General features: G+C 39.6%; 49 protein-coding genes and 1 pseudogene. 48 read left to right on the top strand and 2 right to left on the bottom strand.

Annotated elements, in window-relative coordinates:
* Positions 1-422: 422 nt before the first annotated feature.
* The 25 genes from ACESZH_RS20750 (at position 423) to ACESZH_RS20630 (ending at position 22,431) form a co-directional block, all read left to right on the top strand.
* Entirely contained in the window at positions 423-1,664 is a 1,242-nt protein-coding gene (locus ACESZH_RS20750) for an ABC transporter substrate-binding protein (RefSeq protein ID WP_373218821.1), read from the top strand.
* A gap of 77 nt (positions 1,665-1,741) precedes the next feature.
* Positions 1,742-2,632 carry a carbohydrate ABC transporter permease gene (locus ACESZH_RS20745; RefSeq protein ID WP_373218820.1) on the top strand — a complete coding sequence of 297 codons (891 nt, stop codon included), beginning with the start codon at positions 1,742-1,744 and terminating at the stop codon, positions 2,630-2,632.
* Between the two features lie 15 nt (positions 2,633-2,647).
* Entirely contained in the window at positions 2,648-3,481 is an 834-nt protein-coding gene (locus tag ACESZH_RS20740; RefSeq protein WP_373218819.1) for a carbohydrate ABC transporter permease, read from the top strand.
* Positions 3,482-3,488: 7 nt separating this feature from the next.
* Positions 3,489-4,739, top strand: a complete 1,251-nt coding sequence (locus ACESZH_RS20735) for an MFS transporter (protein WP_373218817.1) — start codon at positions 3,489-3,491, stop codon at positions 4,737-4,739.
* A 4-nt stretch (positions 4,740-4,743) separates the two neighbouring features.
* Positions 4,744-5,634, top strand: coding sequence for a sugar phosphate isomerase/epimerase family protein (locus tag ACESZH_RS20730; protein WP_373218816.1), 891 nt, complete (start codon positions 4,744-4,746; stop codon positions 5,632-5,634).
* Positions 5,635-5,811: 177 nt separating this feature from the next.
* Positions 5,812-6,702 carry a sugar phosphate isomerase/epimerase family protein gene (locus ACESZH_RS20725; RefSeq protein ID WP_373218815.1) on the top strand — a complete coding sequence of 297 codons (891 nt, stop codon included), beginning with the start codon at positions 5,812-5,814 and terminating at the stop codon, positions 6,700-6,702.
* A gap of 27 nt (positions 6,703-6,729) precedes the next feature.
* Positions 6,730-6,948, top strand: coding sequence for a hypothetical protein (locus ACESZH_RS20720; RefSeq protein ID WP_373218813.1), 219 nt, complete (start codon positions 6,730-6,732; stop codon positions 6,946-6,948).
* A 75-nt stretch (positions 6,949-7,023) separates the two neighbouring features.
* Positions 7,024-9,387, top strand: a complete 2,364-nt coding sequence (locus ACESZH_RS20715; protein WP_373218811.1) for a glycoside hydrolase family 3 C-terminal domain-containing protein — start codon at positions 7,024-7,026, stop codon at positions 9,385-9,387.
* A gap of 50 nt (positions 9,388-9,437) precedes the next feature.
* Positions 9,438-9,974 (top strand): sugar phosphate isomerase/epimerase family protein, encoded by a 537-nt coding sequence (locus tag ACESZH_RS20710; protein ID WP_373218809.1) that lies wholly within the window; start codon positions 9,438-9,440, stop codon positions 9,972-9,974.
* Positions 9,956-10,453 carry a hypothetical protein gene (locus tag ACESZH_RS20705; protein ID WP_373218808.1) on the top strand — a complete coding sequence of 166 codons (498 nt, stop codon included), beginning with the start codon at positions 9,956-9,958 and terminating at the stop codon, positions 10,451-10,453. The genes ACESZH_RS20710 and ACESZH_RS20705 overlap by 19 nt, the downstream gene beginning before the upstream one ends.
* A gap of 25 nt (positions 10,454-10,478) precedes the next feature.
* Positions 10,479-11,372 carry an ADP-ribosylglycohydrolase family protein gene (locus ACESZH_RS20700; RefSeq protein ID WP_373218807.1) on the top strand — a complete coding sequence of 298 codons (894 nt, stop codon included), beginning with the start codon at positions 10,479-10,481 and terminating at the stop codon, positions 11,370-11,372.
* Positions 11,373-11,562: 190 nt separating this feature from the next.
* Positions 11,563-12,429: a DnaA ATPase domain-containing protein gene (locus ACESZH_RS20695; RefSeq protein ID WP_373218806.1), complete on the top strand. Its 867-nt coding sequence runs from the start codon at positions 11,563-11,565 to the stop codon at positions 12,427-12,429.
* A gap of 125 nt (positions 12,430-12,554) precedes the next feature.
* Positions 12,555-13,031, top strand: a complete 477-nt coding sequence (locus ACESZH_RS20690) for a hypothetical protein (protein ID WP_373218805.1) — start codon at positions 12,555-12,557, stop codon at positions 13,029-13,031.
* An 18-nt stretch (positions 13,032-13,049) separates the two neighbouring features.
* On the top strand, positions 13,050-13,322 hold the full coding sequence (locus tag ACESZH_RS20685; RefSeq protein WP_373218803.1) for a hypothetical protein: 273 nt from the start codon (positions 13,050-13,052) through the stop codon (positions 13,320-13,322).
* A gap of 322 nt (positions 13,323-13,644) precedes the next feature.
* Complete coding sequence (locus ACESZH_RS20680) at positions 13,645-13,962, top strand: DnaA ATPase domain-containing protein (RefSeq protein ID WP_373218824.1); 318 nt, start codon at positions 13,645-13,647, stop codon at positions 13,960-13,962.
* Between the two features lie 411 nt (positions 13,963-14,373).
* Positions 14,374-15,054: a sigma-70 family RNA polymerase sigma factor gene (locus tag ACESZH_RS20675; protein ID WP_373218801.1), complete on the top strand. Its 681-nt coding sequence runs from the start codon at positions 14,374-14,376 to the stop codon at positions 15,052-15,054.
* A gap of 144 nt (positions 15,055-15,198) precedes the next feature.
* Complete coding sequence (locus ACESZH_RS20670; RefSeq protein WP_373218800.1) at positions 15,199-15,378, top strand: helix-turn-helix domain-containing protein; 180 nt, start codon at positions 15,199-15,201, stop codon at positions 15,376-15,378.
* A 126-nt stretch (positions 15,379-15,504) separates the two neighbouring features.
* Positions 15,505-15,714, top strand: coding sequence for a helix-turn-helix domain-containing protein (locus tag ACESZH_RS20665; protein ID WP_373218799.1), 210 nt, complete (start codon positions 15,505-15,507; stop codon positions 15,712-15,714).
* Positions 15,715-15,727: 13 nt separating this feature from the next.
* A complete protein-coding gene (locus ACESZH_RS20660) occupies positions 15,728-16,699 on the top strand; it encodes a helix-turn-helix domain-containing protein (protein ID WP_373218797.1) in 972 nt (323 codons plus the stop codon).
* Positions 16,686-18,107 (top strand): tyrosine-type recombinase/integrase, encoded by a 1,422-nt coding sequence (locus tag ACESZH_RS20655; protein ID WP_373218796.1) that lies wholly within the window; start codon positions 16,686-16,688, stop codon positions 18,105-18,107. Before ACESZH_RS20660 ends, ACESZH_RS20655 begins: the two co-directional genes overlap by 14 nt.
* Before the next feature lie 147 nt (positions 18,108-18,254).
* Positions 18,255-18,548: a type II toxin-antitoxin system RelB/DinJ family antitoxin gene (locus tag ACESZH_RS20650; protein ID WP_373218794.1), complete on the top strand. Its 294-nt coding sequence runs from the start codon at positions 18,255-18,257 to the stop codon at positions 18,546-18,548.
* On the top strand, positions 18,538-18,852 hold the full coding sequence (locus ACESZH_RS20645) for a type II toxin-antitoxin system RelE/ParE family toxin (RefSeq protein WP_373218793.1): 315 nt from the start codon (positions 18,538-18,540) through the stop codon (positions 18,850-18,852). The genes ACESZH_RS20650 and ACESZH_RS20645 overlap by 11 nt, the downstream gene beginning before the upstream one ends.
* Positions 18,853-18,941: 89 nt before the next feature.
* Positions 18,942-19,388: a tyrosine-type recombinase/integrase gene (locus ACESZH_RS20640; RefSeq protein ID WP_373218791.1), complete on the top strand. Its 447-nt coding sequence runs from the start codon at positions 18,942-18,944 to the stop codon at positions 19,386-19,388.
* An 843-nt stretch (positions 19,389-20,231) separates the two neighbouring features.
* Entirely contained in the window at positions 20,232-21,443 is a 1,212-nt protein-coding gene (locus ACESZH_RS20635; RefSeq protein ID WP_373218789.1) for a site-specific integrase, read from the top strand.
* A complete protein-coding gene (locus tag ACESZH_RS20630; RefSeq protein WP_373218788.1) occupies positions 21,406-22,431 on the top strand; it encodes a tyrosine-type recombinase/integrase in 1,026 nt (341 codons plus the stop codon). Before ACESZH_RS20635 ends, ACESZH_RS20630 begins: the two co-directional genes overlap by 38 nt.
* A 45-nt stretch (positions 22,432-22,476) precedes the next feature.
* On the opposite strand, the gene ACESZH_RS20625 is transcribed toward ACESZH_RS20630, so the two are convergent.
* Positions 22,477-22,836: a hypothetical protein gene (locus tag ACESZH_RS20625; RefSeq protein WP_373218787.1), complete on the bottom strand. Its 360-nt coding sequence runs from the start codon at positions 22,834-22,836 to the stop codon at positions 22,477-22,479.
* A 362-nt stretch (positions 22,837-23,198) separates the two neighbouring features.
* Between ACESZH_RS20625 and ACESZH_RS20620 the strand changes: the two genes are divergently transcribed.
* From ACESZH_RS20620 to ACESZH_RS20520, 21 genes are all read left to right on the top strand, one after another.
* Complete coding sequence (locus ACESZH_RS20620) at positions 23,199-23,645, top strand: GNAT family N-acetyltransferase (protein ID WP_373218785.1); 447 nt, start codon at positions 23,199-23,201, stop codon at positions 23,643-23,645.
* Positions 23,646-23,797: 152 nt separating this feature from the next.
* On the top strand, positions 23,798-24,010 hold the full coding sequence (locus tag ACESZH_RS20615; RefSeq protein ID WP_373218784.1) for a hypothetical protein: 213 nt from the start codon (positions 23,798-23,800) through the stop codon (positions 24,008-24,010).
* Between the two features lie 33 nt (positions 24,011-24,043).
* A complete protein-coding gene (locus ACESZH_RS20610; protein WP_373218783.1) occupies positions 24,044-24,301 on the top strand; it encodes a hypothetical protein in 258 nt (85 codons plus the stop codon).
* An 18-nt stretch (positions 24,302-24,319) separates the two neighbouring features.
* Positions 24,320-24,904 (top strand): class I SAM-dependent methyltransferase, encoded by a 585-nt coding sequence (locus tag ACESZH_RS20605; RefSeq protein WP_373218782.1) that lies wholly within the window; start codon positions 24,320-24,322, stop codon positions 24,902-24,904.
* Positions 24,877-26,058 (top strand): HNH endonuclease domain-containing protein, encoded by a 1,182-nt coding sequence (locus ACESZH_RS20600; RefSeq protein WP_373218781.1) that lies wholly within the window; start codon positions 24,877-24,879, stop codon positions 26,056-26,058. Before ACESZH_RS20605 ends, ACESZH_RS20600 begins: the two co-directional genes overlap by 28 nt.
* A 32-nt stretch (positions 26,059-26,090) precedes the next feature.
* Positions 26,091-26,345, top strand: a complete 255-nt coding sequence (locus tag ACESZH_RS20595) for a hypothetical protein (protein WP_373218780.1) — start codon at positions 26,091-26,093, stop codon at positions 26,343-26,345.
* Positions 26,346-26,353: 8 nt separating this feature from the next.
* Positions 26,354-27,073 (top strand): helix-turn-helix transcriptional regulator, encoded by a 720-nt coding sequence (locus ACESZH_RS20590; RefSeq protein WP_373218779.1) that lies wholly within the window; start codon positions 26,354-26,356, stop codon positions 27,071-27,073.
* Between the two features lie 18 nt (positions 27,074-27,091).
* Positions 27,092-27,412 carry a multidrug transporter gene (locus tag ACESZH_RS20585; RefSeq protein WP_373218778.1) on the top strand — a complete coding sequence of 107 codons (321 nt, stop codon included), beginning with the start codon at positions 27,092-27,094 and terminating at the stop codon, positions 27,410-27,412.
* Positions 27,413-27,573: 161 nt separating this feature from the next.
* A complete protein-coding gene (locus ACESZH_RS20580) occupies positions 27,574-29,286 on the top strand; it encodes a LuxR C-terminal-related transcriptional regulator (protein ID WP_373218777.1) in 1,713 nt (570 codons plus the stop codon).
* An 89-nt stretch (positions 29,287-29,375) separates the two neighbouring features.
* The gene (locus ACESZH_RS20575) at positions 29,376-29,573 is read left to right on the top strand and encodes a helix-turn-helix transcriptional regulator (protein WP_373218775.1); all 198 of its coding nucleotides are present in this window, start codon (positions 29,376-29,378) and stop codon (positions 29,571-29,573) included.
* Between the two features lie 563 nt (positions 29,574-30,136).
* Positions 30,137-30,691, top strand: coding sequence for a sigma-70 family RNA polymerase sigma factor (locus tag ACESZH_RS20570; RefSeq protein ID WP_373218773.1), 555 nt, complete (start codon positions 30,137-30,139; stop codon positions 30,689-30,691).
* 109 nt (positions 30,692-30,800) lie between these two features.
* A complete protein-coding gene (locus tag ACESZH_RS20565) occupies positions 30,801-30,968 on the top strand; it encodes a helix-turn-helix domain-containing protein (protein ID WP_373218771.1) in 168 nt (55 codons plus the stop codon).
* A 94-nt stretch (positions 30,969-31,062) separates the two neighbouring features.
* A complete protein-coding gene (locus ACESZH_RS20560) occupies positions 31,063-32,013 on the top strand; it encodes a helix-turn-helix domain-containing protein (protein ID WP_373218770.1) in 951 nt (316 codons plus the stop codon).
* An 11-nt stretch (positions 32,014-32,024) separates the two neighbouring features.
* A complete protein-coding gene (locus tag ACESZH_RS20555) occupies positions 32,025-32,888 on the top strand; it encodes a hypothetical protein (RefSeq protein WP_373218768.1) in 864 nt (287 codons plus the stop codon).
* 419 nt (positions 32,889-33,307) lie between these two features.
* Positions 33,308-34,732 carry an ATP-binding protein gene (locus ACESZH_RS20550; protein WP_373218766.1) on the top strand — a complete coding sequence of 475 codons (1,425 nt, stop codon included), beginning with the start codon at positions 33,308-33,310 and terminating at the stop codon, positions 34,730-34,732.
* A 196-nt stretch (positions 34,733-34,928) separates the two neighbouring features.
* The gene (locus tag ACESZH_RS20545) at positions 34,929-35,201 is read left to right on the top strand and encodes an alpha/beta hydrolase (RefSeq protein WP_373218764.1); all 273 of its coding nucleotides are present in this window, start codon (positions 34,929-34,931) and stop codon (positions 35,199-35,201) included.
* A gap of 15 nt (positions 35,202-35,216) precedes the next feature.
* Positions 35,217-35,765: a flavodoxin family protein gene (locus tag ACESZH_RS20540; protein ID WP_373218763.1), complete on the top strand. Its 549-nt coding sequence runs from the start codon at positions 35,217-35,219 to the stop codon at positions 35,763-35,765.
* A 309-nt stretch (positions 35,766-36,074) separates the two neighbouring features.
* Entirely contained in the window at positions 36,075-36,224 is a 150-nt protein-coding gene (locus ACESZH_RS20535; protein WP_373218822.1) for a cyclophilin-like fold protein, read from the top strand.
* Between the two features lie 115 nt (positions 36,225-36,339).
* On the top strand, positions 36,340-38,202 hold the full coding sequence (locus tag ACESZH_RS20530) for an AAA family ATPase (RefSeq protein ID WP_373218762.1): 1,863 nt from the start codon (positions 36,340-36,342) through the stop codon (positions 38,200-38,202).
* A gap of 835 nt (positions 38,203-39,037) precedes the next feature.
* Entirely contained in the window at positions 39,038-39,298 is a 261-nt protein-coding gene (locus ACESZH_RS20525) for a hypothetical protein (RefSeq protein WP_373218761.1), read from the top strand.
* Positions 39,299-39,438: 140 nt separating this feature from the next.
* Positions 39,439-40,674 carry an ATP-binding protein gene (locus ACESZH_RS20520; RefSeq protein ID WP_373218760.1) on the top strand — a complete coding sequence of 412 codons (1,236 nt, stop codon included), beginning with the start codon at positions 39,439-39,441 and terminating at the stop codon, positions 40,672-40,674.
* 64 nt (positions 40,675-40,738) lie between these two features.
* Here the strand turns inward: ACESZH_RS20520 and ACESZH_RS20515 are convergent, their stop codons facing one another.
* Positions 40,739-41,623 carry a LysR family transcriptional regulator gene (locus ACESZH_RS20515; protein WP_373218759.1) on the bottom strand — a complete coding sequence of 295 codons (885 nt, stop codon included), beginning with the start codon at positions 41,621-41,623 and terminating at the stop codon, positions 40,739-40,741.
* Between the two features lie 122 nt (positions 41,624-41,745).
* Between ACESZH_RS20515 and ACESZH_RS20510 the strand changes: the two genes are divergently transcribed.
* Together ACESZH_RS20510 and ACESZH_RS20505 are read left to right on the top strand one after the other, a co-directional pair.
* Positions 41,746-42,972, top strand: coding sequence for an MFS transporter (locus tag ACESZH_RS20510; RefSeq protein ID WP_373218758.1), 1,227 nt, complete (start codon positions 41,746-41,748; stop codon positions 42,970-42,972).
* 32 nt (positions 42,973-43,004) lie between these two features.
* A pseudogene (locus tag ACESZH_RS20505) lies at positions 43,005-43,553 on the top strand (aspartate-semialdehyde dehydrogenase); the annotation flags it as partial.
* Positions 43,554-43,817: the final 264 nt, after the last annotated feature.

The following is a 43,817-nucleotide window of genomic DNA, read 5'->3' as shown; positions in this document are numbered from 1 at the left end:
AAATGGAGCGTCACTTGAAGCTGTTTTCGAAATGGTAGGGTAATTTTGTGCAAATTTCAATATTTGCTCATTTATAGTATACAATTTCTAACACTCACAGAACACACAGGGTGGAAAAAGGCGATGCTATGCTTATGACAGAACACTATTTGTGCTGCTTTTATGGAGATATAGCGGAATACGGATTTGGAATAGAATAAAACTGTGGAAAAATGACTTAGGAGGGAAAATAAAAATAGGTTATTGTGGTTGATTTGTATAGGATAATTAAAAGAATAAATGAAAATGAAGTAAAAATGACGAAAATGGCAAGATGTGGTAAACGAAAAACAATTCTAGCGATTGAGTTAAAAGATATTTTAAGTAAAATAGAATATACAAGGATGAAGTCTTGAAAGTCACAAAAAGAAGGAGGAAAAGACATGAAAAAAAGACTTATTAGTGCGGTGCTTACTGCTGCGATGGTTGCTGTTCCTTTTGCCAGTGTTGCAGAAGCCGCAAAAGAAGAAACAGTTGTATTGGAAATGTATGAGATGAAAGGATATCTGAAAGATGTATATTTGGAAATAGTCGATGAATTCTGTAAAGAACATCCAAATGTAAAAGTAGAATATACATGTCCTGATGATTCAGAAACAGTATTCTTTACTCGTGTATCTTCAAACGATATTCCTGATATCATGTCTATCTATCCAGCAGAATACACTTATCAGGCATGTATGCGAGATGGTGTTTACGCTGATTTGACAGGAAAAGAGTTTCTGAACAATGTGGAAGAAAGAGCACTTGAGTTTTCTAAATGTAACGCAGATGGAAAAAGTTATGCTGTTCCTATGATTTATAATGCAATGGGGATTTATTGCAACAAAACTCTGTTTGAAGAAGCAGGTTTAGAGCTGCCAACTACATGGGATGAATTGATTTCATGTCTGGAAACATTCAAAACTAACGGATACGAAAGTCCATTATTCTTCTGTACATCAGATGGTTTTGATCAGTTTGCAGAACGTTTGATAGGTATTATTAATCCTAACTTCTGTGATGTCAGTGAGGCAGTAGGCAATGGAGAAGGTTCTTTTACAGATGCTGATAAACCAGAAGTAAAACAGGTTGCAGAAGCTATATTACAGTTAGCAGAATATGGTCCAGTTGACATTATGGGTGCTGATTCTGAACAGGGCCTCACTGATTTTGCAATGGGAAATTATCCAATGGCTATTGGCGGAACATGGAAAAATAACCGTATCGTAGCAACAAATCCAGATTTGGATGTTACTATGATTCCAATTCCAAATCCTGTATCTGATGAACAGAGAGTGCCGATTAACGTAGATGTTGCATGGGCTTATTCAGCAACTACAGAACATCCAGAAGAGTGTGAAGCTTTACTTGAATACATGTCCAGACCAGAAAATGTACAGAAAATTGCAGATGTAGAAGGTGCTGCAACATGTGTAAAAGGCGTAGATGATACAAAAAGTATTCTGAAAGATATCAATGAAGCTTGCCGTGGAGAAAACACATTCTTAACATTAGTAAACTTCTGGCCGTCTGGTTGGAGGAGTGAATGGAAAATTTATTTGCAGCAGTTATTAGATGATGGAAATATTGATGCACTGCTTGCAGAAACAGATCGTATCAGTGTAGATTGTTACAATAAATAAGGTTTTGCTTACAAATAGCTTCCAGAGGAATTCCTTATGGAAGCTATTTTCTTCCATTTTTGAACAGGAGGTATATAATGGAAAAAACTAAAAAGAAAAAGAAAATAACGTCTAAGTCTATAACTATGTTTTTGTTTACTGTACCGTCTACTATAGTATATAGTTTGTTTTTTATTTATCCGATTATTTTAGGAATTTATTATGGATTTACAAACTGGAACGGTATCAGCAAGGATTACGAAGTAATCGGATTTAAGAATTATATTGATGTTTTTTCAAATAGTCGTTTCCAAAAATCAATCTTGTTTACTATGAAATATACAGTTTGGTATGTGATTTTAGTAATAGGAATTAGTTTAGTGCTTGCATTGATCTTTAATATGAGAATAAAAGGAAATGGTTTTTTCCGCGCAGTTTACTTTTTCCCGGCAGTAGTGAGTGGTTTGATTGTATCGTTGATTTTTAGAACTATATTTGTCAATATTATGCCGCAGCTGGGAAAACAATTAGGAATTGACTGGTTGTCCAGAAATATTTTAGGCAGCAAGGATACGGCAATGTTTGGTATTTTGATCATTACTGTATGGGGAGCGGTTGCTATGGCAACTGTTATTTTATTGGCTGGTTTACAATCCGTTCCCATGGAATTATATGAAAGTGCAGAGTTGGATGGAGCTGGAAAATGGGCAAAATTTAGATACATTACATTTCCATTTTTGCTTCCTGTGTTTTCTGTAGAAGTGATCCTCCAATTAAAAGCAGGACTTTGTGTTATGGATGTGATTATGGCTACTACAGGGGGTGGTCCAGCCGGAGCAACAGAAAGTGTATCTATGTTGATCTATAATCACGGTTTCCGAGAAGTAAATTTCTCTTATGCGATTGCAGAGGCTATGATTTTAGCGTTGATTATCATCGCCATTTCTTTCGCTCAGTTAATTGTTACTAATAAGAAGAAAGTTTATTAATGTAGGGGGAAACGTATGAAGAAAAAAACGAATATTTTAATTTATGTGTTTTTGATTTTTGGATTGATAGTGATTCTTGCCCCTATGGGGATTGCCGTATTGACTTCTGTAAAAACACAGAGAGAAGCATTGCAGAGTCTTCTAACATTGCCAAAATCTATTTGTATTGAAAATTATATAAACGTATTAAAAAAACCTGGATTTTTAAATTCCTTTGTCAATACAGTTATTGTTACTGTAGTTAGTTGTTTCGGCGTTGTACTTTTGACTCCAATGGTTTCCTATGCAATAGCGAGAAATATGGACAAGAAAAAATATTATATGTTCTTGTATTTTTTCCTGATTTTAGGAATTTTTGTTCCTTTTCAGGTAAAGATGATGCCTTTGGTGCGTGTTATGTCTGATTTTTCATTACTTAATATTCCAGGACTGATTATTGTATATCAGGCATCTGCTACTTGTGAAGCTGTATTTTTATATACCGCTTATATCAAAGGTATTCCTGCGGACATGGAAGAAGCAGCTTATATTGATGGCGCTAGTACATTTGATACATACAGAATGATTGTTTTTCCATTGATCAAACCAATGACAGCAACAGTTGTTATTATGGATGGCCTTTGGTTCTGGGGAGACTTTCTGTTACCAGTATTGACGCTGAATAGAACGCCAAAAGATTATACGTTAATGCTGTTTGCTTATAACTTTAAAGCCAGTGCTACTGGAGCGCCTAATTATCCGGAGTATTTTGCAGCACTTCTCTTAACCATGGTTCCGATTGTAATCGTGTATATGTTTATGCAGAAACAGATTATGGGTGGATTAACTGGCGGAGCAGTAAAAGGTTAAAATTAATATGAATAATAAATTAGTAGATCAGAAAAAAGGAAGGATATTATTTATTCTTTGTTGGTTGGTATATTTTTCCTCTTATATAGGAAGATTAAATTATTCTTCGGTGATGTCTTCTATTGTAGAAGAAAATATACTGACATTTTCGCAAGCAGGTACGATCAGTATGGTGTACTTTTTTGCTTATGGTACAGGACAGTTCTGTAATGGGATTTTAGGAGATAAGATTAAGCCTCAGAAAATGATTTTTACAGGATTGTTTGTATCGGGAATTGCAAATGTATTGATGGGGATTACTGCTGCATTTGGAGCAATGGTTGTTTTGTGGGGGATTAATGGATATATGCAGTCCATGATTTGGCCTCCAATTATTCGTATTTTTGCGGAGAAATATACCAATGAAAAGAAGAAAAAATACAGTATTGATATCGCCTCCAGTATGGCAATAGGAACTCTGATGTCTTATTTTCTTTCTGCCTGTGCTATGAAATTTTTCTCATGGCATGCAGCATTTTACTTAGCATCATGCATTATGATTGTGATTGCTTTTGTATGGATCAAAGGATATGGGAAAATAGAAGAATTCCAAAAAGATCATGTGGTATATGAGGAAGAAAAAAACATAGTAAAAGCAACAGTTGATGAAAAACAAGTATCTTTCTTCAGTGTTTTAATAGGATCAGGGCTGTTGCTGGTTGTACTTCCAGTTATGATCCATGGAATATTAAAGGATGGTGTGACCCAATGGGTTCCTACTTACATCTATGAAAATTTTGAGGTAACAGCGTCATTTTCTGTTATCGTCACGATGATTTTGCCAATCGTAAATTTGACTGGTGCATACATGGCAAGATTTGTAGATAAGATATATCCAAAGCAGGAAGTGAAATCGGCATGTTGGTTTTTTGGATGTGCAGTAGTATCGTTGCTTTTACTGTTGGGATTGGGTAAATATCATGTTCTTCTATCTGTAACTTTATTTGCGGTAGTGACAGCGTGTATGATGGCTGTAAATACTTTGTTTGTCAATTTATTACCTCTGCATTTTGAAAAACAAGGAAGAGTGTCCTCTGTATCAGGTTTCCTTAATTCTGTTGCATATATAGGAAGTGCCATTTCAACATTTACGATTGGTGTGATGGTAGAACATGTAGGATGGAACGCAACTATGCTGAGTTGGATTGGAATTACGGTAGTGGCATTTGTTCTGTGTTTATTGATTCGTAAAAAAGATTTTTATAAGAAAGGAAGATGAATTTATGGAATTAGCAATTGCGACAGACTATAGAGGTGAATTTAGAAAAATTGAAGATATCGAAGCCTGTCTTCATGAAATTGCAGAAGCTGGTTTTTCGCATATCCACTGGTGTTTTGAATGGATAGGGGAATATATCTATTCCAAAGCAGAGATGTATCAGATTCGGGAATGGATGGAAAAGTATGGTTTAAAAGCAAAATCACTTCATGCCAGCAATGGGAGTAATTGCGGTGATGCAAAGCAAAAAGGACATTATCGAAAAGATTATACATCGGAGATGGAGTTGAATCGAATTGCAGGAAGAGAATTAATTGAGAATCGTGTGGAATTGGCACATATAATCGGTGCAACGGAGATTGTACTTCATATGTATCTTCCATTTCTGGATTTCCAGAATAAACCAGAGTCCAAAGAGGTATTTTACCGTCAGGTACTTCGATCTTTAGATGAATTGGAACCATTTTGCAAAGAACGAAAAGTACGTATTTGTATAGAAAATTTGTTTGAGGCACCGGGAGAATTACAGCTGGAACAGTTTGATTTGTTGTTCGCACGTTATCCAAAAGAGTTTTTAGGTTTCTGTCTGGATACAGGACATGCTAATCTTGTATGGGGCGATTCCTTTATTGAAGTCCTGGTAGAACGATACAAGGATCGTCTGTTTTCTATTCATATGCACGATAACAAAGGGTGGGGCGATGAACCTGGATGTGGAGATGCACATCGTTTGCCAGGTGAAGGAAATATCGATTGGAAGCGCCTGATGGGTGTGCTGCGCACTTCTGCTTATGAATTGCCATGGACACTGGAAGTGAGTAAGCCAGCAAAGGAAGATGCTGCTGCCTATTTGAAGCGTGCAAAAGATGCTGGTGCATGGATGGATTGTCAGTGAAATGAACATATAAATATCTGAGATGTCGGTTCCGGAACAGTCATGAAATGGAAAAAGGTTTATTGAATCAATCTCAGATGGATGTGTGTGCAAAACGTATTTTAAATTTAATTTTGAAAATGGATTGAAGTCCACATGAATCATAAATTGGTAGATCAGAAAAAGGAGGGTGAACTTATGAATTTAGCGATTGGGACAGACTATGAGGGTAGATCTAAAAGAATCGAAGATATAGAAATGTGTCTTCGCGAAATTGCGGAAGCGGGTTTTTCGCATGTTCACTGGTGTTTTGAATGGACAGGAGATTATATCTACTCCAAAGCAGAGATGTATCAGATTCGGGAATGGATGGAAAAGTATGGTTTAAAAGCAAAATCACTTCATGCCAGCAATGGGAGTAATTGCGGTGATACAAAGCAAAAAGGACATTATCGAAAAGATTATACATCGGAGATGGAGTCGAATCGAATTGCAGGAAGAGAATTAATTGAGAATCGTGTGGAACTGGCACATATAATCGGTGCAACGGAGATTGTACTTCATATGTATCTTCCATTTCTGGATTTCCAGAATAAACCAGAGTCCAAAGAGGTATTTTACCGTCAGGTACTTCGATCTTTAGATGAATTAGAACCATTTTGCAAAGAACGAAATGTACGTATCTGTATTGAAAACTTGTTTGAGGCACCGGGAGAATTACAGCTGGAACAGTTTGATTTGCTGTTCGCACGTTATCCAAAAGAGTTTTTAGGTTTCTGTCTGGATACAGGACATGCTAATCTTGTATGGGGCGATTCCTTTATTGAAGTTCTGGCAGAACGATACAAGGATCGGCTGTTTTCTATTCATATGCACGATAACAAAGGGTGGGGCGATGAACCTGGATGTGGCGATGCACACCGTTTGCCAGGTGAAGGAAATATCGATTGGAAGCGCCTGATGGGTGTGCTACGTACTTCTGTTTATGAATTACCATGGATATTGGAAGTGAAAAAGCCAGCAGAGGAAGATACTGCTGCCTATTTGAAGCGTGCAAAAGAAGCGGGTGCATGGATGGATAACCAGTAAAAATACTTTACAAATAAGGTTATAGTCATGGAATTGAAAAGTAAAAAAATTGCAGAAGCAGGTTTTTCGCATATCCACTGGTGTTTTGAATGGACAGTGGAATATATCTATTCCAAAGCAGATATGGGCGATGAATCTGGATGTGGAGATGCACACCGCTTGCCGGGAGTAGGGAGGCATGTGGCTCGAATGAGTCACATGCCTCATCATTTAGAATTACCTATTAAACGACAACCCTCTGTTTAGAACTGCCCCTTTTTTGAAAGGGGAGATAAAAATTCAGCATATGTGATTCGTTTGATGAAATAGGAGGTATATAAGATGAAAACATATTCAAAAAAATGGATGCGTGCAAGATTTACTCCATGTTTGCCATTGGGAGCAGACGGAAGATTAGTGACTGGAAGTGAAAAACATATACAATTGTCCAGACAAGCTGCCACAGAGGGAATGGTCCTCTTAAAAAATGAAGAAAATGTATTACCATTTGCAGGTGGAACCAGATTGGCTCTGTTTGGAAAAGGCAGTGTAGATTATGTAAAAGGCGGCGGTGGAAGTGGTGATGTTACCGTTTCCTATGTGCGCAATTTACAAGAGGGATTGAGAATCAAAGAACAGGAACACAAAGTTCAGGTTTTTGACAAGCTGGCAGATTTTTATCAGAAAAATGTAGATCAGCAATATGAAAATGGTTGTGAACCAGGGAAAACACAGGAACCGGAGGTTTCGGAAGAGATCGTTGCTCTTGCAAAAGCATGGACAGATACTGCAGTGATCTCCATATGCAGATTTTCAGAAGAGAGCTATGACAGAAAGGGAATTCCTGGAGACGGCGATTTTTATCTGACAAAAGAGGAACAAAACCTTGTAGATACGGTTACCGCCAATTTTGCCCATGTAGCAGTGGTACTGAACGTGGGTGGTATGGTAGATACTTCCTGGTTTAGAGAAAATGAAAAAATTCAGGGCGTATTGTTGGCATGGCAGGCTGGTATGGAAGGCGGACTGGCAACTGCGGATATTCTGTGTGGGGATGCGAACCCATCCGGAAAGCTGACAGACACTTTTGCCGGTTGTTTCGATGATTACCCATCTTCAGCAAACTTTAATGAATCGGAAGATTATGTGGAATACAAAGAAGATATTTATGTAGGATATCGCTATTTTGAAACGATTCCAGGTGCGGCAGAGAAAGTGAATTATCCATTTGGATACGGTTTGTCTTATACGACCTTTGAAAGAAAAGTAGTTCAGGTACAGGAAAAAGAAGAAGCGATCCGTGTTACTGTTCTTGTTACGAATATGGGAAATTACGAAGGCAAGGAAGTTGTGCAGCTGTATTATGGTGCACCGCAGGGAGTTTTGGGAAAACCAGCAAAAGAACTGGGAGCCTTCGCCAAAACACGTACTTTGGGGTGCGGAGATAGCCAGATGCTTTGCCTGACGCTTCCAATCAAAGATATGGCATCCTATGACGATCTGGGTAAAATTGCAAAATCTGCCTATGTTTTAGAAAAAGGAAGGTATCAATTCTGGCTTGGCGGATCTGTTCGTGATGCAGAGAAAATAGAATACATCTACGAATTGGCAGAAAATCGGGTAGTTGAACAGCTGCAAAGCAAATGTGCACCTACTCAATTGAAAGAACGTCTGTTGGCCGATGGTACTTATGAGATGTTACCTGTGGATGGTCAGGCTGTGATTGAAAATGCGCTGGGAGATCTTCCAAAACCAGATGTTTGGGGATGGGAACCACATGTAAGAGGCGTAGAGTCTTTGAAAGTAAGTCAGGTAAAAGGACAATGGAGACTTCTGGATGTAGCAGAGGGACGCGTTGACTTAGATACTTTCCTGGCACAGCTGACGGATCGGGAAGTGGCAGAACTCCTTGGCGGACAGCCAAACACAGGAGTAGGTGATACCTATGGAATTGGTAATTTCCCGGAACATGGAATTCCGAATATTATGACAGCAGATGGACCGGCTGGATTCCGTACTCATATCCAGAGTCAGGTATGTGCTACGGCATGGCCATGTGCAACTTTACTGGCATGTACATGGAATGAGAAATTGGCAGAACAGGTAGGTGCGGCAGCAGCATTAGAAGTTAAAGAAAATAACATGGGAGTATGGTTGGCACCTGCTATGAATATTCATAGAAGCCCCTTGTGTGGACGAAACTTTGAGTATTATTCAGAAGATCCGCTGGTAACAGGAAAGATCGGTGCTGCTATGATCCGCGGTATTCAATCCCAGCATATTGCATGCTCTATGAAACATTTTTGTTGTAATAATAAAGAAACAAACCGTACCTATAGTGATTCCCGCTTATCAGAACGTGCATTACGAGAAATTTATCTGAAAGGTTTCGAAATTGCAGTGAAAGAAGCAGATCCATGGACCGTTATGACTTGTTACAATAAAGTCAATGGAAATCGACCATCCTGCAATCCGGAACTGTTAGAAGATATACTTCGAGGAGAATGGGGATTCCAGGGAATGGTTGTTACTGATTGGTGGAATCTTGGAGAACATTACCTGGAAGTATTAGCTGGAAACGATTTGAAAATGGGACGTGGATTCCCGGATCGTTTGCTTGAAGCAATGGAAAAAGGTTTATTGAATCGATCTCAGATGGATGTATGTGCAAAACGTATTTTAAATTTAATTTTAAAAATTGATTAAAGGTCATAGGAATCATAAATTGGCAAATTAGAAAAAAGGAAGAAAAACTTATGGATTTGGCAATTGCGACAGATTATAGAGGTGAATTTAGAAAAATCGAAGATATGGAAGTCTGTCTTCGTGAAATTGCAGAAGCTGGTTTTTCGCATATCCATTGGTGTTTTGATTGGACAGGGGATTATATCTATTCCAAAGCAGAGATGTATCAGATTCGGGAATGGATGGAACAGTTTGATCTGTTGTTCGCACGTTATCCAAAAGAGTTTTTAGGCTTCTGTCTGGATACAGGACATGCAAATCTGGTATGGGGCGATTCCTTTATTGAAGTTCTTGTAGAACGATACAAGGATCGTCTGTTTTCTATTCATATGCACGATAACAAAGGGTGGGGCGATGAACCTGGATGTGGCGATGCACACCGTTTGCCAGGTGAAGGAAATATCGATTGGAAGCGCCTGATGGGTGTGTTGCGTACTTCTGCTTATAAATTGCCATGGACACTGGAAGTGAGCAAGCCAATAGAGGAAGATGCAGTTGTTTATTTGAAGCGTGCAAAAGAAGCGAGTGCATGGATGGATTGCCAGTAAAGTTGATTGGTTTTTTACAAGAACACATTGTACCCTATACGACTGTTGCAAACAGAACTGTCAGGTCTTTCTTTCATGAATATGCGGAGGCATATGAAAACTCCTGTCGTTTTTTAGCAAAAGTTATAGAGGGAATTATTTCAATCTCGATTCACAGAGAGGAAATGGATATACGTCAGTTTTTTTGTAAAGATTTTTTTCTTTATGAAGAACTGGAAATCGACTGTATCAAAGATAAGATAGAAAGCTTGTTTGGAAACGACATGGATGGTATGGGAGTGTTTGGTGAAATTTGCATCAAAGAATTCGATTTCATGTTCATGATGGATATTGCTCAGATATATGATCGGTATTTGGAAATGCGATTTGGGAAGATCAATGCCGTATTTTGGGACGACGAATCAGTGGGTGATGATAAGGCTATTATCAGAATGGTTGGAAGAGGCATGGAAAGCAAATTAAGAGTAGGAAGTATATGATTAGGAAAAACGGAGGTGTTTAAAAATGTTGGGAGCAATTGCCGGTGATATAATAGGTCAACCATATGAATTTATGCAAAATATGAAGACAACAGATTTTGAATTGCTTAATATCGAGAGAAATTTATTCACAGATGACTCGGTAATGACAATAGCTATAGCGAAAGGTATTCTTGAAGCTGGTATAAATGCATCTGATGAGGCACTTTCAGAAAAGATGAAAGAATGCATGATTTCATATGGAAGAAGGTATCCAAATGCAGGATACGGTTCTTCTTTTCATCATTGGATTTATCAGGAAAACCCACGTCCGTACAATAGTTGGGGAAATGGTTCTGCAATGAGAGTTGGATCTGTTGCATGGCTTTTTCAGAACGATTTATGTAGAACACTTGATGTGGCAAGGTTGTCACGGTCAGCAGAATTAACACATAATCATCCGGAGGGAATCAAAGGTGCTGTCAGCACTGCACATATAATATGGATGGCATTGAATGAATATGATAAATCAGAGATCAGAGATACAGTAGAGGATAAATATTATAAATTGGATAGAAATTGTGATGTAATTCGAAAAGAGTATAGATTTGACGTTTCATGTCAAGGTACGGTACCTGTGGCTATCGAATGCTTTTTAGAGGGAAATAACTACGAGGAAATCGTAAGATTGGCTGTATCAATGGGAGGTGATTCAGACACTCTTGCTTGTATTGCTGGTAGTATGGCAGAAGCTTATTATGGTGTACCTTATTCGATTAAAAAAAAGGTATATCAAATTCTTCCAGCAGATTTGCTTGCCTGCCTGCATCAATTTAATGATTATATTACAGATAAGTTATGTATTGACAGAACATTGTGTAAGGAACATGATGGTAATGCATCCTTAGAATGTAAATCAGGAAGCATAGATATCAAATAAGTAAGCAATTTCATGTATGGAGAGTGGAAAGAATCGAACCCAGAGATTAATGTCCGGGATGCACATGAAACGGCTTTCGAGATATGGTACCGGAAACGCATGCTCCGTTTATGACACAGATATTGCTGCATTGTACAGTTACTTGGGAATATGAGAGTGTACAACTTTATGTTATCAGAGAGGTATTGTTGTGAAGATAAATCAGATAAAACTGAATGAATGGCTGCACCGCTATGCTGGTTATAATGATGTTCCATCTTTGTTTCTGGCAGACTATAATAGAGAAACATTCTCTGCTTTGACATCTTTCTTTCAGAATGGATTACAATCAGAGCGGCAGGAAAACTTGTTGACTGTTTTTTTCAATTCCATTGCAGGAAATGGTCTCACTACAATGATGTTAGATTTCCAAATGATGGTTTATCGTGTAGCTTCCAAAAATTTCCTGTATGTGTCTTCAGAAATGTTCGTTGGTATATGGATAGATTATATCAGGAATGGTCATAGACAGAAGCTGTCAACATTGGATGATTATTTACAGCTTGGTGACACATGGGAAAAATTCTATGCGCCATTTGTAGATGGTATAATCATTGATGATATTGAATTTATCTTAAGAAAAGAAACTTCCATGTACGCTTTGAATAATTTAATAGATAATTATCACAAGAATAAAAAGACGGTTATCCTTACATTACACTGCATGACATCCAGAGAGTTTGAAAATCTGGATATAGGTAGTAAACAGCTTCAATCACGGATATTACAAGGTATTTGTATAGATATGCGGGAACCTTCTCATAAGGACAGGGAAGAATTTATTCAATACTATTTGGATAAATGTAATATATTCTTATCAGATTTGTCGAACATGTCTCAGCTTTTGCAGTATAAAAGTATAAGGCAGATCAAAGATATCATTGATGCGCTTTTGTTCTATTCGAAAGATGAAAGTAAAAGAGTTTTTTCAAAGAATGAGGTTATGTTTGCAGAATATGCCGTAGAGAGTGGGGGGTATCATAAAGATAAAATTCATAATAGTGGGTATCATGAATAGTGAAACTTCATTTTGAAAAGATTTATAAACAGGCTGAATGCAAAGAGCACATGAAAACAATTGATACAGTACGCAATACTTGACATAAATGCTTAATAATCTAACGACAGGGAGAAGAAAAAGACATGAGTGAAGAAAAAGAAATTATTATAAATGAAGAAATCGTGAGAAGGATTTTGGATCCAAATGTTGAATCTGAATTATTTAAGAGAAAGGTTACGCTTAGTACAGGTGAAACGATTACTTTTAAAGAAGCAGTTCGACGTCTGGCAAGTATTGAATGCGAAAAGGAAATGCAGAAGAGGAGAATTCAGGAGAAAAAAACGGTTAAAGAACTGTCAGAACTTGATTTGTCAAGTGAAAACTTTTATGAAGAAGAGCAGGAGGCACTGGAAAATCTGCCTTATGGTAGAAGGGGAATGGAACTGCTCCTGGATTATCTGGAGGGAATGGACAGCTTTGCCGGCTATCAATACCTGTTTGATAACTATGGAATGTTTATGTCAATGGAGATTAAGAAAAAAATGCAGCGTAAAGCGGAAGAAATATTCGGAACAGATACTGTATTTTTGTATGATGAAGAAATGAATATATTAAAATGATTCTGCAGAGGAAAGAGTATGGATATGACTGTCGTAGGAAGAGTGGAAGAATTTAATCATAAAATATTAAAAAATAACAGAGTACTGATCTGGTTTTTTCTGGTAATCGCTTCGTATGAAAGAATAATGATAAAACAAATATATAAAAAAGGGGAAGCGGAAGAGTACTTTAAAATATTAAGAAATGGAAATTATGTTCAGGTGACAGGCACGAAAGCTTTTGACCATTTCATAAACAGGGAATGTATTACCTGCATAAAAGTAATCGAATCCATTTCGACAACTGCTTAGGAGAGATATCTGGATGAAACTGTTACAGATATTATTCCAGATAAGGAACTGTGGATTCAGCGAGCGATATGGATTTGTCTTTATTACTTTTTCTATACACATGAATGTTTAAAAATATTTTAAAATAATTTGAAAGTAACAATCTATTTTTCTGAAAAGCAAAGCTGGAGAGGAGACAAACGTGGAAAAAAATATAAGGCATCACCAACGTTTGTGTTACTACCAGAATCATCGGTCCAATATTTGATATAAATAGAAGTGTTAATAATGTGTTGTATATTATTGAAATAGTAATTATCCAGAAAATCTTGATAAAGAATTTATCAAGATAGAAGCGGATAATTCACATTGCCGGCAGGAAGCGATTCGAAGCGGAAACTATGATGCTATGAGACGTTTTCATGACAAATTCAGAAATGCTGATTTCTTTCTTTTTGATGATATTCAGTACATTATAGGAAAGAAAGCTACGCAGGAAGAGTTTTCCTATATTTTTAATGCCCTTCATGCAGCAAATAAACAAATTGTCATCTCCGCCGACAAACCACCGAAAGACATGGGCATTCTCGATGAGGGTCTTCATTCACGCTTTGAAGGGGGCCTGATTGCTGGTCTCACTTCGCCAAACGAAATGAAATAAAGAACACTGATCGATAGCTGATGTGATGAAATCATGTTCACAAAAATGAGAGTATAAAAAATACGGACTTTTTAGTCCTCTTTCCGGACTTTTTCCCCTGAATGCTGGACACTTGGCGTACTTTGATCTGATACAATGGTTATGCTGGAATCAGAAGGCCGGCAGGAAAACTTAATATTGATAGCTTTTTAGGAGCCTCTACAGGTTAACGCCTGTGGGGGCTTTTTTTCGTGTTCAAAAATATGTGCCTGAGTGTTTCCGGCCAATAGCCACAGTACTGCCTTAGTGCTGGTGGACATGGAAGGAATCATTTCGGGCATATGTCATTTTACAGACACATTTTCTGTATCCGTGGACCGCCGCTCCTGGATTTGAAACTGGAAAACCAATTCAAATTCAGGAGGAACGGATATGTATATTGAACATCCATTTAAATACGACGGAGTGTATTACGCAAAGGTTGACGGAGAACTGATTGAAATTACCAGAGAGCAGGCAAAGGTCATGTTGTCATTTTACCGCAATTACAAAAATTACGATAAAAAATGGGGATACAGAGGCGAGGAAGATAACGACGATGAAAGTTCTGAACAGAAGAAAAAGAAAGAGAAGGAAGAGCTCGATAGCTGTAAGGAACTGATGGATGAACTGGAGCAGGAAGAAAAAGAATCTGAAAAGAAAGACGCTGAAGCAGAGGCTGCGCAGAAAAAAGCAGATCAGGAAGCAGATGGAAAAAAAGTAAAAAAGGGAACTGAACCGAAGAAACGTAAACTCGTAGTCCCGAGAGAAATCATGCTGGACTGTGTATTCAGTGAAAATGCATTTGATTTATCCGTGCAGGATATGCCGGGAGAGAATCCGCAGAGCACAGAAGCTGTAGTGATGAAGCAGATGGAATATGAAGAATTACATGAAAAGATTTCCATGCTCTCAGAGCAGGATCAGTACATTATTAATGAAGTTTTCTTCAAGGGACTTTCACAGGTGGAGGTTGCCAGAAGCATGGGAGTTACTCCGCAGAACCTGCACAGCCGCCTGAAATATGCTCTGACCAGACTGCGCAGACTCTATGTTTTCGGTGAAAATCTGTAAGAAAATGACGAATTTGGCCGGATTGACCATATTTGGACAAGTTTGTAAAAAATACTTCATGAATTTCCTTTATTTTCGTCCATAACTTTGTCCTAGGATATTAGAAAGATTAACTTTCAAATTTAAAGAAAAGAGGATACAGACATGAACGAAAAAAGATGTTACACAGTGGCAGAAATTCAGGGAATACTGGGGGTTGGACGTCAGTCGGTCTACAGTCTTTTGAAGCGAAAAGAGTTCAGCTGGGTTCAGTTGGACAGCGGAATTTACCGGATCTCAAAGGTAAGTTTCGACCAGTGGCTGGATCATCAGGAAAATCTGTGACATCCTAACAATTTTTTCTGCCATATTGTAAGCTATATATGTATAGCCGCAGTGTGGCAGCCGCTGAAACACTGCGGAAAATGTAACAGAAAAATCTGATTATTTATTGAAAGCAGGAGGTTCAGTATGAGCGAAAAAAGATGTTACACCGTAGCAGAAGTCCAGGAGATATTGGGAGTAGGAAGACAGGCAGTGGTAAGTCTGCTTAAGAAGAAAGAATTCTCATGGGTAAAACTGACAGGCGGAGCTTACTGTATTTCAAAGGGTAGCTTTGACCGCTGGCTGGATGGGCAGGAGAATTATTCCGTGAGTGAGGATTACAAAGATTTATTATGAGGTGATGAGATACGTGAAGCAACATAAAGAACAGGAATTTGAAGAATTACGTAAAAGGATAGAAGCTGCATCTTCCTATGGGAGGGCAGAACCAAAACCCGGAAAATGGATGGCTGTATCAGAAATGGGAAAGCTTCTGGGACTTAAGAAGACAGACCGGTACTGGTTGATCCACAAGAATTATTTCCGTACGGAAAATGTGATGGGAATTCTCAGAGTTGATATTGCCAGTTTTGAAAAATGGTATGCCAACCAGGTTAAATACCGCAAAGTAACCGGAGAAGAACCGGGACTGGAATTGAAAGAAAGTTCACTTTCTCCTGGGGATATTGCAGAGTTGCTGGGCGTTACAACAGATACTGCTTACAGCATTATCCGGAAGAATAAGCTGGAGACCGTTATTGTCGATTATTGGAAACGTGTCCCGAAGGAGGTGTTCTGGGACTGGTATCACAGCCAGTCCCGGTACCGCACAAAGGAAGACCGGGAAAGAGATGCTGCAGTTGAAGCAGAGACGCTTACGATGCCGGAAATGGCCGGACTTTTGGGGGTAACACGACAGGAGATATATAACATTCTCAGAAATGAAAAGTATATGCATTATTTTAAATTTGTAATCATTGCTGATCGGAAAAGAATATATCGAAAAGGATTCGAAGAATTCCTTGCAGGTCAGGACCAGTATCAATTGAAATCCTCTGTTGATATCTCAGGATCCGTAATTGTGGGAGTGTCAGAGTTGAATGATAAAGCTGCAGCATGTGGTAGTGGGACTGAAAAGAAAACTATTCCCGAAAAGAAATATCTTACGAGAGAAGAAGCAGCAGAACTTGCAGGTGTCAGCAAAGGTACGATCTCAAAATGGTATCAGGAAGGTGAGATCCCGGTGATCATTATTGGAAAAGGCATCAGAATACCACTGAAAGAATTTGAACAGTGGCTCTCTAAACGAAAGGAGGAAGCAACGGCAAGTGGCAACGATTAAGAAACGAAACAATAAATACTGCGTGATTTATAATTATGTCACACCTGATGGACAGAAAAAGCAGAAATGGGAAACCTACCATACCAAGGAAGAAGCGAAAAAAAGGAAAACCGAAATAGAATACAAATCAAATCTTGGGCCATTTGTAGTTCCGGACTGCAAGACATTAAAAGAATTGATGGAAGAGTACATCGCTGTTTATGGAAAAGATAAATGGGCTTTGAGCACCTACGAAAGCAATGTGACAAAGATTAATACCTACATTATTCCGCTTATTGGAGACACCAAGCTGCGGGATATCAATACAAGGTTCGTGGAACAGTTTTATCAGGAACTACTGGTTACTCCGGCTGTTTCAAAAGGAAAGTCCATTAAAACAAGGAAAGAACAAGGTAAGGGCGACGAGGTGCGATTGGTGGCCAGGAGTACTATTCGGGATATCCACAAAATTCTTCGGAACTGTTTTCAACAGGCAGTGAAGTGGGAACTTATGGATAAAAACCCGGCATTGCTTGCAACCGTACCAAAGCATAAGCCAGAGAAAAGAGAAATTTGGACCGCAGATACCCTGATGCATGCCCTGGAAGTATGTGAAGATGACAGATTGCGAATTGCACTGAATTTATCATTTTCCTGTTCACTTCGTATGGGAGAATTGCTGGGGCTTACGTGGGATTGCTGTGATGTAAGTAAAGAAGCTATTGAAACAAATCAGGCATATATCTACGTCAATAAAGAACTCCAGAGAGTAACGAAGGAGGCAGTACGAGAACTTGATGCAAAGGATATTCTTCTGATTTTTCCGGAAAAGAGCAAAACAAATACAACTGTATTGGTATTGAAGACACCAAAGACAGAGAGCAGTGTCCGCAAAGTATTTCTTCCGAAAAGCGTAGCAGAGATGCTGGTGGAATGGAAAAGGGCACAGGAAGAAAGGAAGGAGATCCTTGGATCAGAATACACAGATTACAATCTGGTAATGGCAGGAACCTTTGGTTATCCTATGGGAGATACCCTGATCCGTGGAGCACTGAAGAAACTGATCAAGGAACATGATCTGCCACCGATTGTTTTTCACAGCCTCCGCCATACATCGGTTACCTATAAGCTGAAGTTGAATGGCGGTGATGTAAAAGCAGTACAGGGTGACTCGGGCCATGCGCAGGTAAGTATGGTCACTGATGTATATTCTCATATCATTGATGAAGATCGAAAGCAGAATGCAATCCTGTTTGAGGAAGCATTCTATGCAAAAAAGAATTTGGATCCAAAGATCCATGATACAGCCAATGGTAAAATGCTGCAGGTACCGGAAGGTGTTGATGCGGAAGTTCTGGCTAAGGTACTTGGTAATCCGGAATTGACAGCGTTGCTTACTTCATTGGCAAGAACTCTGGAGGGAAATTGAAAACTGAATAAGAATGATAGATGAAGGGACAGCCTGATGCTGTCTCTTTTCTTTCGGTCAAAAATTAAAAGTTCAGGTCAATACAAATGAATTGAAATAGCAATGATTATGTATTATAATAATAAAAAAGAAATGGAGGAATAATGAATGGCTAGTACAATTCAAGTACGTGTTGATGATGAGTTAAAGAGTAAGTCAGACCAGTTGTTCAAAGATCTTGGCACAGATACTACTTCTGCAATTCGGATGTTTTTGACACAAGCTGTTGCAAATAACGGTTTTCCATTTGAGATAAAACGGGTGGAGCATAATCCGTATGCTGCCATGTCTGAAGAAATGATGTTGGAGAAACTGGAGAAATCAAGAGTATCTGCATCAAAGGGTAACTATCGATCTGCGGATGCGGTTATTGCTGATATGAGGGAAAAGTATGGAATATAAAGTAGTAGTAACAGCAGATGCAGAAGAAGATCTAAATCAATACATCAGATATTTGCTTACTGTGAAAAAAAGTGATCAGGCGGCAAAAAATGTTTTGGATGATTTTGAGGCTACTATTCGGAGCCTTAAAAGTGTTGCAGGAAGTTTGAAGCCGTGTGATAATCCTCGATTAAAAGAACTGGGGTATCGAAGGATAAATTTTCTCTCACATAGGTATTTTATGCTGTATCGAATTGTTGAGGATATTGTGTTTGTAGATAATATTTTTCATGAATTGCAGGATTATGAAAGCAAAATGATTTAATTGAAAATGGGATTTTTAGGGAAGGTCATTTACCGTGAAGACGATAGATGGCCTTTTTCTTATGTCTATTTCGATGGAAAGGAGGAAAGATGGCAGGAAAGGAATATACAGCGAAAGACAAGATCTTTTCTATGGGAGATACCCTGATCCGTGGAGCACTGAAGAAACTGATCAAGGAACATGATCTTCCGCCGATTGTTTTTCACAGTCTCCGCCATACTTCGGTTACCTATAAGCTGAAGCTGAATGGCGGTGGTGTAAAAGCAGTACAGGGTGACTCGGGCCATGCGCAGGTAAGTATGGTCACGGATGTATATTCTCATATCATTGATGAAGATCGAAAGCAGAATGTAATCCTGTTTGAGGAAGCATTCTATGCAAAAAAGAATTTGGATCCCAAAATCCATGATACAGACAATGGTAAAATGCTGCAGGTACCGGAAGGTGTTGATGCGGAAGTTCTGGCTAAGGTACTTGGCAATTCGGAATTGACAGCGTTGTTTACTTCATTGGCAAGAACTCTTGGGGGAAATTGAAAACTGAATAAGAATGATAGATGAAGGGACAGTCTGATGCTGTCTCTTATCTTTCGGTCAAAAATTAAAAATTCAATTCGAAAGTTTTAGACAAATTCAGCCAAATCGTGTATAATGGTTGTAACTGATCAAACAAATATATAACATCTTTTCCGCTTCCCATGACTAATGGAAAAAGGATCGATATATATGATTACGAGTGTACGTTTTGTTATCGCCAAATATTAGCTGTGCTAAGAGACAGCTAATCAATCCTGACGAAACTACAGGAAACTCGATGAGGTTTGACAGTAATCCGTAATGTTTATTTTTACAAGAAAATTAAAGTCTTCACGGGACTTCGAACGATTCTAGATTAGGCAGAGAAAGCTATGGAAAACTAGCTTGATTTTTTCTCCTAAGCGAAAGGCCGCGCGTTCGAATCGCGCTAGGAACGCCAGGTCACAATGCCAGAAATCCTTACAGTGAGAAACAAGTTTCTCACTGCCGCGGGCGTCGCCAAATGGAAATGCAAGCATTTCCGCTTGGCTCGTGTCTCGCGCAAATCAAGGTTTTCTGGCTTTTATTATGTCTGAAATTCACCAGGTAAATATCGAACTGGCTGCCTAAATTGATTAGCAGGAGCGTTTTTGCTAATGAAATTTTGAAAGGGGGAAGATTTTTGAATGCACAAGTTATAGCTATCTCAAATCAAAAAGGTGGTGTCGGTTATGAAAAGCTATACATTATGCAAAGTTGGCGATAGAAATCCTTATAAATAAAGGATTCTTTGGTTGATTTACTTTCCATAATCTATCACGATTTAAGTGTATTTTTATCAAATCACTTAAGGAGGAACACAAGGTGGAAAATTCAACTTTGCAGCAACTAATCAACCAGACTAAGGAATCACTTATTCAGGCAGGTGCATCCAACTATTACCAAAACGTCTTCAAAACTCTTACAAAGCAACTTTTACTCTACGCCAAAGAACACGACACGGATTCTTTCAGTATGGACTTTGGATTACAGTTTTTAGAAGATCATTATTCCATGTCATCTAAAATTAAGCAGAAAAAATGGTGTGCAGTCTATTCTCGTTGTATAAATGCTTTGGCAGAATACCAACGTTCAGGAAATGTCACTCTCTATCTTGTTATGGATAAAAGAGCATACACCTTTCCGGAAGGATTCCAAGACGGTGCAGAAGCATATATTTCCCATCGGGAGAAAGTCGGAATCATAAAAAAATCGAATCAGATTTTCAGTTTATATCTGGAACGTTTTTTTGCCTTTTTAAAGAAGAAAAATATTTCTTCTCTGGATACGTTGTCTCTTAAAGATGTTTTGGATTTCATGACATCTTTGAGCTGTTATGAAAAACCAACCATAAATCATACAATGCGTGCGGTACGATATTATCTGAAATACTGCTATGAGAATGGTTTTATGGAAAAAGAGATGTTCTCAAAGCTTCCAAATCCTCATTACAACAGGCAGAGTCGCTTGCCTTCCTCGTATTCTGCGAACGAGGTAACAAAGCTTCTTGATTCGATTGATCTTGGAAATCCTTGTGGAATCCGCGATTATGCCATCATTCTGCTCATTGCAAGACTTGGTCTGCGTAGCAGCGATGTTGCAAATCTCAGGTTTTCTAACATCGACTGGGAGAAAGAAGTCATCCGATTGACCCAGGTAAAAACCGGAAATCCATTGGAACTTCCCCTTCTTGAAGATGTTGGCGAAGCAATCATCAATTATCTGAAAAACTCAAGACCCAAAACTGATTCGGATCATGTGTTTGTGAGACAGGTTACACCTTATACGAATTTCAATCCGGGTGCAGTCGGTGCCCTTGTAAGAGTCCGTCTCCAGAAATCCGGAATTCATCTTGAAGGGAAAAAGAAAGGTTCCCATACACTTCGTCATAGCCTTGCAAGTCGTCTGTTAGAACATGAGATTCCACTTCCTGTTATTTCGGAAATCCTGGGACATACAACTACCGAAACAACGATGACCTATCTTCGTATCGATATCAGTGAACTCAGGAAGTGTGCATTGGAGGTGGCAATCTAACATGACAAGAATTAGAAAATCTCCAACAATGACAAGCACTTTTGCTGAAACCGTTTATGAATTCATTCAATACAAAAGAAGTGCCGGTTTTAAATACGCAGATGAACCGAAATGCTTATCTCGATTTTGTCGTTTCAGTGAAGAACAGGGGGTCACAGAAATAGAAATATCCCGTTCTCTTGCAGAAAAATGGATAGCCCCTCGGGAAGGTGAATCTGAAAAAAGCCGTTCACACCGTATTACCTGCATAAGGCAGTTTGCCATCTACTTGAACAACCTCGGATATGATGCTTATATCGTGCCGGAAGTAACAGGATTGAATCATAATTCATTTGTACCTTATATATTTATACACGAACAGATAACTTCTGTGATCAAAGCCGCAGATGAAACAGAACCACGAGAGGTTGCAAGAAACATGCATCTGGCATTGCCAGTGATTTTTAGAATTCTTTATGGCTGTGGACTTCGGGTATCAGAAGTTGTAGGACTTCGCTGCAAGGATGTAAATCTCGAAGAGGGGATTCTTACAATCCGTGAAGCAAAAACTGATCGTGATCGATATATCCCATTATCAGATTCCGTGAAAGAAGCGTGTATATCCTATGCAGATAAAATCTGGTGGGAAAAAGACGGTGACTTTTTCTTTCTTGCACCAGATAAGACCATGATCAGTCCCATGACTGTATATCAAAGATATCGCAGATATCTGGAAATTGCAGGTATTTCACATGGTGGAAAAGGTCAGGGACCTCGTCTGCATGATATCCGTCACACATTCGCAGTTCATGTTTTGCAAAAGTGGATCAGAGAAGAAGCTGATTTGACGGCTATGCTCCCGATTCTTTCCACATATATGGGACACAAAACAGTGCGGTCAACGGCCAGGTATCTGCGCCTGACAGCAGAAGTTTATCCGGATTTGATGAAGAAAGTAGAAAGATCATGTGCATACGTTATTCCGGAGGTATGCTATGAAGGAAACTGATTTTGCACGATATCTGACTCAGTTCCTGTCAGTGTATCTTCCAGGTCAGATCGGCAGTAAACGTAATACCCAGTTGGCATACAGGGATTCATTCTCTTTATTTTTAAGATACTGCAGAGACCAGGAGAATCTTTCTACAGAAAAACCATCGACTCTTGTATACCAACCGTGTGGTTGACACATCTGCTCTCTAAAAAAGCAAATAACAGATACAATTTCCGCACCGTATGTTTTGATTATCCTGCGAACAGGTGTAGAGGAAAAATAATCTGTTTCAAATGTAAAGTAAGTTAAGCCGAGGTCGTACTCAACACCGTTTTTGTTTACTTTAGGATATTTCTCTTGCAATTCTTTGATAATACTATTGTCAACAGTTACTCTTTTTGAAATGTTTTCTTTTTTCATAATGTTCTTCCTTTCGTTCATTTATATAGTATTTGAGGGCATTACCGCACCCCACGCAAAAAATCAATACAGCATATCAATTCACAAAAAAGCAAAAATCAATATTTTACCAGACATGACAGAACCCCAAAACACAAAACCTTATATCACAATACAAGACTACTGAGGGATTCTTTTGGATTTCCGTGGGAAGATATGCTAATAAGGAAAGGAGTCGCTAGCGGACTCCTTATATCAATAAGACTATTTTGAAACAAGAGCTAGAGATTGAGCGTGAACGATAAATAATGACAGAGGAAATTGTTTTTTCAAAATGACTATGATAGAATTAAACAAATCGGAATTTGCAAAGGAGATATAAGATGAACATCAGGAAAGCAATAATAGATGATTTATCAAGAGTAGCTGAAATATATGTATTCAATAATAGGATAAATTATTTCCCTATATTCAAAGATGAAAGCTTTTCTTTTGGTGAACTGCAAGTTGTTTCGTTAGTAGATAATTACTTCAAAAAAGATGAAATAATCAAAAACATATATGTATTTGATAACGGACTGATAAGAGGTTTTATTCAAATGAACGGAACAGAGATTTGTAAATTGTATGTAGATACGTCTTTTCAAAACGAGGGGATTGGCAATGAGCTAATTGAATTTGCAATTAAAGAACTCCATGCAAATAATTTATGGGCATTAGAAAAAAATATTAGAGCAATTTCTTTTTACCAAAGGCATGGATTTCATTTGACAGGTCAGAAAAAGTTTGAAGAAGATACCACCGAATATCTTGTCAAGTTAGAAAGATAAATTTAAGTTTGTAAAGATGATAATGTCAAGGGCGGGCTTGCCCGTTTATCTTGACCCTTGACATTGCAGATAGTTATTACAATTTTTCGGGGGCTAATGGCATATCTTGCTATTAGCCCTTGATGAAAATTTTCTAAAAAAGTTCTTTACTTATGTATCAAATGATGATTGATACCATTGAATATGATTATCCGACTTTTCATCTCTCTATGGATTGTTTCTGGGCGAAAGTTAGTGTAGGGGAATTGGAACTCAAAGAAGCGGAAGCTGCGAAGTGGCTTACAAAAGATGAATTAGATAGTGTAGCGTGGCTACCGGCTGATATTACGCTAATTGGGAAGATTAAAGAGTGTATGAGCATCTGATTGTATTTTATCTCAGAAATAACGGTGAAGTGTATGATCTATATAGTAAAAAGAATCGATGAAGATTTGGACTTTGGATGTGAAGAACGAGCTGAGGGAGCACCTGTCATGGCGGTAGTTACACTTATGAATTCTTCAGGTGAAGAGTTGAGAGTAAAGTCAGAAGACGCCATGCTCTATGAGCGTAATATCAACGAAGGTGACAAGGTCTGCTTTGACGAAAAGAATAAATTAGAAAAAATACAAGAGAGGACTGAACTGGATGGCTTTATTGAGGATAGTTCTCACTGAGCGAAAGGAAGTATGAAAATGGATCCCACGATTGATTACTACAACCTTAATGCAGAAAACTTCATAGAGAGTACGCAGAATGTTGATATGCATCACGCTCAGGATAGATTCCTACAATTGTTGGATGAAAACGCATCGATTCTCGATTTTGGCTGCGGTTCCGGTCGCGATACAAGATATTTCCTGGATAAAGGATACCGGGTTACAGCAACCGATGGATCAGCTGAACTTTGTAGATGGGCCAGTGATTTTACCGGTATCGAAGTAAAAGAATTGCTGTTTGGGGAACTGGATGAGATCGATATATATGATGGTATCTGGGCATGCTCTTCTATTTTGCATTTGCCAAAGAATGAGCTGCTTTTGGTTATTCGAAAAATGTGTGATGCGCTTAAAAGTACCGGTGTAATCTACACTTCCTTTAAGTACGGGGATTTTGAAGGAGAACGTAACGGACGTTATTTTACAGACTTTAGGGAAGATACATTTCGGAAATTCATGAAAGGGATACCGAAGCTTACGATAGAAGACCAATGGATCACTGGCGATGTCAGACCAGGAAGGGGTGATGAGAGGTGGCTGAATTTAATACTCCGCAAATAGGATATTCCTTACATATTAATGGAGAGTACCACAACACCCTGGATATAGAAGGCTTCTCTCAGATGATGAAGGATCCGTCATACTGTTATAAGTTCTATTGGCTGGAAGCAATCGTAGATATCATATCGGAGGGGATTCAGGATACTACCTTTGATGCGATTATTGATGAGATGATCTGCAATGCATGGTATTCCGTAAGAGAATTTCATATTCACCTTAGTGGCATGCAGGCAGATGGTTTTGTCAGAGACGGTCTGGAACGTGCGGTTCTTAAACTGACAGAACTGAGTGACCTTCCGGCAAATGCATCCAAAGTGGAAATCAAAAATGCAATCCGGGAGCATAATGCCGACCTGAAACTTGCTAAGGAACAGCTGACCAATATGGTTCCCGGTCGGGCATTGGCAGGTTTTTTCTCAAAAAGCTCAGAAGAAGTGCCGTGGGGAAGTATTCGCAGATTAACTGAGTATATCAGACGAATCGATAGTACTGTAATTCGCCTGCCTTATACCTTCGGTGACAGTAGTAAACTGAAAAAGGAAGTTCATTTTAATCCGGATTGGATGCGGATGATTCAGGATAATACGGTAAATATTCTTGGATGGATTCAATACGAAAAAGTGAAATGGCTGCAGAATAATAATCCGGAGGTTCCGGGCCTGATCTACAAGCTGGCTCCGATGGATGAGAAGATGCGAAAGCTGAATAACGTACGTAAACTTTGGGAAGGCATTCTGGAAGTAAGAGAAGTATGCGACGTCTTTACGGGGAAGCCGATTATAACAAAGCAGTATGATGTAGATCATTTTATTCCATGGTCTTTTGTTATGAATGATGAACTTTGGAATCTGATGCCGATGGATTCTTCTTTGAATTCGTCGAAGAGTAACAAGCTTCCCAAATGGGATCCTTTCTTTGCAGTGTTTGCTGAGAATCAATATGGCATGTATACCTTGATCCATGAACGAGCAGGCCTTCATAAGCTGTTTGAAGCCTGCTATCGGGATAATCTGCATTCTATCTGGGCAGGACAGGAATTGTACAGACCGGGAAATTCAAAGGAAGAATTCTATAATATTCTGGAGAAAAACATGCAGCCGGTCTATGATTCGGCCAGACGGCAGGGATATGAAATCTGGAATTTACGGGAATAAGTAAAACGATAGGATATATGAGGTGATATACCATGGCTTCATTTGATCAGAAGCTCCGTACACTGCGCCTTATGGAAATCCTTCTGGAACGTACCGATGATACGTACATGCTGAACGCATCGGAATTATGCACGATTCTAGATCAGGAATATGGCATCAGTACGGATCGAAGAACGATATATACAGAGATGGAGATCCTTGAGAAATTCGGACTGGATATCCAGCAGAAGAAGGGAAAAATCCTGGCTATTATATCGGTGCCAGAGATTTTGAACTGCCGGAGTTAAAACTTCTGGTGGATGCTGTACAGTCTTCTAAATTTATCACGGAGAAGAAATCCAAAGAACTGATAACGAAATTAGAGAAGCTTTGCTATAGAACTGATGCAGCAATGCTTTCCAAATATGTTTTCATTGTAAACCGACCAAAGACAGAAAATGAAACCGTTTATTACAACGTAGATTACATTCATACCGCAATCTATGAGAATAAACAGATTAAATTCCATTATGGCGAGTGGACGGTTAAGAAGGAACTGAAACTGAAGAAGGATGGTGCTTTCTATGTTGTCAGCCCATGGGCGTTGACTTGGGATGATGAGAACTATTATTTGGTGGCTTACGATGCAGCGGCCGGAATTATCAAGCATTATCGCGTAGATAAGATGCAGAATACTGAGATTCTGGAAGAAGATCGTAAAGGCGAGGAGTCCTTCAAGAACTTTGATTTAGCTGCATTTGCCAAGAAGACTTTTGGAATGTACGGCGGTGTAGATGAGGAAGTAACATTGGAATGTAAGAATGAGCTGGCAGGTGTTGTGATCGACCGATTTGGACATGATGTCTGGTTGATCCCGCAGGGAGAAGATCATTTCAAAACCAGAGTACTGGTATCGGTAAGTCCGCAGTTCTTTGGCTGGGTAACCGGTATCGGATCCGGAATGAAGATTACTGGTCCGGAGAATGTGAAGGCTGAATATAAGGCATATCTGCAGGATGTGCTTGATAATTATTGATTGTTTGTAGGTGGAATTATGGTTGAAATATCAAAACGTGATTGGAAATTATTCCGAGAGAAACTTCCTGGCTGGCAGGAAAGTTATATGGAACGTTTATGTAAGGAATATGTAGAGTTGCTGACCTGTGATAAGAAGGGTTCTGAACGATTCTGGGCACTGGAAGAGCGTATCAAAAAAGATCGCAAAGCTCCTGGCGTTATTTTATCTGTAAGCAAATCAGATATGCTGATCGATCTCGTTCGGTTGGTTCAGGATGAGGTGATTGGTCTTGAGGATCTGTCTGATTTTAGTGAGGACGTGCAGGAGAGAGTGAAATTCATGGTGCAGCGCTGGTAATGTGAATGTGGTAAAATATGCATATGCGGGTCTTCATATAACATGGAAATGCATTTCTTTGATGACTAAAAGGTAAGGTTGACACGTTAATTGCTCGGCCGTATACTGATATCATAAATAAAAGGTAGGCCACCTAAAATACATGAAGGAGGTCCTGATATATGGATGAGTTATATCAGCAGATTATTGATAGTTATAAAGAGACGGGTTCTGTAAAGAAGACAGCAGAAGAGCTTGGGACATATCCGATCAAAGTACGAAGAGTACTGATTACGGAGGGATTGTGGCACAGTAAAACCAGTGAACAGGTAGCAGAGCTGCTTGCTCTGGGCAAAAGTGTAGCTGAAATAGCAGAGGAGCTTGTTATATCAGAGAAGAATGTTCAGTCTTATATGCCCTATTCCCGTGGGCAGTATGGAAGGGAAGACAGAAGCGACGAAGCGATTCGAAGTGAGGAATATAGAGGACGGATGCAGCAGGCAGCTAAGAATCAGGTTACCAATACAGAAGCACGTTCAAAAAAGAAAGAGGATGATATTCAGGAGCAGCGGCGCCTTCTTGAAGAATTAAGAGCTGAAAAAGAGCGATTACTGAAAGAGAAAAAAGAATTCTGGGACATGATCGAAGCAGAGATGAAGCGGATTCCTATGGCAATGCAGCTTCATCTGGAACTGGACCTGGGATATTTCGCAGATGAACATAAGGAAGTTCTTAGAAGATACGGAAGAATGAAGGATGGAATTACCAGAGATTTTATTGTTCCGGGTAATATGACACTGCATGGTCTTCATTATGCAATCATGAAAGCTTTTGGATGGCAAAACAGCCACCTTCATAGCTATGTTCCATATGAGGATGAATTCAAAAAAATGACAGATGGGGGATTGGTAAAAGAGTGGACCCGTCAGGTTGGTATGTATTTTCGTTTTCCAAGTGAGAATTATGAAGATATATATTGGGACGATGATTATGAGGAAGGTGAAAGCTTTAAGACCTGGCTGAAATCCAAGTATTGTGGACCATACTCCTATGAAGGCGTGGGAGAGCATTACATTCCTGCACAGATTGAAGTAGACAGATTCCGAAAGGACTGGCCTGCTATTCAGAAGAAAACAACAGATCAGAGAACGTGGAATATCTACATGGACGGTCAGTGTGAGGAAATGCTGGAACGCCTGATGCTTTGGACTGTACTAAAAACACCGGCTGAACAGGGAGATTGGGATTCATGGAAACAGGAGAAAGAGGTCGCCCTGAAACAAGTTGAGAAAAAACGTAAGGACATTATCAAAAAATATAGACAGCTGACAGCCCGTATGGACCAGATTGTTGAAGAGGCAGGAACGCATTTTGACGAAGAAGGAAATCCGATGATCGACATGGTTCCATATTTCCGGGAGATGGAGGAACTGGACCGTGAATTGGAAATGCTGTGTATTGATTATAATCCTGAACCAATCCCGGCATTATCTGCATTGTGTTATAGATATGACTATGGCGATGGGTGGGAGATTAAAATCACCTGCACCAATGCCTGGTACGACAAAACCGTTTATGCCAGGGATGAAGAAGGCGATATGCTTCATGATAAAAATGGATTCGTTCCTGAGAAAGCTTTGTTTGTAGATGTCTATGGTCAGCAAATAGACGGAGAGTTTCTGGACAAGTTGAGAGATATTCAGCGTAAGGAAAAACCAATCTGCATTGCCTGGGATGGAATGAGTCTTGTGGATGATGTTGGTGGTGTTGGAGGTTTTTGCGAATTCCTTGAGACGATTAACGGTGATGATCCGAAAGAGAAGAAAAGCTATAAGACATGGGCAAGGAGTCTGGGATGGACTGGACGCATGCCAAAACCGGAAAACATGCTGTAGTTGTCGGGATTTTTGCACATTGCTTTATGCTACATTTTAGGAGCAGACGGGGAGTCTCTAAAAAAGTAGCGGGATGGTGATATGTTGTGATGGAGTTCCAGACGAATTTAAAAAAGCTTCGTACCGAGGAGGGACTGACACAGGATCAGCTGGCTTTGCTGGTGGAAACCAGTACGGACACGATTGGAAGAATTGAGCGAAAGCAGAAGATAGCATCTTATGAGGTGCTGTTTCGTATCGCCAGATATTTCGATAAGCCTGTGGATGATGTGTTCTGGTATGAGTGAGAGAACAAATAGAGGCAATGTAATTTAAACAGACGTGCAATTTTATTTTTGAGGACAGCTTGTAATAGTGCAGGCTGTTCTTTTTTTACTCATTATCGAGTCTCATCAACTTGATACTTTCTGCGCCTTCGATGATACTTTTCTGTCTGCATATGAGATACCTCTGATACTCCTGAATGATACAATGATTATGCTGGAAGTAGAAGATCAGCAGGACAATTAAATAAGATTTTTTCAAAGCTCTATTGGGTGTAACCGCTCGATAGGGCTTTTTGCGTGGTTCTACGAGCGGTGCAAACGAAGAAGGATCAGCATTGACGCATGCTTGCATGTGAGAAATGCTGGTCCTTTTTTCGTTTATAGCGCGACAGCGCGACATCAAGCCGATAGTCGAGGTTAGCACCGCATTGATCTTTGATTTCCAGCCAATGCCACGGGTCTGCTTATGACCGCGTGATTGGAAAGGGAATCAAGCATGATCAGACGTATCAGTAAACCACGTGCACCTCCGCTCCTGGATTTGAAACACGAGAACAAGATTTCAAATTCAGGAGGAAAAGAAGATGTACGTACAGCATCCATATAAATTTGAAGGAAAATATTATGCAAAGATTGATGGAGTATTCTATGAGATATCCAAGGAAGTGGCGATGGCTATGTTCGCTGATTATAGAAATGAGATTTATCGCAGCCGTAAGTGGGCACCGGATTACAGGGAAGAGGATCTTCAGATTGAAGAACTTCAGGATCTGAAGATTGATAATGAGAAAGAAAATGCTGCAAAAAAGAAGGATAAGAAGTGGAAGCGAAAGATCAAGAGATGTGAGATTCTCGATTGTGCCTTCAGCGCTAACAGCGATGGACTTTCTGTTGCCGATATGGCAGATGACACACAGCTCAGCCTTGAAGAACTGATGATTTTGAAAGAGGAGAGCAGAATTCTCCATGACAAGATTAGTAAGCTTACGCTTCAGGAACAGTTTATTATCAAGTCTATCTATTTTGAGGATATGAAACAGAAGGAAGTGGCAGAGATTCTTGGTGTCACAAAAGGAGCTCTCAGTCAGAGACTTGGTGCTATCCTCAGAAAGATGCGTAACATGTATCTGGAAGGATAAATAAGAGTTCTTAAACTTTTTTGCTTCATTGTCTAAACTTTTTCTGTGTTTTTTGTATTTAGTAAATGAAAAGGTCAAGCCTTAAGAAATACAGAAAGAGAAATCAGATATGGACAAGAGATGTTATTCCGTAGCGGAGCTGCAGGAAATTTTAGGTGTAAGCAGACAGTGTATCTATGAACTGCTCAAGAAGAAAGAATTCAGTTGGGTGATGGTTGGTGGCAAGTACCGCATTTCCAAGAAAAGTTTCGATGAGTGGCTGGATCAGAATCAGTAGAAAGAGAGGTTAGGATTGCATCATCGGCAAGAGATGTACATCCTAACGCTTTTTCTGCAGATGAGTTATTTTAGTATCAAGGGAGGTGGCGCGATTGTATTACAATCCATTGACAAAGGAAGAAGAGTTTCACGAACTGGTGAAAGAGATTGAGAGCCTGAGTGCATACAAAAGGGTGCCTTCTCCGGAGAAGAAATACATGTCGGTAGCGGAGATGGGACGGCTCCTGGGTTTGAAGAAGACGGATCGATACTGGCTGGTTCACAAGAATTTTTTCAAGACAGAAGTGATCCTGGGGAAAATGCGTGTGGAGCTGGAAAGCTTCGAGAAATGGTATGCCAATCAGATCAAATATCACAAGGTTACCGGGGAGGAGCCTGGCCTGGAACTGAAGCAGCATTCTTATTCGCCAAAGGATATTGCAGAGATTCTGCAGATTTCTGAATGGCAGGTCTACGAGGAGATGAAGAAAGCCGGTGTGGAATATATCCTGGTGGATTATTGGAAAAGGTATCCTAAAGAAGCATTTGATGAGTGGTACAGGAATCAGAATCGGTTCCGCAATGCCGAGGATCGGGAGAAGGTTCGTGACATTGTGGAAGGTTCTATGCGAATGCCGGAAATGGCCAGAATGTTGGGTGTTTCAAGAAGCGTGGTTTATAACATTATTGATCGTTCGGATATTCTGAAAACCATTGAGCTTGATGGTCGAAGACGAGTGACCAAGGAAAGCTTTTATGAGTGGTATGCCAGTCAGAATCGATATCATATCGTATCGGAGCAGGCGCCGGAAACGGTGAAGGAAGAAGATAATCGCAGTATTGAAACATATAGAAGAGCGGTTCAGGATCGTGATGGCTATACCAAAAATATCGGAAATGATGCGTATCTGACGGTAAAGGAAGCTGCGCTTCTGGCAGGAATAAATCCGGCAACCGTACATAAGTGGATCAAAAAAGGAAAAATAGAAGCAGTTCAAAGCAGCAAGACGGTTCGTATTCCAAGAAAGAGTTTTGAGGACTGGCTGCAGAAAAAAGAGAAATAAGGAGGATCAGCATGGCATCAATTGTTGAGAGAAGAGGCAGATTTTGTGTCGTATATAGTTATAAGGATAAGAACGGAAAGCGCAGACAGAAATGGGAAACCTATAAGACCATGTCAGAAGCAAAGAAGCGCAAGAAGGAAATCGAGTATCGTGCGGATATCGGACAAATGATCGTGCCTCATTGTAAGACAGTCAAGGAGCTGCTGGAGGAGTATGTTAATTTGTATGGGAAAGAGGCCTGGGCGCTGTCCACATATTCTTCTAACGTAAGTATGATCAATAATTATATCATCCCGATTATTGGCGGAGATGAGCTGGAGAATATCAATACCAGATTTATCGAAAAATATTACCAGAGACTTCTCCGAACTCCGGTGGTGATCAATGGAGATGAGTACATGGACTATAATCTGGTGATGGCAACACCTTTTGGGCTACCGATTGGTATTTCTTCTATTCGTAAGGCTTTAAATGACCTGATTAAGGAACATGATCTTCCGCCGGTAGTATTCCATAGCCTTTGTCATACCAGTGTTACCTACAAGCTGAAGTTAAATGGCGGTGACATCAAGGCGGTACAGGGAGACTCCGGTCATTCCCAGATCAATATGGTCACCGATGTATACTCTCATATCATTGATGATGATCGCAGAAAAAATGCGGAACTCTTCGAGCAGGTCTTTTATGAGAAGAAGAATCTGGATCCGAGTATGCATGCCAATGTGGCTGGAAAGACAGTAGAACTTCCGACAAATGTGGATGCGGAGCTCTTGGCGAAAGTTCTTTCCAATCCGGAAATGGCAGCACTTTTAACTTCGCTAGCCAAGTCCATGGATACAACTTTCAACAGGGGATTGTCACCCGCTGAAAGTTGAGCCTCCGGCGGATCGCAGAGGCGCGCAGATGAAAGCTCCTTTGGAGCGCGCGCCTCGCGGCAAGTACGCCGGTGGCGTACTTGATAAGGTGGGAGCACTCTCTTTCCTGATGCGCCCTAATGGTAGCCAAGATGGCGACCATTAAAGATGAGTCTCTTCGGAGGCTCATTTTGCGTTACTTGGAAAATGAAATACCCGCGTTATCTTATGTTAAACGCAAATAAGGGTATAATAAGCGATAAGTCCCACAGACTGGAAGAAGAAGGGAAGTAAATGAGGATGAAAAGTCTTGACATTCGACCTTATATTTTAACTTGAAAAAAGGATGATGGCGATTTATAATATAAATATGCACTATAAAACGCTAACTAAGCTATTTTAAGATGGTGTGTGGCGATTTATGAAAGGGTGGTGATTCTATGAAGATTATTGGAAGAAAAAGAGAAAAGGACAGTTTAATGCAGTGCCTTCTGTCAAAGAGACCGGAATTTGTTGTCGTATATGGAAGAAGACGGGTAGGAAAGACTTACTTGATTCGCGAATACTTTAATCAGCAGTTTTCGTTTTATACGACTGGTCTGTCAGATGAAAAGACGAAGGGACAGCTGCGTGCTTTTCAGGCAAGCCTGAATGCATATGGATATGAAGAAAAAAGTGCACCTGCAGATTGGTTTGAGGCTTTTGCGCGTCTTAAGGAATTGCTTCAAAGCGATAAGGTATATCGTGAACCGATTAATAATAAAAGAGTCATATTTCTTGATGAACTTCCGTGGATGGATACGGCCCGCTCGGATTTTAAAAGTGCGCTTGATTATTTCTGGAATAGCTGGGCATCGGCGCAGGAGGATCTGGTGTTGATTGCCTGCGGATCTGCCACGTCGTGGATTATAACGAACCTTCTCACGAATAAAAAAGGATTTCATAACAGGATTACAAGACGCATTCACCTTGCCCCATTCTCGCTGGCAGAATGCGAAGAACTGTTTGAATTGAATGATATCGTTATGAGCCGAAGCCAGATGATCGAAAGCTACATGATTTTTGGAGGTATACCGCATTATCTGAATCTTTTCGATTCACGCCTCAGCCTGGCGCAGAATGTAAATGAACTTTGTTTTAAGGAGTATGGCTTCCTTCATGATGAGTACAACAACCTTTTTTATTCACTGTATGATAAACCTGAAAAACATCTGGCAATCCTTGAGAGACTTGCGAAAAGCAGAGATGGTCTGACCCGGGCAGAACTTTCCAGGGAAAAGGAAATTGGAGGAGGTTCTGTTCTTACAAAGGATCTGCGAGAACTGGAGGAGTGTGGTTTTATCCGAAAATTCAGTAATTTTACAAGAGGAGAGGGAGAACAGTTTTATCAACTGATCGATCCGTTTACTCTATTCAGTATCCGATTCATAAAGAATAAGAAGTTTGATTCATGGAACGAGTATATTAATTCACCGGGTTATCATTCCTGGAGGGGAAATTCTTTTGAGATTGTGTGTCTGAATCACATTCCTCAAATTAAGGAAAGTCTTAGAATAGGCGGAATTGAAACAAATGAGTTTGCATGGAGAAGTGGTGGAGCCGATAAGGGGGCGCAGATTGATCTGATCATCAGCAGAAAAGATGGTGTCATCAATCTCTGTGAAATGAAATTTACAAGTGATGATTATATGCTGGATGCTGATGAATATGAAAAGCTCAGAAACAGAATGTCACAGTTTCAGAAAGAAACCAATGTGAAATCGGCAATCCATATCACGCTGATTTGTGGAAATGGATATAAAAAGGGAAAATATTCAGGAATTGTCCAGAATGTTATTTTAGGGGACGATTTATTTGAAAAATAGAGCCCGTTATATGATGCCACGAAATAGCAAAGCAGCGAAGCCGGTGACGACATTGGTGCCTGACGAAATAAAACGATGGGGCTTTTTCATTTGCGTCGAAATGGTAGCCAAGATGGCGACCATTAAATATGAGTCTCTTCGGAGGCTCATTTTTGTTATACCCATTATACCCATAATAAAAAAGCGGATGGGTATAATGGGTATAACAAAATTTGCGACCTATTCATGCGCCAGGTCATATAGTACCTGTATTTCTTCTGGAAGATGGTCTGTTCTCATCGTGCATGGCGAGAAGGCGCATTCCTGCTATTTTAGCAGGGATGCATATGCAGCAATGACTGCGGAGAGCAAATACACAGACAATAAGGAGCTTATGATCATTCCGGATGCAGTCCATACAGATCTGTATGACAATGTGGATGTCATTCCATTTGACAAGCTTCAGTCGTTCTTTGAGAAATATTTATAAGGAGGGTTTCAGAATATGGGAAAGAAAGTAGTCGTAATTTCAACAAGTATCAGAGCCAATAGTAACTCAGAGGTATTGGCAACTTCTTTTGCAGAGGGTGCAAAGTCATCAGGAAATGATGTGACCGTGATCAGTCTCAAAGGAAAGAATATCGGATTCTGTAAAGGCTGCCTTGCATGTCAGCAGACAGGAAACTGTGTGATCAAAGATGATGTGCAGGAAATCATGGATGAGGTTCTGAATGCAGATGTCGTAGCTTGGGCAACTCCTATTTATTATTATGAGATGTCTGGACAGATGAAGGTCTTAATTGACAGAATGAATCCGATGTTCTCTAAGGACTATAAGTTTAGGGAAGTGTATTTCCTTGCAACAGCCGCAGAGGACGAAGAATATGTTTATGAGAAAGCATTATCAGGACTGAATGGCTGGATTGATTGCTTTGAAAAAGCAGAACTGGCAGGTCACTTATTCTGCGGTGGAGTAACCATGGGCGGAGAAATCAATGGTAGTCCTAAAATCCAGGAAGCATATGATATGGGAGCAGGTATTGCACATGCTTAATAGAAAAGCACTTTTGGGAATCCTTTTGCTACTTATGTTGCTTCTGGTATCCGGGTGTGGAAAAACGAAGGATGTGAAAATTTCCTCTGACAATGTGGTTACAGCCGATTTTGAAAATTCTACAAAAACGGAAGAAGCCAATGTAGACACGGAGGAAATCAATACAGAAACCACGGAATTTGATTCGGAAGTTACTGAATCGGCAGATTATGAGGAAAGGAATTCAGAGATGAAGCTATACGTTAATGATAATCTCTTGGCAGAAGATATACGAGGAATGATAAACAGACGACGACCCACAACGGTGATATCGTTCTGTACAGCGGAAGTAACATTGTGTTATTTTACGGTTCTAATTCCTGGGCATATACAAGACTCGGAAAGATAGACTTACCAGAGGATCAGGTGACGGAATTACTTAGCAATGGGGACGTTGTGGTTAGGATTCGAACAAGTTAATTCTTACAAAACGCTGAAAATACTCCGCAATATATCAACATATAATTGATATATTGCGGAGTATTTGCTATAATATGCGAAAAGAAATCGCGTAGTATGTAAGGAAGTGATGTAAATGAAGAATTGTAAACAGAAAGCTTTGGAGTGGGGAATCAGCGAACGAACTGTGAATGACCTGTGTAAAAAAGGAAGAATTCCGGGCGCGGTGAAGAACAGTGGAAGATGGCAGATTCCGGATGAGGCCATAAAACCGGAGGATGGACGCATTTCCAGTGGCAGATATGTAAAGACAAGAGGGCAGGAAAAGCTGAGATCATTGCCGATTGGTATCTCTGATTATGCACGGGCACAGTCTGAATATTATTATGTGGATAAAACCTTACTGATTAAAGAATTTCTGGATAAAAAGCCGATGGTATCCTTGTTTACCAGACCGCGTCGTTTTGGTAAGACTTTGAATATGGATATGCTTCGCTGTTTTTTTGAAATATCTGAAGAAGATACCGGCAAATATTTTGAGAATACTATGATCTGGCAATGTGGAGATACCTATACATCTCATCAGGGAAAATATCCGGTTATCTTTCTGACTTTTAAAGATGTAAAGTTTGACAACTGGCAGGCTACTCTTGATAAAATAAAGGATCTGTTACAGGCGGAATTTGGAAGACATGCAAAAATACTGAATGGCAGTCAGCTTGCGGATTATGAGAAAGAATATTTTTCAAAAATGTTAAATGGCAGCGCATCCTATATGGACCTGACGGTTGCGCTTGAGAAACTCTCAAAGATGCTGGCAAGTTATTATGGAGTTGCTCCTATTATTATTATTGACGAATATGATACACCGATCCAGGAAGGATATTCTAAGGATTTCTATAATGAAATTAACGATTTCATGCGGGTATTCTTTTCAGGAGCGTTCAAGGATAACAGGAATCTGTCTTATGGATTTCTTACAGGAATCTTGCGAATTGCACAGGAGAGCATTTTCAGCGGATTGAATAATTTGAGCGTCAACTCGATTATGGATGAGGACTATAGTCAGTTCTTTGGTTTTACATCTTCAGAAGTTTATGAAATGCTTCAATATTACAGGATGACAGATAAGATGGAAGAGCTGAAGGAATGGTATGATGGATATCTTTTTGGCAATGAAGAAATATATAATCCATGGTCCGTCATTAATTATGTTTCGAAAAAAGGTATTCCACAGGCCTATTGGGTAAATACAGGAAAGAATGAAATTCTTGTAGATGTGCTTCAGGCTGCTACGGAGGAAATAAAAGGTCAATTGTATGATCTGCTTCAGGGAGAGTGTGTAATCACCAGAATAGATCAGAATGTGGTATACAGAGCCCTTGCGGAGGATCCGGATAACATCTTCAGCCTTTTACTGGTTGCCGGATATTTAAAGACACCGAAGAAAGAGCTGCAACCGGATGGATCATATCTGTGTGAGGTTTCTATTCCGAACAAAGAGATTGCTGCCGTCTATAAAAGTGAAATCCTGTTTCATCTGATGCAGATCGGTGCAATTACAAGGACAACTGCAAATAAAATCGCAGAGAGTTTATTTGCATGTAATTATACGAAACTGCAGAAAGCCATTGCGGAATATCTGGATAAATCTGTAAGCTTTTATGATGGAGGAACCGAGGGCTTTTATCATGGCCTGGTATTAGGACTGATCGCATTGATGGATAATCAGTATAGAATCAAATCAAACAGAGAATCTGGAGACGGAAGATACGATATTACCATGTTCCCGAGAGAGAAAAAGTATCCGGGAATCATTATGGAGTTTAAGTGGAAAGCCGATCTGAAAGAAGAGGAGATGGAGCGATTTGCTGCAGATGCTCTTAGGCAGATCGATGAAAAACGCTATGATGCAGAACTGATAGAGCTCGGTGTGGCACCTATATTCAAATTGGGAATTGCATTTTCGGGAAAACGCGTAAAAGTTAAGAACATGTAAAATGATTTTAAGGTCGCATAAAATGTAATTGTTTTTCATTTTTCCGCCAACTCTCCCAGATTTGCAGTTTTCTTTGCATAAAACCATACTCTGGGCTAATGGTCGCCAACTTGGCGACCATTAAAAGTCGAAAGATCTTTATGTACATTGTTGCACCATATGGAAATTTTTGACTACCAAAGCAGCAGTTCTGCGAGCCGACCTATGAATGCCTGCGAAGCGGCAAAGCATCGGATCGGTTGACAAAAAAGTATACCATCGGCGTAAATTTGATATACACAATGCGTTTTAGCTCATGCCAGCATTTATGCCCAAAACGGGGGCTTTCCGGGACGATATAAAAGCTGACAGCGAAGTGCCCACGACAGCTAAAACAGTCCGTAAATAAAGGATTTTCAGAGACAATTCATAACAGTGATAAACCAGGAGCAAGGTACCGAGTGCCTTGCTCCTAAGCGAAAGGCCGCGCGTTCGAATCGCGCTAGGAACGCCAGGTCACAATGCCAGAAATCCTTACAGTGAGAAACAAGTTTCTCACTGCCGCGGGCGTTGCCAAATGGAAATGCAAGCATTTCCGCTTGGCTCGTGCCTCGCGCAAATCAAGGCTTTCTGGCTTTTCTTATGTCTGAAATTCACCAGGTAAATATCGAACTGGCTGCCGAAATTGATTAGCAGGAGCGTTTCTGCTAATGAAAAAGTTGTATGTTCCAGGTACAAATTAAATAGTAATAGCACATATCAGCCATTTGGTTTTTTTGCCGGATGGCTTTTTTATTGCATATACATAGCTGCTGGAAATTCTCTTGCAGCTGAAATTTTGAAAGGAGGAAGATTTTTGAATGCACAAGTTATAGATATCTCGAATCAAAAAGGTGGTGTCGGTTATGAAAAGTTACATATTTTTCTTTCCATAATCCATCACGATTTAAGTGTATTTTATCAAATCACTTTCATCCTCAGCATTGATGTTTGCCCTAATAATTCATCCATCTGGGTTCGACAGGATATCGGAGACTATTTTACTCGAAGCGCAAAGTATCTGGAGGATATTCTGGGGACATGGTGGACAGCCATACCAAGCTTTTGGATGTGGTAACTCAGCAGCAAAAAATCTGTAAATCTGTACAGCATCGCGTATCGCTTTCGAAAAATAAAAAAAATTATGATTTTGAAAGTGATCTCTTGTATATACTATTTACAGGCAGTATAATAAGCACAACAAATCGATTTCGAAAAATGAAAAATTTTAAACTTTTGAAAGTGGGTGACTATATGAAGACCATTACGAGAACAAAGTATCTCGATAGAATCATTGAACTGAACGGTACTCCGGACATCAAGATTATTACAGGCATTCGCCGTTCCGGTAAATCAAAATTGATGCAGGCATATATAGAGTATCTGAAAAGTCATTTTGAAAATATCAATATCATCTTCATTGACTTCATGGATCTGGCGTATGAAGAAATCAAGGAATACCATGCGTTACACACTTATGTAGAAGAACATTATCAAGATGGGAAAACAAACTACCTATTTGTGGATGAGGTTCAGATGTGTCCCAAGTTTGAGTTGGCAATCAACAGCCTATACTCAAAAGGCAAATATGATATCTATGTGACCGGTTCCAATGCTTTCCTGCTGAGTGCGGATCTGGCAACCCTTTTTACCGGACGCTATATTGAGATTCATGTATTTCCGTTTAGTTTCCGGGAGTATTGTCAGTATTATGATGATGTCAGCGATAAAGATAAGCTCTTTGAAGATTATTCCACTAAGGGTGGTCTGGCAGGATCTTATGCTTACAGAACCGAAAAGGACAGAACAAACTATATCAAGGAAGTCTATGAAACCATTGTTACAAGAGATTTGGTGCAGAAATACGCTCTGCCGGACACTTTGGTTTTGCAGCGTTTGAGTGAGTTCCTTATGGATAATATCAGCAATCTGACCTCTCCGAATAAGGTTAGTCAGCTGTTGACAGCAAATAAGACTTCAACCAATCATGTCACCGTTGGCAAATACATCAAGTATTTGTGTAATGCCTTTGTGTTTTATGATATGAAACGATATGACATTCGTCGCAAGAAATATCTTGAAAGTTCTGAGAAGTTCTATTTGTGCGATACCGGTATCCGATATGCAATCCTCGGAAGCAGAAATATGGATTATGGAGGAATCTATGAGAATATAGTCTGCATCGAACTTCTTCGCCGTGGATACGATGTCTATGTCGGCAAACTCTATCAAAAGGAGATTGATTTTGTCGTTCAAAGAGGCAGCGAAAAGATTTACATTCAGGTGAGCGATAATATTTCAGGACAGGAAACCCTTGAAAGAGAGTGTTCTCCACTGCTTCAAATCAGAGATGCTTATCCGAAAATGATTATTGCCCGAACAAAGCATCCGAAATATAGCTATGAGGGAATTGAGATTCACGATATAGCTGATTGGCTGTTGCAAGAATATTAAAATAGTAAAATAGCATACTGTCATACTAAGCTACTGAATGTGGTGACGCTGCTGAATCATGGCATTAAACAATAGTTGTGCATAGCTCAACAAACAATTCCATAAGTGGACTTTGCCATTTATTAGCATGTTTACCACATACAGCAGTAATACAAGGGTTTGACATATCTGTTGGAATTTCTACCAGGCTTCCGAGCTTCAATTCTTCTTCTACGGAAAAGCGGGGCAAAAAGGTAATCCCTACGTTGTTCCGGACAAGGTTTTTGATCGTTGGTATGCTCCAAAGTTCAATCGTATGATCGAGTACAATAGATTTATCTCGAAGATATTGTTCAAATATTTGCCGAAAAATACAAGTTGGCTCATTTATGATGAACGGAATGGAAATCTGCTGATTCGGCGTGATAAAGTCAGGATACTGTGCTTTGATGTCGGGAGAGGCCACCAAAACAACTGGATAGCTGCCAAATGGGTGAATAGTGAGGTTAGAACCAAGTCCCCCTACTTCTTCATAGAATAATCCTAAATCAAGCGTACCTCTCAACAATTCATTTCGAATATCGTAGCAATTCATAGAATGTAAAAATAAGCGGGCTTTCGGTGCTCTTTTGCAAAAGTCTTTTAAGACAGACGGTAATTTGTAGCATAACAATGTCTCGCCGACACCTATATGCAAGGATCCTTGATAAGATGATAGATCACTCTCAAAACAGTGCATTCTTTCAACGGAATTCAGTACATCATTGACATACGGAATCAACTGTTCACCGGCTTTTGTAAGTACCATTCTGCGTCCGATTTTTTCAAACAGTTTTGCAGATAATTCTTGCTCTAACTGTCCAATTTGAAATGTGATCGTTGACTGAGTATAGTTCAATTTTTCGGCTGCTTTCGAAAAACTCCCTTCTTCTACGATTGTCTGAAATGTATAGAGATACTTCAATTCCATAAACATCACCCCTCTAAATACTTTTATATAATTGAATGATTGCTTAAAATTATTCAAATTGATTTAACTATTTTCTGATGGTATTATACTAAGAAAATAAACAATTCGCAAGGAGCTTTGAGATGAATCAAGAGCAAAAAAATAATATTTTTCAACTAATTATTATTGTAGCTGCAGCCTGCCTTGTCCACGGTGTCATGCAGGGAGTGCATGATAATTATGGTATCATGATGAATAGCCTGACAAGTGTAACGGGTGTGGATTACGCGTCCATTAGCTTTTGTATTGGCGTTGGCGCGCTGGTTTATGGCCTTTCACAACCTTTTCTTGGAATGCTTGCACTGAGAAAATCGAACACATTTGTTATCATGATGGGAATTGTTTTTACTGTATTAGGGTTGATCATTACACCGCTGTGCAGGAATTTTTTCACATTACTCCTCTTTTTTGGTCTGGTCCTGCCTTTTGGAACAACCGGTCTCTGTTTTGGAATCGTTATGGGTGCGATCACTCCCATTTTGGGTGAAGAAAGAGCTGCATATGTATCTGGGATTGTCCAGGCCAGCGCTGGTATTGGAGATGCGTTGATGTCACCAGGATTAGAAGGCTTGATTTCTCATTTTGGTATCCAGGCAGCTATGAGTACGTTATGCATTCCATTTTTGATTATCATTCCGGTTGTTATATGGATAGCCTCTATGAACAAAAAAGCTGCTATAGCGGTTCAAACAAAAAGTGAGAAATCAGAGTCCCTATTCTCAATACTGAAAAATGCGTTTCAAGATAGAGATTACCGCTTAATCCTGATAGGCTTTGCTACCTGCGGATTCAATATGTCCATTATCGAAAGCCACTTATTTTCCCAATTTCGATCCTATGGAATTGCGGGAGATACCGCTTCTTTGACATTGACTGTTTACGGAATTGCTACAATGATCGGTGCTGCTGGTGCAGGATTTCTTGGGGTAAAATACCAGATGAAAAATGTGTTGGGTAGTGTTTATGCAATTCGGGTACTGATTTCTCTCGGCTTTCTCTTTCTACCCAAGTCGGTTCCCTTTGCATTTATTGTAACCGCATTATTGGGATTGAGCGGAGATTCTACCGTTCCTCCAACTTCCGGCATTATCAGCAAGAAATTTGGAGCAGAGAAGATGGCCGTGATTTATGGATTTGCATTGATAGGACACCAGGTAGGGGCCTTTGCAAGTTCGTATCTCGGAGGTGTTTTTGTACGAGAGGGATTGGGATATACTCCGCTTTGGATCATCAATATGTGTTTATCTGCTATTGCTGCGGCGGCGAGTTTTTCTATTCATAATGAGAATATTACAGTTCATCAATCTTGACAGAGGAGGTAATAGAAATGTCAAACAAGATAGAGGCGGTTGTGACCACGTATCAAGCAATCTCTGGGGCTGGGAAAAATTTTGAGACATGGCCTGAAATGATTGGAAATATCATTCCTTTCATTTCCGGGGAAGAAGAAAAAAGCGAACAGGAGCCTTTACGCATTTGGGGCAGCGTGTCAGATGGAAAAATCGTTCCTGCCGTGGAACCTCGAATTACTTGTCAATGCGTCCGTGTTCCGATCCTATATGGACATACAGCGGCGGTATTTTTGAACTTTCGGAAAAAACCAACACGCGAGCAGCTGATTGAAAAACTTTGGGAATTTAAGGGGAAATCGCAATTATTAGGGCTCCCCAGTGCCCCGAAACAGTTTATCCAATATCTTGCGGATGATAATAGACCACAGATCGCATTAGATGTTGACTACGAAAACGGAATGGGAATTAGTGTCGGGAGACTTCGCCCAGATAGTATTTACGATTGGAAGTTTATCGGTCTGTCACATAATACCTTACGTGGTGCGGCTGGAGGCTCAGTCTTATGTGCAGAACTATTAAAAGCAAAAGGATATATTTGATAACATGAGGTTCCGATTTGGAACCTCATGTTTTGAGATATAGCTGACTGGTTATTGCAGGAATATAGTGTTGAGTTTTAGAAATCGATGGTATCACTTTTAATTCTATAATAGTTTCCTGACAAAATATCTGTTAAAAGTTCCGATAATTGTTTTGACGAAATTGGATTGGAATCTTTTAACCAATACCTGAATCCGTGAAACTGGTTGTTTTATGATGCCAATCCCAAATCGGATTGGCTTATTCTTGATAAATAGTTCTTC

This window comes from Ruminococcus sp. 5_1_39BFAA (genome assembly GCF_964240875.1).
Lineage (GTDB): Bacteria > Bacillota > Clostridia > Lachnospirales > Lachnospiraceae > Blautia_A.
The sequence above is the reverse complement of the archived record's forward strand: the minus strand, read 5'-3'. Positions and strand labels throughout refer to the sequence as shown.

What these genes read in the sequence shown, in the direction of transcription:
- ACESZH_RS20595 (WP_373218780.1), top strand. Translation starts at nt 26,091, where the DNA reads ATGGCTTCATTTGATCAGAAGCTCCGTACACTGCGCCTTATGGAAATC.
- ACESZH_RS20585 (WP_373218778.1), top strand. Translation starts at nt 27,092, where the DNA reads ATGGTTGAAATATCAAAACGTGATTGGAAATTATTCCGAGAGAAACTT.
- ACESZH_RS20665 (WP_373218799.1), top strand. Translation starts at nt 15,505, where the DNA reads ATGAGCGAAAAAAGATGTTACACCGTAGCAGAAGTCCAGGAGATATTG.
- ACESZH_RS20605 (WP_373218782.1), top strand. Translation starts at nt 24,320, where the DNA reads ATGGATCCCACGATTGATTACTACAACCTTAATGCAGAAAACTTCATA.
- ACESZH_RS20745 (WP_373218820.1), top strand. Translation starts at nt 1,742, where the DNA reads ATGGAAAAAACTAAAAAGAAAAAGAAAATAACGTCTAAGTCTATAACT.
- ACESZH_RS20610 (WP_373218783.1), top strand. Translation starts at nt 24,044, where the DNA reads ATGATCTATATAGTAAAAAGAATCGATGAAGATTTGGACTTTGGATGT.
- ACESZH_RS20515 (WP_373218759.1), bottom strand. Translation starts at nt 41,623, where the DNA reads ATGGAATTGAAGTATCTCTATACATTTCAGACAATCGTAGAAGAAGGG.
- ACESZH_RS20725 (WP_373218815.1), top strand. Translation starts at nt 5,812, where the DNA reads ATGAATTTAGCGATTGGGACAGACTATGAGGGTAGATCTAAAAGAATC.
- ACESZH_RS20690 (WP_373218805.1), top strand. Translation starts at nt 12,555, where the DNA reads ATGAGTGAAGAAAAAGAAATTATTATAAATGAAGAAATCGTGAGAAGG.
- ACESZH_RS20550 (WP_373218766.1), top strand. Translation starts at nt 33,308, where the DNA reads ATGAAGATTATTGGAAGAAAAAGAGAAAAGGACAGTTTAATGCAGTGC.
- ACESZH_RS20730 (WP_373218816.1), top strand. Translation starts at nt 4,744, where the DNA reads ATGGAATTAGCAATTGCGACAGACTATAGAGGTGAATTTAGAAAAATT.
- ACESZH_RS20565 (WP_373218771.1), top strand. Translation starts at nt 30,801, where the DNA reads ATGGACAAGAGATGTTATTCCGTAGCGGAGCTGCAGGAAATTTTAGGT.
- ACESZH_RS20645 (WP_373218793.1), top strand. Translation starts at nt 18,538, where the DNA reads ATGGAATATAAAGTAGTAGTAACAGCAGATGCAGAAGAAGATCTAAAT.
- ACESZH_RS20670 (WP_373218800.1), top strand. Translation starts at nt 15,199, where the DNA reads ATGAACGAAAAAAGATGTTACACAGTGGCAGAAATTCAGGGAATACTG.
- ACESZH_RS20520 (WP_373218760.1), top strand. Translation starts at nt 39,439, where the DNA reads ATGAAAAATTTTAAACTTTTGAAAGTGGGTGACTATATGAAGACCATT.
- ACESZH_RS20615 (WP_373218784.1), top strand. Translation starts at nt 23,798, where the DNA reads ATGTATCAAATGATGATTGATACCATTGAATATGATTATCCGACTTTT.
- ACESZH_RS20625 (WP_373218787.1), bottom strand. Translation starts at nt 22,836, where the DNA reads ATGAAAAAAGAAAACATTTCAAAAAGAGTAACTGTTGACAATAGTATT.
- ACESZH_RS20540 (WP_373218763.1), top strand. Translation starts at nt 35,217, where the DNA reads ATGGGAAAGAAAGTAGTCGTAATTTCAACAAGTATCAGAGCCAATAGT.
- ACESZH_RS20700 (WP_373218807.1), top strand. Translation starts at nt 10,479, where the DNA reads ATGTTGGGAGCAATTGCCGGTGATATAATAGGTCAACCATATGAATTT.
- ACESZH_RS20510 (WP_373218758.1), top strand. Translation starts at nt 41,746, where the DNA reads ATGAATCAAGAGCAAAAAAATAATATTTTTCAACTAATTATTATTGTA.
- ACESZH_RS20530 (WP_373218762.1), top strand. Translation starts at nt 36,340, where the DNA reads ATGAAGAATTGTAAACAGAAAGCTTTGGAGTGGGGAATCAGCGAACGA.
- ACESZH_RS20735 (WP_373218817.1), top strand. Translation starts at nt 3,489, where the DNA reads ATGAATAATAAATTAGTAGATCAGAAAAAAGGAAGGATATTATTTATT.
- ACESZH_RS20750 (WP_373218821.1), top strand. Translation starts at nt 423, where the DNA reads ATGAAAAAAAGACTTATTAGTGCGGTGCTTACTGCTGCGATGGTTGCT.
- ACESZH_RS20740 (WP_373218819.1), top strand. Translation starts at nt 2,648, where the DNA reads ATGAAGAAAAAAACGAATATTTTAATTTATGTGTTTTTGATTTTTGGA.
- ACESZH_RS20715 (WP_373218811.1), top strand. Translation starts at nt 7,024, where the DNA reads ATGAAAACATATTCAAAAAAATGGATGCGTGCAAGATTTACTCCATGT.
- ACESZH_RS20620 (WP_373218785.1), top strand. Translation starts at nt 23,199, where the DNA reads ATGAACATCAGGAAAGCAATAATAGATGATTTATCAAGAGTAGCTGAA.
- ACESZH_RS20705 (WP_373218808.1), top strand. Translation starts at nt 9,956, where the DNA reads ATGGATGGATTGCCAGTAAAGTTGATTGGTTTTTTACAAGAACACATT.
- ACESZH_RS20640 (WP_373218791.1), top strand. Translation starts at nt 18,942, where the DNA reads ATGGCAGGAAAGGAATATACAGCGAAAGACAAGATCTTTTCTATGGGA.
- ACESZH_RS20580 (WP_373218777.1), top strand. Translation starts at nt 27,574, where the DNA reads ATGGATGAGTTATATCAGCAGATTATTGATAGTTATAAAGAGACGGGT.
- ACESZH_RS20710 (WP_373218809.1), top strand. Translation starts at nt 9,438, where the DNA reads ATGGATTTGGCAATTGCGACAGATTATAGAGGTGAATTTAGAAAAATC.
- ACESZH_RS20545 (WP_373218764.1), top strand. Translation starts at nt 34,929, where the DNA reads ATGGGTATAACAAAATTTGCGACCTATTCATGCGCCAGGTCATATAGT.
- ACESZH_RS20555 (WP_373218768.1), top strand. Translation starts at nt 32,025, where the DNA reads ATGGCATCAATTGTTGAGAGAAGAGGCAGATTTTGTGTCGTATATAGT.
- ACESZH_RS20650 (WP_373218794.1), top strand. Translation starts at nt 18,255, where the DNA reads ATGGCTAGTACAATTCAAGTACGTGTTGATGATGAGTTAAAGAGTAAG.
- ACESZH_RS20575 (WP_373218775.1), top strand. Translation starts at nt 29,376, where the DNA reads ATGGAGTTCCAGACGAATTTAAAAAAGCTTCGTACCGAGGAGGGACTG.
- ACESZH_RS20685 (WP_373218803.1), top strand. Translation starts at nt 13,050, where the DNA reads ATGGATATGACTGTCGTAGGAAGAGTGGAAGAATTTAATCATAAAATA.
- ACESZH_RS20570 (WP_373218773.1), top strand. Translation starts at nt 30,137, where the DNA reads ATGTACGTACAGCATCCATATAAATTTGAAGGAAAATATTATGCAAAG.
- ACESZH_RS20675 (WP_373218801.1), top strand. Translation starts at nt 14,374, where the DNA reads ATGTATATTGAACATCCATTTAAATACGACGGAGTGTATTACGCAAAG.
- ACESZH_RS20720 (WP_373218813.1), top strand. Translation starts at nt 6,730, where the DNA reads ATGGAATTGAAAAGTAAAAAAATTGCAGAAGCAGGTTTTTCGCATATC.